At 71.7% G+C, this 57,671-nt stretch carries 44 protein-coding genes and 1 pseudogene (1 of these 45 cut by a window edge); 24 read left to right on the forward strand and 21 right to left on the reverse strand.

Features of this window, described 5'->3' with window-relative positions; genetic code table 11:
* Positions 1 to 647 (forward strand): annotated as a pseudogene (locus BM085_RS47020) (hypothetical protein); the annotation flags it as partial.
* A gap of 1,116 nt (positions 648 to 1,763) precedes the next feature.
* Here BM085_RS47020 and BM085_RS31745 read toward each other — a convergent pair.
* The 3 genes from BM085_RS31745 to BM085_RS31755 all read right to left on the reverse strand — a co-directional run bounded on the left by BM085_RS31745 (position 1,764) and on the right by BM085_RS31755 (position 4,603).
* Entirely contained in the window at positions 1,764 to 2,144 is a 381-nt protein-coding gene (locus BM085_RS31745) for an NADPH-dependent F420 reductase (protein WP_218158883.1), read from the reverse strand.
* Between the two features lie 24 nt (positions 2,145 to 2,168).
* Positions 2,169 to 2,981, reverse strand: a complete 813-nt coding sequence (locus BM085_RS31750) for a DoxX family protein (protein WP_093890519.1) — start codon at positions 2,979 to 2,981, stop codon at positions 2,169 to 2,171.
* Between the two features lie 68 nt (positions 2,982 to 3,049).
* A complete protein-coding gene (locus BM085_RS31755) occupies positions 3,050 to 4,603 on the reverse strand; it encodes an MFS transporter (RefSeq protein ID WP_093890520.1) in 1,554 nt (517 codons plus the stop codon).
* 229 nt (positions 4,604 to 4,832) lie between these two features.
* On the opposite strand from BM085_RS31755, the gene BM085_RS31760 reads away from it, so the two are divergent.
* The 7 genes from BM085_RS31760 (at position 4,833) to BM085_RS31790 (ending at position 16,558) form a co-directional block, all read left to right on the forward strand.
* On the forward strand, positions 4,833 to 6,701 hold the full coding sequence (locus BM085_RS31760; RefSeq protein WP_093890521.1) for a tetratricopeptide repeat protein: 1,869 nt from the start codon (positions 4,833 to 4,835) through the stop codon (positions 6,699 to 6,701).
* A gap of 266 nt (positions 6,702 to 6,967) precedes the next feature.
* Positions 6,968 to 9,310, forward strand: coding sequence for an AAA family ATPase (locus BM085_RS31765; protein ID WP_093890522.1), 2,343 nt, complete (start codon positions 6,968 to 6,970; stop codon positions 9,308 to 9,310).
* Positions 9,311 to 9,602: 292 nt separating this feature from the next.
* A complete protein-coding gene (locus BM085_RS31770; RefSeq protein ID WP_093890523.1) occupies positions 9,603 to 10,586 on the forward strand; it encodes an ABC transporter permease in 984 nt (327 codons plus the stop codon).
* Positions 10,587 to 10,594: 8 nt separating this feature from the next.
* Positions 10,595 to 11,506 (forward strand): ABC transporter permease, encoded by a 912-nt coding sequence (locus tag BM085_RS31775; RefSeq protein WP_031165136.1) that lies wholly within the window; start codon positions 10,595 to 10,597, stop codon positions 11,504 to 11,506.
* Positions 11,503 to 13,659, forward strand: coding sequence for a dipeptide ABC transporter ATP-binding protein (locus BM085_RS31780; RefSeq protein ID WP_245789820.1), 2,157 nt, complete (start codon positions 11,503 to 11,505; stop codon positions 13,657 to 13,659). The genes BM085_RS31775 and BM085_RS31780 overlap by 4 nt, the downstream gene beginning before the upstream one ends.
* Positions 13,660 to 13,672: 13 nt before the next feature.
* The gene (locus tag BM085_RS31785; RefSeq protein ID WP_093890524.1) at positions 13,673 to 15,409 is read left to right on the forward strand and encodes an ABC transporter family substrate-binding protein; all 1,737 of its coding nucleotides are present in this window, start codon (positions 13,673 to 13,675) and stop codon (positions 15,407 to 15,409) included.
* Between the two features lie 60 nt (positions 15,410 to 15,469).
* Complete coding sequence (locus BM085_RS31790; RefSeq protein ID WP_093890525.1) at positions 15,470 to 16,558, forward strand: winged helix DNA-binding domain-containing protein; 1,089 nt, start codon at positions 15,470 to 15,472, stop codon at positions 16,556 to 16,558.
* Here the strand turns inward: BM085_RS31790 and BM085_RS31795 are convergent.
* From BM085_RS31795 to BM085_RS31815, 5 genes are all read right to left on the reverse strand, one after another.
* On the reverse strand, positions 16,555 to 17,457 hold the full coding sequence (locus BM085_RS31795) for a 5-oxoprolinase subunit C family protein (RefSeq protein ID WP_093890526.1): 903 nt from the start codon (positions 17,455 to 17,457) through the stop codon (positions 16,555 to 16,557). The genes BM085_RS31790 and BM085_RS31795 overlap by 4 nt on opposite strands.
* Before the next feature lie 25 nt (positions 17,458 to 17,482).
* Positions 17,483 to 18,112, reverse strand: a complete 630-nt coding sequence (locus BM085_RS31800; RefSeq protein ID WP_093890527.1) for a 5-oxoprolinase subunit B family protein — start codon at positions 18,110 to 18,112, stop codon at positions 17,483 to 17,485.
* Entirely contained in the window at positions 18,109 to 18,864 is a 756-nt protein-coding gene (locus tag BM085_RS31805) for a LamB/YcsF family protein (RefSeq protein WP_093890528.1), read from the reverse strand. The genes BM085_RS31800 and BM085_RS31805 overlap by 4 nt, the downstream gene beginning before the upstream one ends.
* Positions 18,865 to 18,871: 7 nt before the next feature.
* Positions 18,872 to 20,383 carry a hypothetical protein gene (locus BM085_RS31810; protein ID WP_177245377.1) on the reverse strand — a complete coding sequence of 504 codons (1,512 nt, stop codon included), beginning with the start codon at positions 20,381 to 20,383 and terminating at the stop codon, positions 18,872 to 18,874.
* Positions 20,384 to 20,580: 197 nt separating this feature from the next.
* A complete protein-coding gene (locus BM085_RS31815; protein ID WP_031165123.1) occupies positions 20,581 to 20,823 on the reverse strand; it encodes a hypothetical protein in 243 nt (80 codons plus the stop codon).
* A 743-nt stretch (positions 20,824 to 21,566) separates the two neighbouring features.
* On the opposite strand from BM085_RS31815, the gene BM085_RS31820 reads away from it, so the two are divergent.
* Together BM085_RS31820 and BM085_RS31825 are read left to right on the forward strand one after the other, a co-directional pair.
* The gene (locus BM085_RS31820) at positions 21,567 to 23,660 is read left to right on the forward strand and encodes a SpoIIE family protein phosphatase (RefSeq protein ID WP_093890530.1); all 2,094 of its coding nucleotides are present in this window, start codon (positions 21,567 to 21,569) and stop codon (positions 23,658 to 23,660) included.
* Between the two features lie 242 nt (positions 23,661 to 23,902).
* Complete coding sequence (locus tag BM085_RS31825) at positions 23,903 to 25,534, forward strand: RNA polymerase sigma factor (protein WP_093890575.1); 1,632 nt, start codon at positions 23,903 to 23,905, stop codon at positions 25,532 to 25,534.
* A gap of 194 nt (positions 25,535 to 25,728) precedes the next feature.
* On the opposite strand, the gene BM085_RS31830 is transcribed toward BM085_RS31825, so the two are convergent.
* Entirely contained in the window at positions 25,729 to 26,469 is a 741-nt protein-coding gene (locus BM085_RS31830) for a YaaA family protein (RefSeq protein WP_093890576.1), read from the reverse strand.
* A gap of 45 nt (positions 26,470 to 26,514) precedes the next feature.
* Here BM085_RS31830 and BM085_RS31835 point away from each other — a divergent pair, with 45 nt between their 5' ends.
* Positions 26,515 to 27,243 (forward strand): GNAT family N-acetyltransferase, encoded by a 729-nt coding sequence (locus BM085_RS31835; RefSeq protein WP_245789821.1) that lies wholly within the window; start codon positions 26,515 to 26,517, stop codon positions 27,241 to 27,243.
* A 3-nt stretch (positions 27,244 to 27,246) separates the two neighbouring features.
* Here the strand turns inward: BM085_RS31835 and BM085_RS46335 are convergent, their stop codons facing one another.
* Positions 27,247 to 27,477, reverse strand: coding sequence for a DUF7455 domain-containing protein (locus tag BM085_RS46335; protein WP_012893512.1), 231 nt, complete (start codon positions 27,475 to 27,477; stop codon positions 27,247 to 27,249).
* Between the two features lie 239 nt (positions 27,478 to 27,716).
* Between BM085_RS46335 and BM085_RS31845 the strand changes: the two genes are divergently transcribed.
* Positions 27,717 to 29,789 (forward strand): DNA gyrase/topoisomerase IV subunit B, encoded by a 2,073-nt coding sequence (locus BM085_RS31845; protein ID WP_177245372.1) that lies wholly within the window; start codon positions 27,717 to 27,719, stop codon positions 29,787 to 29,789.
* Between the two features lie 494 nt (positions 29,790 to 30,283).
* Here the strand turns inward: BM085_RS31845 and BM085_RS31850 are convergent, their stop codons facing one another.
* Complete coding sequence (locus BM085_RS31850) at positions 30,284 to 30,811, reverse strand: beta-class carbonic anhydrase (protein ID WP_177245373.1); 528 nt, start codon at positions 30,809 to 30,811, stop codon at positions 30,284 to 30,286.
* Between the two features lie 133 nt (positions 30,812 to 30,944).
* Here BM085_RS31850 and BM085_RS31855 point away from each other — a divergent pair, with 133 nt between their 5' ends.
* Entirely contained in the window at positions 30,945 to 31,262 is a 318-nt protein-coding gene (locus BM085_RS31855; RefSeq protein ID WP_093890533.1) for a hypothetical protein, read from the forward strand.
* 349 nt (positions 31,263 to 31,611) lie between these two features.
* Entirely contained in the window at positions 31,612 to 31,977 is a 366-nt protein-coding gene (locus tag BM085_RS31860; RefSeq protein ID WP_093890534.1) for a VOC family protein, read from the forward strand.
* A gap of 90 nt (positions 31,978 to 32,067) precedes the next feature.
* Here BM085_RS31860 and BM085_RS31865 read toward each other — a convergent pair whose 3' ends face one another.
* Positions 32,068 to 34,563, reverse strand: coding sequence for a DNA gyrase/topoisomerase IV subunit A (locus BM085_RS31865; protein WP_093890535.1), 2,496 nt, complete (start codon positions 34,561 to 34,563; stop codon positions 32,068 to 32,070).
* Between the two features lie 320 nt (positions 34,564 to 34,883).
* Positions 34,884 to 35,489 carry a GNAT family N-acetyltransferase gene (locus tag BM085_RS31870; protein WP_093890578.1) on the reverse strand — a complete coding sequence of 202 codons (606 nt, stop codon included), beginning with the start codon at positions 35,487 to 35,489 and terminating at the stop codon, positions 34,884 to 34,886.
* Between the two features lie 271 nt (positions 35,490 to 35,760).
* Between BM085_RS31870 and BM085_RS31875 the strand changes: the two genes are divergently transcribed.
* Complete coding sequence (locus tag BM085_RS31875; protein ID WP_031170059.1) at positions 35,761 to 36,609, forward strand: TauD/TfdA dioxygenase family protein; 849 nt, start codon at positions 35,761 to 35,763, stop codon at positions 36,607 to 36,609.
* Here the strand turns inward: BM085_RS31875 and BM085_RS31880 are convergent.
* On the reverse strand, positions 36,579 to 38,210 hold the full coding sequence (locus BM085_RS31880) for a SulP family inorganic anion transporter (protein ID WP_093890536.1): 1,632 nt from the start codon (positions 38,208 to 38,210) through the stop codon (positions 36,579 to 36,581). The two genes, BM085_RS31875 and BM085_RS31880, sit on opposite strands and share 31 nt — an antisense overlap.
* A gap of 182 nt (positions 38,211 to 38,392) precedes the next feature.
* Here BM085_RS31880 and BM085_RS31885 point away from each other — a divergent pair, with 182 nt between their 5' ends.
* Complete coding sequence (locus BM085_RS31885) at positions 38,393 to 40,462, forward strand: RecQ family ATP-dependent DNA helicase (protein ID WP_093890579.1); 2,070 nt, start codon at positions 38,393 to 38,395, stop codon at positions 40,460 to 40,462.
* 128 nt (positions 40,463 to 40,590) lie between these two features.
* Here the strand turns inward: BM085_RS31885 and BM085_RS31890 are convergent, their stop codons facing one another.
* A complete protein-coding gene (locus tag BM085_RS31890) occupies positions 40,591 to 42,060 on the reverse strand; it encodes an MFS transporter (RefSeq protein ID WP_093890537.1) in 1,470 nt (489 codons plus the stop codon).
* 123 nt (positions 42,061 to 42,183) lie between these two features.
* On the opposite strand from BM085_RS31890, the gene BM085_RS31895 reads away from it, so the two are divergent.
* The 3 genes from BM085_RS31895 to BM085_RS47550 all read left to right on the forward strand — a co-directional run bounded on the left by BM085_RS31895 (position 42,184) and on the right by BM085_RS47550 (position 44,533).
* Positions 42,184 to 42,837, forward strand: a complete 654-nt coding sequence (locus BM085_RS31895; RefSeq protein WP_093890538.1) for a TetR/AcrR family transcriptional regulator — start codon at positions 42,184 to 42,186, stop codon at positions 42,835 to 42,837.
* Positions 42,838 to 42,911: 74 nt separating this feature from the next.
* Positions 42,912 to 43,112 carry a ferredoxin gene (locus tag BM085_RS31900; protein WP_093890539.1) on the forward strand — a complete coding sequence of 67 codons (201 nt, stop codon included), beginning with the start codon at positions 42,912 to 42,914 and terminating at the stop codon, positions 43,110 to 43,112.
* Entirely contained in the window at positions 43,109 to 44,533 is a 1,425-nt protein-coding gene (locus tag BM085_RS47550) for a cytochrome P450 (protein ID WP_425443287.1), read from the forward strand. The genes BM085_RS31900 and BM085_RS47550 overlap by 4 nt, the downstream gene beginning before the upstream one ends.
* 50 nt (positions 44,534 to 44,583) lie before the next feature.
* On the opposite strand, the gene BM085_RS31915 is transcribed toward BM085_RS47550, so the two are convergent.
* The gene (locus BM085_RS31915; protein ID WP_177245374.1) at positions 44,584 to 45,480 is read right to left on the reverse strand and encodes a carbohydrate kinase family protein; all 897 of its coding nucleotides are present in this window, start codon (positions 45,478 to 45,480) and stop codon (positions 44,584 to 44,586) included.
* A gap of 148 nt (positions 45,481 to 45,628) precedes the next feature.
* Here BM085_RS31915 and BM085_RS31920 point away from each other — a divergent pair, with 148 nt between their 5' ends.
* The 4 genes from BM085_RS31920 to BM085_RS31935 all read left to right on the forward strand — a co-directional run bounded on the left by BM085_RS31920 (position 45,629) and on the right by BM085_RS31935 (position 51,034).
* The gene (locus tag BM085_RS31920) at positions 45,629 to 48,274 is read left to right on the forward strand and encodes a bifunctional acetate--CoA ligase family protein/GNAT family N-acetyltransferase (RefSeq protein WP_093890540.1); all 2,646 of its coding nucleotides are present in this window, start codon (positions 45,629 to 45,631) and stop codon (positions 48,272 to 48,274) included.
* A 248-nt stretch (positions 48,275 to 48,522) separates the two neighbouring features.
* On the forward strand, positions 48,523 to 49,113 hold the full coding sequence (locus BM085_RS31925) for a DUF5998 family protein (RefSeq protein WP_012893495.1): 591 nt from the start codon (positions 48,523 to 48,525) through the stop codon (positions 49,111 to 49,113).
* The gene (locus BM085_RS31930) at positions 49,110 to 50,225 is read left to right on the forward strand and encodes an alkaline phosphatase family protein (protein ID WP_093890541.1); all 1,116 of its coding nucleotides are present in this window, start codon (positions 49,110 to 49,112) and stop codon (positions 50,223 to 50,225) included. Before BM085_RS31925 ends, BM085_RS31930 begins: the two co-directional genes overlap by 4 nt.
* Positions 50,222 to 51,034, forward strand: coding sequence for a sulfurtransferase (locus BM085_RS31935; RefSeq protein ID WP_093890542.1), 813 nt, complete (start codon positions 50,222 to 50,224; stop codon positions 51,032 to 51,034). The genes BM085_RS31930 and BM085_RS31935 overlap by 4 nt, the downstream gene beginning before the upstream one ends.
* Here BM085_RS31935 and BM085_RS31940 read toward each other — a convergent pair.
* The 4 genes from BM085_RS31940 to BM085_RS31955 form a co-directional block, all read right to left on the reverse strand.
* Complete coding sequence (locus tag BM085_RS31940) at positions 50,974 to 53,397, reverse strand: CHAT domain-containing protein (protein ID WP_093890543.1); 2,424 nt, start codon at positions 53,395 to 53,397, stop codon at positions 50,974 to 50,976. The two genes, BM085_RS31935 and BM085_RS31940, sit on opposite strands and share 61 nt — an antisense overlap.
* A complete protein-coding gene (locus BM085_RS31945; protein WP_093890544.1) occupies positions 53,398 to 53,862 on the reverse strand; it encodes a hypothetical protein in 465 nt (154 codons plus the stop codon).
* Positions 53,859 to 54,431 (reverse strand): RNA polymerase sigma factor, encoded by a 573-nt coding sequence (locus BM085_RS31950; RefSeq protein ID WP_093890581.1) that lies wholly within the window; start codon positions 54,429 to 54,431, stop codon positions 53,859 to 53,861. The genes BM085_RS31945 and BM085_RS31950 overlap by 4 nt, the downstream gene beginning before the upstream one ends.
* A 61-nt stretch (positions 54,432 to 54,492) precedes the next feature.
* The gene (locus BM085_RS31955; protein WP_093890545.1) at positions 54,493 to 55,545 is read right to left on the reverse strand and encodes a S8 family peptidase; all 1,053 of its coding nucleotides are present in this window, start codon (positions 55,543 to 55,545) and stop codon (positions 54,493 to 54,495) included.
* A gap of 205 nt (positions 55,546 to 55,750) precedes the next feature.
* Here BM085_RS31955 and BM085_RS31960 point away from each other — a divergent pair, with 205 nt between their 5' ends.
* Positions 55,751 to 56,245, forward strand: coding sequence for a DUF3145 domain-containing protein (locus tag BM085_RS31960; protein ID WP_086568828.1), 495 nt, complete (start codon positions 55,751 to 55,753; stop codon positions 56,243 to 56,245).
* A gap of 454 nt (positions 56,246 to 56,699) precedes the next feature.
* Here the strand turns inward: BM085_RS31960 and BM085_RS31965 are convergent, their stop codons facing one another.
* Positions 56,700 to 57,671, reverse strand: partial view of a carboxyl transferase domain-containing protein gene (locus BM085_RS31965; RefSeq protein WP_093890546.1) — the 3' portion only. Its footprint extends 450 nt past the window's final position; only the last 972 of its 1,422 coding nucleotides appear in the window; its start codon lies off the right edge, out of view; the stop codon is at positions 56,700 to 56,702.

Consider the following 57,671-nt stretch of genomic DNA (forward strand, 5'->3'; position numbering starts at 1 on the left):
CCCTGCGGGCCCTGTGCGCCGGTGTCGCCTTGCGGGCCTTGCGGTCCGGCCTCGCCCTGCGGGCCCTGCTCCCCCTGGGAGCCCTGCTCGCCCTGCTCACCCTGCGGGCCGGTGTCGCCCTGCGCGCCGGTCTCGCCCCGGGGGCCGGTGTCGCCGGTGTCGCCTCTGGGGCCCTGTTCGCCGGTGTCGCCCTGCGGGCCCTGCGGACCCTGTTCGCCGGTGTCGCCCTTGGGGCCTTGCGGACCCGTGTCGCCCCGCGGGCCCTGCGGTCCGGTGTCGCCCGGCAGGCCCTGCGGACCCTGCTCACCCTGTGCGCCGGTGTCGCCGGTGTCGCCTCTGGGACCCTGTTCGCCGGTGTCGCCCTGCGGGCCCTGCGGACCCTGTTCGCCGGTGTCGCCCTGGGGACCCTGCGGACCCGTGTCGCCCTGCGGTCCCTGTTCGCCGGTGTCGCCCTGGGGGCCCTGCGGACCGGTCGCGCCGGTCGCGCCGGTCTCGCCCTGCGGGCCCTGCGGTCCCTGGGGGCCGGTGTCGCCGGTGTCGCCCTTGGGCCCGCGCGGCCCTTCGGGGCCCCGCGGCCCCTGGTTGCCCTGCGGTCCCTGGGGTCCGGCATCGCCCTTGGGGCCCTGGGGGCCGGTCTCGCCGCGTGAGCCGTCGGCGCCCTGCGGCCCCTGTCGGCCCTGCGGTCCTTGGGGGCCGGTGTCGCCCTTGGGGCCCTGTGCCCCGGTGTCGCCGCGCCTGCCCGGCTCACCCTGCGGACCGGCGGGGCCCGGAACGCCCGGCTTTCCCTGCTCTCCGGTGTCGCCCTTGGGGCCGCGTGGGCCGTCGGCGCCCTGCGGCCCCTGTCGGCCCTGCGGTCCTTGGGGGCCGGTGTCGCCCTTGGGGCCCTGTGCCCCGGTGTCGCCCTTGGGGCCGCGTGGCCCGGTGGGGCCCGTGAGCCCCCGTGGTCCGGCGGCGCCCTCGGGGCCTTCGATGTTCCACAGGATCCGTGTCTCATCGAAGTAGCACGTGGTGGTCCCGGTGCCGAGGATGCGGGGCCTTCCCTTGGTCGACCCGACGGCCTTCACACAGGCGTAAACCGTCGTGGGGTCGTCGGCCAGCGCGGTTGTCGCGTCGGCCGCGGTTGTCGCGCCGGCCACGGCACCGGCGTGAGCAGCCGCCATCGCGACCGCGACAGCAAGCAGTCGGGTACCGAGGAGGATTTTTGATTGCTGTGCCACTCTTGTCTCAATTCTGCACGTCATGATCGAAAAATTGCCCGGTGAATGAGCGGCGGTCCGGATGCGTTCCGTGATTAGGGAAATCGCGGAATAGATAGCAGTCGCACCCGTATGTGCCCAGAATGTCCGTTGGGCGAATTTCTCCCCGCCGAATGGCTTCACCAGCGAAATCCGTACCCAGAAGAGGGCGGACGACCAGAAAACGACGGTGAACAGAGGATCAAGATCCATCAACGCGTGATCCGCCTGTGAGTAGCGGGTTGACGGCGCGCAACTCCCCAGGCCCATGGGAGCACATGGGGAATTTTAATCTCGCTGCAGAATGTCGGCAGTGTCAGGAAATAATGCTATCTACTTTCTTGTCGGAAATTCGGCCGACCATACTCCGTGTGGCCCGCGAATCGCCGCCGCCCCCGGAAGGCGGCATGAGCCGGTGCGATCGCGGAGGTCCGAGAGCGGCACCGGCCCCGATATGCCGCCCCGGCTTAGCTATCCGGCTAACCGGACATATTCCTTGTCGATCTCCTGTCGATCGTCACCTGGGCGTCACGCGTTCGCCTTGTCCGGGCTGCCGGACGCGAACTTCAGCGGCGGCAGCACCGCCTGGGCGTCCGCGCCGCTGAACCACAGGCCGATCATGAACGCCGCCGTCGCCTCCAGAAGTCCGGCGCGTTCCAGCCCGCCGGCCTCGACCGCTCCGCACCCCAGGTCCTCGACCAGCGAACGCACGGTCGCGAGCGCGTCCCGGTCGTCTCCGCACAGCGGTACGGACAGGGGAACGCCGTCGAAGACGGGGGGCGTCATCGGCCAGACGTCCTCGTGGCACAGGTTGAAGGCCTTGACGACGCGGGAGCCGGCGGCGGCCTCGGCCACCCGCTCCGCCATCGAGGGCCCGCCCTCCGCCGCGAGGGTGAACCGCCCCGGCACGACCGGCACGGTGAGCCGGACCGCTCACTCTCCGGTGGATTCCTCCTTCTCCCCGGCCACCAGGGTGTCGGCGCTTTTACCGGGCAGGGAGGAGGTCTCCGGCTCGCTCGCCGTACTCCGGCGGCGGGCCCGGGGCTGGACGGCGGGGAACTCCGCGGTGTCCCTGCCGGTCTCGGAGCCGTCCCCCCGGGAGGTCTGGCCCGGCCTGCCCGTCCGGGGAGTCCTGTCCGTCCGGGCGCCCTGCCCCGGCCGCTCCGCCTGAACCGGCTTCCCGGTCCGGGCCGGCCTCTCCGGCTGAGCGGCCCGTCCCTCCGCGGGCGAGGCCTGGGCGGCCCCGTCCGGGGCGGGGCCGGGGGCCTCCGGCTCGCGCAGCGCGGCGATGACGTCGTCGGCCTCGGCCTCGGCCGCGAAGTCCTCGGCGGCCTCGGCCTCACGCCGCTTGATCACCACCATGTGGTCGACCGACAGCCGCCCCGCGCCGCCGACCGCGAGAAGGATCGAGGCCGCGCCGAGCGCCACGATCAGATTGACGTCGCCGCCGGTCAGCGGCAGGCCCTGCTCCCCGCTGGCCACGATGAAGACGGCGACGGCCTCGGCGAACAGCAGCAGCCCGCAGGCCGGTACGGCGAGCCCGAACACGAGCAGGGCTCCGCCGATGAGTTCCATGAGCATCGTGGTGGCGGCCCAGGCGCCGGGGGCGGGGGCGCCCAGGGTCGCGAACTGGTCGCCGGTGGCGGTCAGTCCCGCCTCCAGCTTGTGCCAGCCGTTGGCGAAGAAGATGCCGCCCACCCCCAGCCTGGCGGCCAGGGCGGCGAGATCGTGGAGGGTTCGTCGCACGGTTCCTCATTCTGGTCAGATTCACCGTTCCTGCCCATAGATGACCGCGCGGCGGCCGTCCAAACCCGTCAGTCGCAGTCGCCCTGGTCAGCGGATCGGCGGGGGACCAGGAGCGCCACCGAGACCGCGGTCACGCCCAGCAGGAGCACGCTCACGATGATCGTGGTGTGCAGTCCGGAGACGAAGGCGACCCGGGCGGCGCCCAGCAGCGCGATCCCGGTGGCGCCGCCGATCTCCTGGGCCGCGTGCGCCGCGGCGGCGAGCGACTGGCGGGCCAGGGTCATCAGCTCGGGGGAGACGCCGGAGACCGGGGCCAGCGAGGGCGCGTAGACGATGGTGGTGATCGTGCCGAGGATCGCCACCCCGAGGCCGGCGCCCAGCTCGTAGGCGGTCTCCTCGATCGCGGCGGCGCCGCCCGCCCGCGACTCCGAGGCCGACGACATGATCGTGTCGGAGGCGGCCAGCAGGGTGACCTGGATGCCGAAGCCGATGCCGATGAAGCAGAGTGCGAGCACCAGCGGATGCGGCTCGGTCCCCCAGCCCAGCGGGGGGAGCAGGGACAGGGTGGTCAGCGCGAGCCCGCCGCTCATCGTGGCGCGCAGCCCGACCCGGCGCAGCAACTGCGCGCCGGCGAGGCCGCCCGCGACGGAGGCGATCATCAGCGGCAGCATGCGGACCGCGGCCCCGAGCGGGCTGTCGCCGAGCACGAGCTGCAGATACTGGGCGAGCATCAGCTCCAGCCCGACCAGCGCGAAGACCGTCAGCAGCACGGCCGCCACCCCGACGGAGAACGCCCGCCGCCGGAACAGGCCGAGGTCGAGCAGAGGGAAGGGCAGCCGCCGTTGCCTGCGCACGAACCAGACCAGTAGCCCGGCTCCGCACAGGAAGGCCACCACTCCGCTCGGATGGCCGGATCCCGCCTGCTTCAGTCCGAAGGCCAGTGCGAGGATGCCGAGCACCGACAGCAGCGCGCTGGGCGCGTCCCATGGCTGCGAGGCGCGCCGGCGTGACTCGGGCAGGATCCTGGCGGCGGAGGGCAGCAGCACCAGCAGGATCGGCACGTTGATCAGGAAGACGGCGCCCCACCAGAAGTGCTCGACGAGCAGGCCGCCGATGAGCGGCCCGATCGCGGCTCCGGCCGCCGCCACCGCGCTCCACACGCCCAGCGCGATCGCGCGCTCCCGCCGGTCGGTGAAGACCTGCCGGATGATGGAGAGCGTGGCAGGCATGATCATCGCGCCGCCGACGCCGAGGAACGCCCGCGCGGTGATGAGCGTGAGCGGGGTCGGCGCGAACGCCGCCGCCGCGGAGGCGGCGCCGAACACCAGGTATCCGGCGAGCACCAGGCGTTTTCGCCCGTAGCGGTCGCCGAGCGTGCCGAAGGTCAGCAGCAGCGGCGCGACCACCAGGGAGTAGACGTCGATGATCCACAGCAGCTGCACCGAGCTCGGTTCCAGCGCGGCGGTCAACGCCGGGACCGCGATGTGCAGGACGGTGGCGTCCACCGCGATCAGCAGAAGGCTGAAGCAGAGGAGTATCAGGACCGACCAGCGGCCGGCCCCGCGCGTCCGCGGATCGTTTCCGTCTCGCGTGACCCCGGCCACGGCCCCCATGGTGATCATGGGCCGCTCAGGGGTTGCCGGCCTGGACGAACATGCGTCGCAGCTTAGGCGAAGTCGGGCACCGGATGAGACCGCATCGGACGATCGGTTCACGTCGGTATGCGCATGGCCCGAGGACGCGCGCGACCTCTCTAGAGAGATACAGGCATATATCCGCCATCTAGGCAAACAGTGATCCCGCACGGACCATGGCGATCGTGGGGAGTCGGTGCAAGATCCATGAGCCGTCGTGGTGAGCGGTCCCTGCGGGCAGGACTCCGCTCAGGTCCCGTCCCCGCTGGACCCTGACAATCCGCGCGAATGGTGCGCCCTGGCCGCCGCCTGCCTGAGCCGTGACCAGCCGGAAGCCGCACTGGACGCCGCGCGCCAGGCGGTGGAGCGCGACCCCCTGGCCGAATCCGGGGCCGACTGGGGGTATCGCCTCGCCAGCCTCGCCTTCGAACGGCTCGGCCGCGACGCGGAGGCAGTGGCCGCCGCCGAGGAGGCCGTACGGCTGGCGCCCGGATCCTGGGCCGCGCGACTGCGCCTGGGCGCGGCCCTGCGCCGGGTGCCGGGACGCTGGCGGGAGTCGTGGGTCCAGGCGGCCAGGGCCGTCCGCTACGCGCCCGAGGAGCCCGACCCGCACGTCCTCCTCGGCGACCTCGCGCTGCTGCGCGGTGAGCACCGCCGCGCCGGGACCGCCTACCGCGACGCGCTGCGCCGCCTGGACGGCCACCCCGGCGCCAGGATCAACCTCGGCCTGGCCTTCCTGCGCTGGGAGCGCCCTCGGGGCCATCACGATCCCGCCTGGCCGGTCGACCCCCGCGAGACCGGCCGGGCCCGGCGGGCCATGGAGGTGTGGTCGCGGCAGGTCCGCGTCCTGCTGGCCGTATCGCTCGCCGCGGTCGCCGTGGTGGCCTTCGGCCCCGGCCTGGTCACCGAGGCCAGGTTCGGCGGCGCGGTGGTGCCGGCCGCCGTTCTGGCGATCACGCTCAGACAGGCCCACAGGGTCAGGCTCTGGCCCTACATCCCCGGCATGCTCGCCCGTGACCCATGGCTCGGCGTGTCCGTCTCGATCACCCTGATCGCCGTCGCCGCCTATGTGGCGGCGATCGCCATCCTTCCCCGGACGGCTCCCTCCCTCCTCTTCGGCCCGGTGACGGAGCCGGCGGACGGTGGGTGGGCGGCCCTCGCCGCGCTGGTCCTCCTCAACGGCGTGGCCGTGATCGTCCTGCGCGCGCTGATCGAGGCGTGGCGGGGCCGGCCGGTCAGGGCGCTGGCCGAGTTCGCCGCGGTCCACGAGGACCGTACGGCCCGGCGGGACATCGACGTGACCCTCTGGCTGGTGGCGGGCCGCGCGTGGTCGGTGCTGGCCGTGGTCGCGGGGGCCGCCCTGTTCCTGGACGAGCCGGGGTGGGCCTTCGCCGCACCGGTGGTCCCGCTCGCGCTCGGCTGGGCGCACGCCAGGGGAGGGCTGGCCCCCTGCCTCCGCCAGGTGCTCCTCACGGACCGGCTGCTCAAGGTGGCGCTGGCCCTGCTGGTGGCCGCGTCCCTGGCTCTTGGCGTGGCGGCGGCCGGGCCGGCGCTGGGGCTTCCCGGGATGGTGGGCGCCTGGTCCCTGCGGGCCGGGATCGGGATGCTGGCCGCGCTGGTGGCGGTGTCCGCCACGCGGTCGGCGCGGGCCTGGTGGCGTGGCGTGCCGGGGCCCTGGCGGGCCTCCCTGATCATGTGCGAGAGCTGTGGCCCCCGGCTGCCGGGTGACGCCGGTCCTCCGGTGGGGCTCAGCGGGGAGGTGCGCCGGGCCTTCACCTATGCCCGCGGGGTGGTGCTCGCCTGCACCGACCCGACCGGGCCGCGCGCGCTGGCCGTCGGCTCGGTCAGCTCGGTCGGCCCGGGCGGCGAGCTCCGCCTGATCGCCGCCGACGACGTGTGGAGGGCGGCCGAACACGACCCGAGGGTGGCGGTGTTCGTGGCCGACCCGCTGGACCGCCGGTTCTGGGTCGAGGTGCGCGGCATCGCGATCGGCGACACCGAGGCCGCCGTGCTCCGGATCACCCCCAAACACGTCATGGTCGGCGAGTATCCCGGCCGCCACCAGGGCCGCCTCCGCCCCGGATGAGCGGCCGGGGGAGGGGAGGACGCGTCCGGTCCCGGCCCGTCGCCGGAGCGCCGGACCGGACGGCCCGGAGGGGCGCGGGGGCGCGGCGGAGGGAGGGGGTGTTTCCCATGGCGGGACACGTGACCGGAATTTGACGCCCGGATCGTAGAGTTCATCCGCCCTCATCCCTTTATATGATCGTGTCGTGCGGTGGCGTGGCGCGTTGCTCAGGCATGCGCAAACCTCCTCCCGGTGCGGTATAACCGGGGTCGGACCGGGGAGGCGTGATGCGGGAACCCGACAGGGCCCGGCCGGCGGGGCGCGCGGCGGCACGGGATGTGTTCGAACAGATCAGGCTGGGTTACTTCCGGCTTTCGCCGTTCCTGCGCAGGCTGATCTACGCCGCGCTGCTCATCGGGGCGGTCGGGCTGGCGCTGGGCATGGGCTGGTCGCCGCTCAACGCGTTTTTCGTCACGCTCACCCTGCTCGCTTTCGCCGCGCTGACGCTGCGCTTCCCCCGGGCCGCCGCCACCCTCGTCGTGGTGGCCGCCTGGGTGCTGCTCCTGCCGGTCTTCCAGAGCCTGTACGGCACGCAGTCGCCCTCCTCGGCGGCGTTGACGTTCCTGGCCGTCCCGGTGGCGGGGCTCGCGCACCTCATCCGCTGGGTCCCTCCGTGGCTGACCACGCTCATGGCCCTGGTCCCGGCCGCGGTGGTGGCCCTCGCACTCGCCTCGGTGTCGCCGGGCGCCGCCCTGTGGGCCGCGTACGGCGTGGCCGCCGCGGTGCTGGTCTACCGCTTCGTCCAGGCCCGCCAGGCCAGGGCCACGCTGGCGGGGACCGAGCAGCCGGCCCGGCTCCGGGTCCGCGAGGGCGGGCAGCCGGTCTCCGCGTCCGGCGAGCAGGCCGCGCCGCCGCCGATCTCGGTGGAGGAGGCCCTCGGCGAGCTCGACAGCATGATCGGCCTGGCTCCGGTGAAGGAGCAGGTGCGCTCCATCGCCGCCTCGATCGAGGCGTCCCGGCTCCGCAAGGAGGCCGGATACTCCACCGAGCCGCCGATGCGCCACTTCGTGTTCGTCGGCCCCCCGGGCACCGGCAAGACCAGCGTGGCCAGGACCGTGGCGAAGATCTTCTACGCGTTCGGCCTGCTGGAGACCCCCTACGTGGTGGAGGCCCAACGTGCCGACCTCGTCGGGGAGTTTCTCGGCGCCACCGCGATCAAGACCAACGAGCTGGTGGACCGGGCGCTGGGCGGGGTGCTGTTCGTCGACGAGGCATACAGCCTGATCAACTCAGGCGACGGCCAGCCCGACCGCTTCGGCGCCGAGGCCGTGCAGACGCTGCTCAAGCGGGCCGAGGACGACCGCGACCGCCTGGTCGTCATCCTGGCCGGCTACGAGAAGGAGATGACCTCCTTCCTGTCCTCCAACCCCGGCCTGTCCAGCCGGTTCGCCAGCCGGGTCCGCTTCCCCAGCTACGCGCCGGAGGAGCTGCTCCAGATCACCGAGCTGCTGCAGCGGCGGCGCGGCGACCGGATGGCCCGGGACGCCGGGCCCGCGCTGCTCGCCCGCTTCGAAGACGTGCACCGGCGCACGATCGTCGACGAGCTGGGCAACGCCCGGTTCGTGCGCAGCCTGGTGGAGGCCGCGGCCCAGGCCCGGGACGTGCGGGTGGTGGGCGCGGGCGGCTCGCCCACCACCGAGGATCTGGTGACCACCTCCGCGCACGACGTCGCCAAGGCCTTCGACGAGCTCACCGCCCGCTTCCGGGGCTACCAGGCCACGCCCAGCCTGGAGGAGGCGCTCGCCGACCTGGACCGGATGGCCGGTCTGGAGCCGGTCAAGAGGCAGGTGCACGCGATCACCGCGCAGCTCAGGGTGGCCAGGATGCGCCAGGAGCGAGGACTGCCGACCCCGGCGCAGATGCGGCACTTCGTCTTCGCCGGGCCGCCGGGCACCGGAAAGACCACGGTGGCCCGCATCCTGGGCCGCATCTTCGCCGCGCTGGGGCTGCTCGCCCAGCCCGACGTGGTGGAGGCCCAGCGCGCCGATCTGGTCGGCCAGCATCTCGGCGCCACCGCGATCAAGACCAACGAGCTGGTGGACCGGGCGCTGGGCGGGGTGCTGTTCGTCGACGAGGCATACAGCCTGATCAACACCGGCTACGCCGGGGGTGACGCCTTCGGCGCCGAGGCCGTGCAGACGCTGCTCAAGCGGGCCGAGGACGACCGCGACCGCCTGGTCGTCATCCTGGCCGGCTACGAGCGCGAGATGGACGGATTCCTGGCCACCAACCCCGGCCTGGCCAGCAGGTTCAGCCAGCGCGTGCAGTTCCCCTCCTACCAGCCGGGCGAGCTCGCCGAGATCGCCGAGCTGCTCGCCGAACGGTCGGGTGACCGGTTCGACGAGGCCGCCCGCCGGGACCTGGCCGAGGTCTTCACCTGGGTCTGCGACGAGGGCCTGATCGACGGCCTCGGCAACGGCCGGTTCGCCCGCTCGCTGTTCGAGCGGGCCGCGATGCGCCGCGACGTGCGTCTGGCCGCCCTGGGCGGCGGCACCGCCAGCGCCGCCGACCTGACCACGATCACCAGCGCCGACCTGCGCGCCGCCGTGGACGAGCTCGCCGGACGGTGACCCGCGGGCCGTCGTCGGACGGCTCCGCCGGACGGCGCCCCGGGAGCGGCCGTCGGACGGCTCCGCCGGACGGTGATGCCCCGCGAGCCGTCATGGACCGGCCGGTCGCGCGGTGACCTGCGGGCCGTCGTCGGACGGCTCCGCCGTGCGGCGTCCGCGCGCTCATGACGCGCGGGTGGCGAACACCGCCCTTGACTGAGATCGCACCCCCGATTGAGAACTCTCTGTAGTTGAGTGGAGGCAACATGTAGCAGGATGGCCACCGACAGCAGGGACCGCGGAAGGGGAGGCGATGGCGGGATTCCTTCTGCGCCGGCTGCTCAACTACCTGGTGCTGATCGTCGTGGCCACGAGCCTGGCCTACATGCTGGCGGCCGGCGCGCTCGATCCCCGGTCCAACTACGAGGGCCGCAACCCGCCGATTCCGCAGGCGGTCATCGACGCGCGCCTCACCGAGCTCAACCTGAACGACAGGACACCGCTGTTCGACCGCTATCTGACCTGGGCGGGCGGCGTCGTCCACGGAGACTTCGGCAAGACGGTGGCCGGCGGCTCGGTCGGCGAGGACCTGGGGCGGCGGGCCGGTGTCACCCTGCGCCTGATCACCATAGGGCTGATCCTGGGCAGCGTCGCCGGCGTGTTCGTCGGCGCCTACGCGGCGGTCAAGCAGTACGGCGTGTTCGACCGGTTGTCGACCGGCGCCTCCTTCGTCGTCCTCGCGGTCCCCACGGTCGTGCTGGCCAACATCCTGATCATCGCCGGGGTCTGGTTCAACGGGCTGGTCGGCGCGCAGGTCTTCCTGGTCAGCGGCGAGGCCACCCCCGGGCTGCAGGGAGGCTTCGCCACCCAGGCGGTGGACCGGCTCCAGCACCTGATCCTGCCCACCCTGTCACTCTCGCTGGGGCTGATCGCCGTCTACAGCCGCTACCAGCGCAACATGATGCTCGACGTGCTCGGCGCCGACTTCATCCGTACGGCCATGGCCAAGGGGTTGCGCCGCCGTACCGCGCTGATCAGGCACGCGTTGCGCACCGCGCTGATCCCGGCGGTCACCTATTTCGCCTTCACCTTCGGCTCGCTGCTGGTCGGCACCACCTTCACCGAGAAGATCTTCGGCTGGCACGGCATGGGCGAGCAGCTCGTCAACTCCATCTCCACCAACGACGTCAACACCGTCGCCGCGATCAGCTGCTTCGCGGCCTTCGCGGTCCTGGCGGCCTCCCTGGCCTCCGACGTCCTCCATGCCGTCCTCGATCCCCGGGTCCGGGTGGGGTGAGCGAGAAGATGACCATCTCCGACGAGGAGCTCGCCGAGCAGAGGGCGGGCATCGACAGGATCAAGGCGCCTTCACGGCTCCGGGTGGTGGCCGGCCGCTTCTCGCGCTCGGTCCAGGGCCGGATCGGGTTCGCGCTGCTGGCCCTGATGTTCCTGCTGGCCTTCGCCGGTCCCCACCTCGGCAGGTGGACCTACACCGACAAGGACTTCATGGCCTTCCTGCAGCCGCCCTCCGCCGAACACTGGTGGGGCACCCTGCAGACCGGCGCGGACGTCTACGCGGTCACGCTGCGCGGCATGCAGAAGTCGCTGATCGTGGGCCTGCTCGCGGCGGTGATCGGCACCACGCTGGCGGCCGTGGTGGGCGCCTTCGCCGGATACTTCATGGGCTGGGCCGACAGGTCGCTGACCTGGATCACCGACCTGATGCTGGTGCTCCCGGCATTCCTGATCCTGGCGATCATGTCGCCGCTCTTCGCCGAGGGCCAGTGGCCGCTGTTCGTGCTCGTCCTGGCGCTGTTCCTCTGGATGGTCACCTCGAAGATCGTCCGGAGCATGACCATCTCGCTGAAGGAGCGCGAGTTCATCCAGGCCGCCAGGTTCATGGGCGTGTCGCCGGTGAGGATCATCTTCCGGCACGTCATCCCGAACATGTCCTCGCTGCTGGCCGTGGACGCCACACTGAACGTCAGCGCCGCGATCCTCACCGAGACCTCCCTGTCCTACTTCGGCTTCGGCATCCAGCCGCCCGACGTCTCGCTGGGCAGCCTCATCGCCGACGGCGCCAAGACGGCCGTCTACGCCCCGTGGACGTTCTGGTTCTGCGCCGGCCTGCTGATCGTCACCGTGCTCGCGGTGAACCTCGTCGGTGACTCCCTGCGCGACGCCTTCGACCCCACCGCGAAGAGAGCGGGACAATGAGAGAGTGTGACGAACGCCAGGCGGGCACGGGAGCCCGGCCAGGCGCGAGCGGCCGGGCAGACCTGGCCGACCCGGTCCTCGAGGTGACCGACCTCGATGTCACCTTCGGGTCCGGCCCTGAGGCGGTGCGCGCCGTCCGGGGGGTGAGCTACGCGCTCCGTCCGGGCGAGGTGCTCGGCATCGTCGGCGAGTCGGGGTCCGGCAAGTCGGTCACCTCGCTGGCGGTGATGGGCCTGCTCCCCCCGCACGCCCGCGTCACCGGCTCGGTCCGGCTGCGGGGCCAGGAGATCCTCGGGGCGACGGAGAAGACGCTCACCGCGTTCCGGGGCAAGACGATCTCGATGGTCTTCCAGGACCCGCTCTCCGCGCTCACCCCGGTCTACCGGGTGGGCGACCAGATCGCCGAGGCCGTGCGGATCCACCAGAAGGTCACCGGACAGCAGGCCGCGAGGCGGGCCGTCGAGCTGCTCGACCTGGTCGGCATCCCCAACGCCGCACAGCGCGCCAAGGCGTTCCCGCACGAGTTCTCCGGCGGTATGCGCCAGCGCGCGGTGATCGCGATGGCGATCGCCAACGACCCCGACGTGATCCTCTGCGACGAGCCGACCACCGCGCTCGACGTCACCATCCAGGCCCAGGTGCTGGAGGTGCTGAAGAGGGCGCAGCGGGAGACCGGCGCGGCGATCGTCCTGATCACCCACGACCTGGGAGTGGTGGCCGGGTCCGTCGACCGGGTCCTGGTCATGTACGCCGGGCGGCCCGTCGAGGTCGGCTCGGTGGACGACGTCTACTACCGGGTGCGCATGCCGTACACCATGGGCCTGCTCGCCTCCATCCCGCGACTGGACCGGGGCGGCGGGCAACCGCTCGTCCCGATCGAGGGGAACCCGCCGTCGCCGTCGGCGCTGCCACCCGGCTGCCCCTTCGAACCTCGCTGCCCGATAGCCGTCCCGGCCTGCGCCGAGGCGGAGCCGGCGCTGGAGCCGGTGGGCTCGCCCGGACATCTGGCCGCGTGCGTCCGCGCGGGCGAGATCGAGGCCGAGGGCTGGTCGCCCGCCCAGGTCTACCACGCCGGGACCGGCGGCCCGGACGAGCGCGGACCGGGGACGCCCCCGGTCCACCTGCGGCCGGTACGGCTGCCGCGCGACGAACGCGACGTGGTCCTGGAGGTGAAGGACCTGACCAAGCACCACCCCCTGATGAAGGGGGCGATCTTCAGGCGGCGGATCGGCACCGTCCACGCGGTGGACGGCATCAGCTTCGACATCCGCAGGATGGAGACGCTCGGCCTGGTCGGCGAGTCGGGCTGCGGCAAGACGACCACGCTGATGGAGATCCTGGAGCTGACCAGGCCGCAGCACGGCACGATCGCGGTGCTGGGACACGACACGGCCGGGCTGAACGCCCGCGAGCGGATGGCGATCCGCCGGGACATGCAGGTCGTCTTCCAGGACCCGCTCGCCTCGCTGGACCCGAGGATGACCGTCTACGACATCGTCGCCGAGCCGCTGCGCACGCACGGGATCCGGGACCCGGGACCGAGGATCAGGGAGCTGATCCGCCTGGTCGGCCTGGACGCCGCCCATGCCGCCCGCTACCCGCAGGACTTCTCCGGCGGCCAGCGCCAGCGCATCGGCATCGCCCGGGCGCTCGCGCTGGAGCCCCGGCTGCTCGTGCTGGACGAGCCGGTCTCGGCGCTCGACGTGTCCATCCAGGCAGGCGTGATCAACCTGCTGGAGGACCTCAAGAACCGGCTGGGCCTGTCCTACCTGTTCGTGGCGCACGATCTGGCCGTGGTCCGGCACATCGCCGACCGGGTCGCGGTCATGTATCTCGGCAAGATCGCTGAGATCGGCCAGGTCGGCCAGGTCTACGACGCCCCGATGCACCCCTACACCCAGGCGCTGCTGTCGGCGATCCCGCTGCCCGACCCCGGAAAGGAACGTTCCAGGAGACGCATCCTGCTCGAAGGCGACCTGCCCAGCCCGGCCAGCCCCCCCTCCGGCTGCCGCTTCCGCACCCGCTGTCCCAAGTTCAAGACCCTCGACGAGACCGACCAGGCGCGGTGCGTCAACGAGGAGCCCCGGGTCCGCCGGCTCGGGGAGGACCACGGCGTCTCATGTCACTTCGCCGAGAAGCTCGACGTCGTATAACCCAGGAGGAACCGTGAGATCAATCCGGCGCGTGGGCGCGTTCGCCGTCGCCCTGAGCGTGGCCGGCTCGTTGGCACTGGCCGGCTGCGGCAGCCAGGGCGGGAGCGGCGGAGGCAGCCGGAGCGGCACGGGAGATGAGTCGTCGACCGGTTCCGCCTCGGCGGTCAAGGCCTACGACATCAACCCGGTCCCCCGGGACAGGGTCCGGGACGGAGGTCTGCTCCGCTGGGGGCTCAACGAGTATCCGACCAACTGGAACCTCAACCACGTCGACGGCAACCTGGCGATGGTCAAGAAGGTCATCGACGCGCTCATGCCCTCCGCCTTCCGCTCCAACGAGAAGGGGGAGATCTCAGCGAACACCGACTACCTGACGGAAGGGGAGATCACGGCCCGCAAGCCCAAGCAGGTCGTCAGGCTCACGCTCAACCGGAGCGCCCGATGGTCCGACGGCAAGCCGATCACCTGGGAGGACTACAAGGCCCAGTGGCAGGCGATGAACGGCAAGAACGGCGACTACCGCGTCGCGGGCACCACCGGCTACCAGGACATCGAGAGCGTGGCGAAGGGCAAGGACGACCACGAGGTCGTCGTCACCTTCGCCAAGCCCTTCGGCGACTGGCAGTCGCTGTTCGGGCCGCTCTATCCCAAGAGGACCAACGCCACCCCCGACGGGTTCAACAACGGATGGCTGAACAAGATCCCGGTGACCGCGGGCCCGTTCAAGTTCGTCTCGTTCGACCAGACGGCCAAGACCGTCACCATCGTCAGGGACGACGCCTGGTGGGGGGACAGGGCCAAGCTGGACCAGATCATCTACCGGGCGCTGGAGAGCGACGCGCTGGTCGGCGCTTTCAGCAACGGCGAGCTCGACACCTTCGACGTCGGCCCGTCCGCGCCCGACTACGCGCGGGCCAAGAGCACCCAGGGCGCCATCGTGCGGCAGGCGGCCGGCCCCGACTTCCGGCACATCACGATGAACGGCGAGAGCGCCATGCTCTCCGACGTCAACGTCCGCCGGGCCGTCGCGATGGCCATCGACCGCCAGGCCATCGCCCAGTCCGACCTACAGGGCCTGGACTGGCCGATCGTCCTGCTGAACAACCACTTCTTCATGAACACCCAGGGGGGCTACCAGGACAACGCGGGCGAGGTCGGCGTCTACAACGTCGAAAGGGCCAAGCAGCTGCTGGACGCCGCCGGCTGGCGGCTGGAGGGCCAGACCCGCAAGAAGGACGGCAGGGAGCTGGCCCTGCGTTTCGTGATGCCCTCCGGCCTGCAGCTCACCAAGTCCGAGGCCGAGATCACTCAGAGCATGCTGGCCCAGGTCGGCGTCAAGGTCACCCTCCACGCGGTGCCCAGCGACGACTACTTCACCAGATACGTCATCCCCGGCAACTACGACATCACCGCCTTCGCCTACGTCGGCACGCCCTTCCCCGTCTCCAGCGGTTACGGCCAGTACGCCAATGCCACCAAGGACTCCAAGGGCCGGCTGCAGTGGAACGCCAACCTCGGCCGCATCGGCTCCCCGCAGATCGACGCCGCCATGGACAAGGCGACCGCCGACCTCGACGGCGCCCAGGCCATCGCCGACACCAACGCGGCGGACAAACTGATCTGGGAGGCGGTCAACGTGGTGACCCTCTACCAGCGCCCGCAGAACGTCGCGGTCAAGAACACCCTCGCCAACTACGGCGCCCGCGGCTTCTACGACCTGAGGTACCAGGACATCGGCTTCACGGGCTGACGCCCTCGACGCCCGGGGAGGGCACGTCCTCTGTCGGAGCGGTGGTGTAGGAGATAGTCCATGACGATCTCACTGACCTGGCCCCAGGTGCTCGCATGGCGGTTGAAGCGCCAGTTCGTCGATCCGGTGACCGGCCCTGACGCGGTGTCGGTCGTCCGGCGGCTCACCGGGGTCCAGGCCCAGGTGGCCTCCTCGGCGGAGCTGGCGGTGGCCGTACGGCAGGCGGACCCGCGCCCCGGCGAGATCGACGGGGCCCTGTGGCGGGAGCGCACCCTGGTCAAGACCTGGACGGCGCGCGGCACCCTGCACCTGGTCCCCGCCGATGAGCTGCCCTCCTACACCGCGGTCCTGGGCGCGTTCCGAAACTGGGACAAGGGGTCCTGGCAGCGCGGTCATGGCGTCACCGCCGCCGAGGTCGCCGCCATCCTCGACGCGGTGCCCAAGGCGCTCGACGGCCGCACCCTCACCCGGGAGGAGCTGGTGGAGGGGGTCATCGAGGTCACCGGCGACGCCCATCTGCGGGAGGCGCTCACCTCCGGCTGGGGCGCCCTGCTCAAGCCGCTGAGCTTCCTCGGCGAGCTCTGCTACGGCCCGCCGCGCGACGGCCGCGTGACCTTCGTCAGCCCCCGCGACTGGGTGCCCGGCTGGCCGGCCGAGCCGCTGTCGGCGGAGGAGGGCGGCATGCGCCTGGTCCGGTCCTTCCTCGGCGCCCATGGTCCCGGCACGCCGGAGACCTTCGACGCCTGGCTCTACCGGGGCGCCGCCCGCAAGGCGATCCTGCGCGGCTGGTTCCGCGACCTCGCCCCCGAGCTGGCGGAGGTCGAGGTGGAGGGCCGGCCGATGGTCCTGCTCGCCGAGCACCTCGACGACCTGGCCGCGACCACGCCCTCCACCGGGGTCCATCTGCTGCCCGGCTTCGACCAGTACATCCTCGCCGCCCCCCGCGACCTCGAACCGCTCCTGCCCAAGGAGGCCAGGCCCAGGGTGAGCCGGGCCGCCGGCTGGATCTCCCCCGTCGTGGTCCACCGGGGCAGGGTGGCCGGGGTCTGGGAGGCGAAGAACGGCGAGCTCGCCTTCGACCTCCTGGAAGACGTCCCCGCCGACGCCCTGGCCGCCGAGGCCCGGCGGGTCGCCGCGCTCCTGCCCTAGAGCGACGCCTCGGACCCCGGGCCGAGGCGGAAGCGGACCCGGTCCCCGGGGCGGAGCTGCGCGGCTCCGGCGAGGTCCGCCGAGACGAGGACGGCGATGACCGGGTAGCCGCCCGTCGGCGGATGGTCGGCGAGGAACACGATCGGCAGGCCGTCCGGCGGCACCTGGAGAGCTCCGGCGACCATGCCCTCGCTGGGCAGCTCCCCGTCGCGGGCGCGTTCCAGGCGGGCGCCGTCCAGCCGCACGCCGACCCGGTTGCTGTCCTGACTCACCTGGTACGGCCCGGCGCACAGGGCCGCCAGCGCGCCGGGGACGAACCAGTCGTCACGGGGGCCCGGCAGGATCCGCAGCACCTCCGGCGCAGGCGCGGTGGGCGGCGCCGCGTCCACGGTGATGGGGGACAGCGCGCCGGTCGGCCCGACGGGCAGGACGGTGCCGGGACGGAGCGGGGGAGGGCCGAGGCCGGAGAGGGAGTCGGTCGAGCGGCTCCCCATGACGAGGGGCGTGTCGACACCGCCCCGGACCGCGACATAGGTCCGCAGGCCGGCCGGCGGCGTCCCGACCCGGAGCTCGCCTCCCGCCGGGACCCAGACGGGCGCGTACGGTCCCACGGCCCTGACCCGAGAGCCCGGACCGCCCGGGGGCCCGGCGGTCCGGAGCTCGACGGGGCAGGGGGCTCCGGTGACGGCGGCCCAGGCTCCGGAGGTGAACCGCAGGCAGGCCCCGCCGAAGGTCAGCTCGATTCCGGCGGCACCCTCCGGGTTGCCGACCAGGCGGTTGGCCAGCCGCAGGCTCGGCGCGTCGGCGGCACCGGACCGGGGGACGCCGAGATGGCCGTAGCCGGGCCGGCCGAGATCCTGCACGGTGGCGTACGGCCCCGGCACGAGCACCTCGATCACGGGACGGCCCGGGGAGGAGGACAGGTCATCCCGCGACCGCCCGGAAACGCACCCGCGTGCCCGGCGTCAGGACGGCGGGCGGGTCGGCGGTCACGTCCCACACCGCCATGAGGGAGTGCCCGAGCAGCCGCCAGCCTCCCGGCGAGGCTGAGGGATAGACCGCCGAGTAGGGGCCGGCGATCGCCACCGCGCCGGCGGGCACCGCGGTCCGGGGGGTGGGCAGCCGGGGCACGTGCAGCGCCGGGTCCAGCCCGGTGAGGTAGGCGAACCCCGGCGCGAAGCCGAGCCATCCCACCACGAGCTCCCGCCGGGTGTGCCGCTCGACCACCTCCTCGGCGGACAGCCCGCTCAGGGCGGCCACGTCGTCGAGGTCGGCGCCGTCGTAGACCACCGGGACCGTCACGGACCTTTCGGCCATGGAGGCGCCGGCGCCCAGGTCGCGTGCCGTACCCAGCAGGTGGGAGAGCAGGGAGCGGAGCCCGGAGAGGTCGGCGCCCGGCGCGGTGACCAGGACGGTCTCCGGGCCGGGCACGATCTCGACCACCCCGGCCGGGCGGTCGGCCCGCAGGAGGGCGTCCAGCCGGTGGGAGATCTCCAGCGACCCGGTCTCCACCAGCAGCGAGTCTTCTCCGGCCCGGCGGATCCCGGACGTCAAGTGAAGGCCTTCAGGGTCACCCCGGCGGCGACCAGGCCGTCGCGGACGGCCCGCGCCAGCAGTACGGCGTCCGGGGTGTCGCCGTGCACGCAGATCGAGCGCGCGTCCACCGGGACCTGGGAACCGTCCACCGCGGTCACCGTGCGGGCGGTCGCCATGCGCACGGCCCGGGCCGCGACCGCGGCGGGGTCGTGCAGCACCGCGCCGGGGGAGCGGCGGGGGAGCAGGGTTCCGGCCGGGGTGTAGGCGCGGTCGGCGAAAGCCTCCGTGACGGTGGCGACGCCTTCCCGGGCGGCGATCTCGTGGACGGCCGAACCGGGCAGGGTGAGCAGCGGCAGGTCGCGGTCGTAGTCGGCCACGGCCTCCACGACCGCGTCGGCCTGCTCGGGGTCGCGGCAGATCCGGTTGTAGAGCGCGCCGTGCGGCTTGACGTAGGAGACCCGGCCGCCCATCGCCCTGGCGATCCCGTCCACCGCCGCGAGCTGGTAGAGCACCTCGGCGCAGAGCTCCTCCGGATCCACCTCCATCTCGCGCCGCCCGAATCCGGCCAGGTCCCGGTAGGACACCTGGGCGCCGATCATCACCCCCCGGTCCACCGCGGCCGCGCAGGTGCGGCGGATGGTCAGCGGGTCGCCCGCGTGGAACCCACAGGCGATGTTCGCGCTGGTCACCACGTCGAGCAGGGCCATGTCGTCGCCCAGCCGCCAGATGCCGAAGCCCTCACCGAGGTCGGCGTTGAGGTCGATCACCATGGCTCACCTACACCGGAGGCTCGTCGGGAATGTCAGCGATGTCGTCGAGGGCGATGGCCAGCTCCTCGGGGTCGTCGCCGATCCGCTCGGCGATCTCGATCAGCACGTGCAGCACGTCGTGCCGGTCGTGGCCGAGATCCAGCAGCCGCTGGGCGGCCTCCCAGAGCTGCGGAGGATCGCCCTCCCAGAGCCGGCCGGCGATCTCCTCATGCCACGCGAGGTGCTCGTCGTAGTCCGGCCGGTTGAGCTCGCCCCCGTGGTCGATGCCCAGCAGCACCCGCCGGTCGGTCTCGTCGGCCGGGTTCAGCAGGTCGAGCTTGACCTCGCCGTGCGTGCCCTGCAGGAACGGGAACGCGAACACCCGCCGGGCCAGCGCCGACAGGTCGCCGTCCGGCAGCAGCCGGTCCAGCAGGTCGTGGTCGAGGCCGAAGGTCGTCGGGTCGCGGTAGGTCTCGGCGAACCTGGCCGTCGTCTCCCAGATCCCGTCGAGCGTGGCGCGCAGGCCCTCGTCCGCCAGCCCGGTCCGGCGCGCGGCGAAGCGCGCCCAGGCCCCCAGCACGTACGGCACGGCCTCCTGCTCGGCCGGGCTGAGCAGGACCTTGCGCGGCAGCCAGTCGAGCAGGAACGTCTCACACTTGGTCGGGCTCACCCGTAGCGGGCGGCCGAAATCCTGGTCGCAGCCGTAGTCGATGATGTGGTCGGCGCAGCGCGAGGCCGCCGAGGGGTCCGACAGGTGTTCGGCCGCGTCCGAGGAGAGGAACTCGGCGGCCAGCATCGCCCGCCGGTCACGGCTGTAGGGGGCCTCGCTGTGCAGCGGCGCCGGGCGCTTGCGGCCGGGCGGCAGCGCCTTGATCCGGGACCGGGCGAAGGCGTGGTAGGCGCTGTAGCTGTCGCTGACCGGCGCGGTCCTCCTGCGGTGGCCGTACTCCACGGTGGCCTTCATGGCGGATTCGAGCAGCGCTCTGGCCTGCTGCGGCTCGATCTCCTCGAACCTGAGCATCGGGTTGGCCTCGGCCTCGGCCGCGGCCTGCTCCAGGAGCTTCTCCACGTGTGAGGAGACCCAGGCGTCGCGGGCGATCCCCCGCATGTTGTAGTCGACGACCACGACCAGCGCGTGCCGGTCCTCGCCGCTGTCGGCGCCCCGGTAGGCGAAGGTGCACACCACGGTGTCCTGGTCGCCGTAGGCGTCGCGGGAGACGAAGCACCCGGTCGGCTTGACCGCGCCCAGCCGGTCGGCCCAGCGGGGCCTGGCCACGTCGCGCTCGATGAGCGCCAGCGCCGCGCCCTCGGCCTTGGCCGCCTGGCGGGCCGTGCCGAGATAGGCCAGGGCGATCAGCAGGGTCAGCGCGGCCGGAGACCCCGCCTTGGCCGCGTAGTCGACCAGCCCCTCGCCGAGGACCTGCTCGGCGTCCCCGCGCCGCAGGCGCCGCCCCCACCAGGCTCCGACCATGTCGGAGACCATGAGTTCGGCGTCCAGCGGACTGCGTACGGCCAGCAGCTCGCGAGCAGCCAGCAACATCTCGGAGAACACCTCGTCCGGGGACTGGCTCTCTCGGGGATCTCGACGGTGTCGCCGGCTCAAGCAGCCTCCTCCGTCGGCCGGATGAGCCCAGTGCCGCCGCGCTGATTGGCTCGCTCGCTTCGCTCGCTCACGTCCCAACCTTCTCGCATTCCCGGGCCAAACGGAGCGTGGAACACGGCCCGGTGATCCCGATGTTACCGGGGACTTCGCGGTGGCGGCGCGGAGTTCACGAGGGCGAGCAGATGCTCGCGGGCGACACGTTCGATCACCTCGGGCGTCGCGTCGACCCTCAGATGCTCGGCGCAGGCCCGTACGTCGGCCACGCACCGTGCCACGGTGCCGAGCGGGACGGTGAGGAACTCGGCGGCCAGACGGGCGCTCACCGGGTCCTGGAACGTCGTTGTGCCGCCGGTGAAGCGGATCGCGAGAGCGGGCATGGGCGTCGCATTCCTCCGGGTTTCCGGGGGGCATCACCCCGGATGGACGGCGGGGACGTGCGTTCTCATTCCACAACTTATCCCGTGCGTGTCAACCCTTGGATGGGTGACATGCGAAGCTGACCCCAACCCTGACTCGATTTGTCGACCCGGGAGTAAACGAGTGTTCCCGAAGGGGCAGCCAAATCGCCAACGAGTCAGTAGCCTGATCTTGCTTAGGACGCTGAAGGAGACGAGGTGGGCAGTTGTCGGGACGGTCCGGCTTGATCCTGCTAGGGTCCTGGCCGCATACGTTCGAAGGCGTCGGCGATGATCACGCCGACGTTCCGGGAGGGCAGTGGGAGCGGCGTCAAGCCCAGGTCGGCGCAGGTCGGTGGGGGTGAGGACGCGAAGCAGTCGGAAGAGTCCGGAACCGGGCCGATCGCACCGCGGTGCGGCTGCCGCCGCGGCCCCCGGAGGGGGGCGGACGCGGTGGGGGACGGCACCACCATTCGGAATCGGCGCAATGCCGGTCGGGCGACGCCCATGCCGGGGAGCCGGCGCGTTAGCGTGGAGACCCCGGTCTTCGGACCCGGGAGGTTCGCGGGATGCGCTGACCGCATCATGGGCAGGGCTTCCGTCCGCACGCACCCATCGCCGATGATGTACTGCAGGATCCGGTCCCCCGGAGCTGCGCTACGCCAATTCGCAAGTTTGGAGATGTGCCTCGTGGGAGACCCTGGCACGCGACGGAGGTGCCGACCATGAGCGCCGAAACCTCCGTGCCCCGTCCCCGGGAGTCGGGTGTGGACATCTCAGACCCCGGCCTGTTGCAGGGCCTGTTGTCGCAGTCGCCGTTCGCCTTCGCGTTCTTCGACCCCGACGGCCGCTTCCAGCGGGTCGACGAGGTCTTCGCCGACGTGGTCGGTCTCCCCGTCGAGCGCCTGGTCGGCCGGGCCCCGGGCGAGCTGCTCTCCGCCGACCTCACCGCGCTGGTGGAGGGGTCGGTCCGCGGCGTCGTCGAAGGGACCGGGGCCGAGGCGGACCAGCGGATCCGGGTGCGCACCGCCGACGGGCAGACCCGTCACTGGTCGCTGACGTTCTCCCCGATCCACGACGACAAGAGCGAGCTCCGCGCGGTCTGCCTGGTCGGCGTGGACATCACCGAGAGCAGGCAGGTCGAGGAGGACCTGCGGCGCAGCGAGGAGCGCTACCGCTCGCTGGTCGAGGCCCAGTCCCAGCTCGTGTGGATCACCGCCCCGACCGGGGCCGTGGCGGAGGACGCGCCGCAGTGGCGCGCCATCACCGGCCAGGGCTTGGAGGAATACCTCGCCCACGGCTGGCTGGAGGCCGTCCATCCCGACGACCGGCCGCACGCGGAGGAGGCTTGGCGCGAGGCGCTGCGCGGCCGGACCATGTTCGAGTGGAACTACCGGGTCCGCACCCGGGCCAGCGGTTACCGCCACTTCGAGGTGCGCGCGGTCCCGATCATTCGCCACGGCCGGGTGGTCGAGTGGGTGGGCGCCAACACCGACGTCACCCCCCAGCGTGAGGCCGAGGAGATGCGCGGCCGGCTCACCGACCAGCTCGGCGCGGCCGCCCTGCGTACGGCGCGGCTGCAGGGCGCCACGGCGCAGCTCGCCGAGGCGCTCACCGTCGAGCAGGTCGTCCAGGTCATCATCGACGTGGGCCGTACGGCGCTGGCGGCCGACCGCTCGGCGGTGGCCCTGCTCGACGTCGAGCGGGCCGCGCTGAAGCTGGTCAACAGCGGCGGCATCCCCGATGTTCCCGGTGCGCCCGGCGAGGAGATCCCGCTGTCGCACTCCAGCGTGATGACCATGGCGGTCAACAGCCGCCGTCCGGTCTTCGCCGAATCGCCCGACAGCCTGCGCTCCCAGCTCGTGGACGCCGGGGGCGACGACGAGACCGTCACCGGTTTCATCGACCACAGCGACGAGCGGGCCTGGGTGGGCCTGCCGCTGCTGGCCGCGGGACGCGCGCTCGGCGCGCTGAGGTTCTCCTTCACCCGCCCGCAGAAGATCTCCCAGGAAGACGGCGTGTTCCTGGAGGCGCTCGCCGGGCAGTGCGCCCTGGCCGTGGAGCGCGCCACCCTGTTCGAGCGCGAGCACCGCACCGCCGAGACGCTCCAGCGCAGCCTCCTGCCCGATCGCCTGCCGGTGGTGCGCGGCCTGGTGCTGGCCCAGCGCTTCCGTTCGGGCAGCCGCCACGTGCAGGTCGGCGGAGACTGGTACGACGCGTTCGTGCTGCAGGACGGCCGGGTCGCCGCGGTGGTCGGCGACGTCATGGGCAAGGGCGTCAAGGCCGCGGCCGGCATGGGCCGCATCCGCAACGCCATGCGTGCCCTGGCGCTGACCAACCCGCCGCCCGCGGCGGTCCTCACCGGTCTGGACCGGGTCTTCGAGGCCACGGAGGAGGAAGAGCAGGTCACCACCCTCGCCTACATGGTCGTCGAACCCGGCACGGGAGAGGGCACGCTGGCCCTGGCCGGTCACCCGCCGCCCCTGCTGGTCTCACCGCAGGGCATGCCGCTGCTGTGCGACGGCGAGCCGGGCACCCCGCTCGGCTGGCCGACGAGCCGCAGGCAGTTCCGGTTCTGTGTCCCGCCGGGGCACACCGCTGTCCTTTATTCGGATGGTCTGGTGGAGAACCGGAAGCGTGGGCTGGATGCCGGACTTGCCGAACTTTGCTCTGTTGTGACCGAAGCGCCGCCTGAAGTCGTGGGAAGTCCGCATATGTTGCTGGATTTCCTTGTGGATCGGATGCTGTCGGGGTATGAGCAGGATGATGACGTCACGGTGCTGGCGATTCACGTTCCTCCGGCCACGAAGAGTGACTGAATGAAACAGTCATAACGGTTGCTTTCGGGTATCGGTGCCTCGCTTCCGTACGCACTACTCTCTTGGTCGGCCTAGGGTGGAGGGCAACCGCCAGGAGGCGGCCGTATGGATCACGGTGTCGTGCCACAATGCTGGACAGGTGCGTCGCGGTTCGCGGCCTCGTTCATCATGACAACTAGAGGTATCTGCCCCTAGTGGGCATCTGGGTCCATTCTCGTCACGCTTTCCTTCGAGAGGTGTTCGTGTCGCCTGCAAGTTCGACTCGCTCGAAGCCATCCGAGCTGAACGAGCCCGTCATTCAGCAGCTGATGGAGCGGGGGCGCTCGCAGGGGTTCCTCGAGTCCGAGGATGTCCGCAAGGCCGTCGAGGAAGCGGACATTCCGATGGCGCAGGTCGCTGGAATCCTGCGCAGCCTCAGCAAAGAGGGCATCACCGTACGACTGACTGCTGAGGACTCCGCGGCTCCCAAGAAGTCTCGGACTTCGACCAAGCGCCGTACCCCCGCCGCTCCCGCCACAGTCAAAAAGACCAAGACCGCCGCGGCGGCCAAGGAGCAGCCGGAGACCGTCACCGCGGTCGTCGGCGGCTCCGAGTCCGCGCCCGCGGCCAAGAAGCCGACGGCTCCCGCCAAGAAGGTCGCCCCGGCTGCCAAGAAGCCGATCCCCGGACCGCCGCCGAAGAAGGCCGGACCCGAGGGGCCCGCACTCGCGGCCAAGTCCGAGCCCAAGCCCAAGACGGCCGGCGGCGAGGACGACGAGGTCATCGAGCTCGAGGACGACGTCGAGATCGAGGACTTCGACCTCGAGGCGGAGGTCGAGACGGAAGTCGAGGTCGAAGTCGAGGCCGAGACCGAGACCGAAGAAGAGCCGAAGGTCGAGGCCGTCGAGCAGAACGAGGACGAGGTCCTCATTCTCTCCGACGACGACGACGACGCTCCCGTGCCGCAGGTCGCCGCCGCCGGCGCCACGGCCGACCCGGTCAAGGACTACCTCAAGCAGATCGGCAAGGTCCCCCTGCTCAACGCCGAGCAGGAGGTCGAGCTCGCCAAGCGCATCGAGGCGGGTCTGTTCGCCGAGGAGCAGCTCGGTACCGACGGGGACAAGCTTCCGGTGGACGTCCGCGCCGAACTCGAATGGATCGCCGAGGACGGTCGCCGGGCCAAGAACCACCTGCTGGAGGCCAACCTCCGTCTGGTGGTCTCGCTGGCCAAGCGCTACACCGGCCGCGGCATGCTCTTCCTGGACCTGATCCAGGAGGGCAACCTGGGCCTGATCCGTGCGGTCGAGAAGTTCGACTACACCAAGGGCTACAAGTTCTCCACCTACGCCACGTGGTGGATCCGGCAGGCGATCACCCGCGCCATGGCCGACCAGGCGCGGACCATCCGCATCCCGGTCCACATGGTCGAAGTGATCAACAAGCTCGCCCGGGTCCAGCGGCAGATGCTGCAGGACCTCGGCCGTGAGCCCACTCCCGAGGAGTTGGCCCGCGAGCTCGACATGACCCCTGAGAAGGTCGTCGAGGTCCAGAAGTACGGCCGTGAGCCGATCTCCCTGCACACCCCGCTGGGTGAGGAGGGCGACAGCGAGTTCGGTGACCTCATCGAGGACTCCGAGGCGATCGTCCCGGCCGACGCGGTCAGTTTCACGCTCCTGCAGGAGCAGCTCCACTCCGTTCTGGACACCTTGTCCGAGCGTGAGGCGGGCGTGGTCTCGATGCGTTTCGGTCTCACCGACGGTCAGCCGAAGACGCTGGACGAGATCGGCAAGGTCTACGGGGTGACGCGCGAGCGCATCCGGCAGATCGAGTCCAAGACCATGTCCAAGCTCCGCCACCCGTCCCGGTCCCAGGTCCTGCGCGACTACCTGGACTGAGGTCTCTTCCGGCGAGGGCCCGTGCCATCCGGCGCGGGCCCTGCGTCGTTGGAGGGGGAGAGGCCGGGCTCCCGGCCGGACGTGACGTCCGACGCTGTCCCGCGCCATGTCGCGACGCGGCCGGCGGGGGCCTGCCGGATGCCGCGACGTGGTCGCGGGTCACACCGTGACGGATGCCATGACGTGGTCGCGGGTCACACCGTGACGTCGAGGGTCCACGACCGCCTGCCCGCGGGGGGCCGGCCGAGGGTTACGGTGTGGCCGAGGCTGTCGAGGACCTTGACCAGCTCCTCCGGAGTCTGCGGGTCGCAGTCTCCCTCCAGCAGGGAACGGGCGATCACTCCCCGGGTGGCCTTGGCCATGTGGCTGACGACCTTGCCGTCCTTGAGCACCCGTACGGCCACGGCCCGGCCGCCGGGCTGCCAGGCCGTCGCGTAGGTGCTGGAGCGCATGTCCACCACCAGGCCGGGTTCGGCGTCGAGAACCGGGGTGACGGATCGGCGCCAGTAGGCGCCCAGCCCGCCCAGCGGCGGCAGCTTCACACCCATGGACAGGCGGTACGGCGGCACCCGGTCGCCGATCCGCAGCAGGCCCCAGAGGCCGGAGAAGATCACAAGGCTCTCCGCGGCGCGCCCGGCCGCCCCGGAAGACAGCGAGGCCAGGCCGAGGTGGTCGTAGAGCACCCCGGTGTAGAGCTCGGCGGCCGTCAGGGTGGGAGCCCCCCGCAGATCCCGGTTCTTGCCGATCTCGCCAAGCTGTCCCTGCGACAGTCCGAGCACGCTCTGCGCCCCGGATCTCGCGCAGAGCGCGACGAGCGCCTCCAGGACGACCTCCCGGGAGGTGTTCAGGGACGGGAAACTCAGCCGGGACAGCTCAAGAGCGGGGCCGTTGCCCAGCTCGGCCTTTCCCTCCGACGGCGGCAGCAGAATCAGCACAGTCACCGAGCGTAGTGCGGCGGACGGGGACTAGGCTCCACGGCCATGAACGGATCCACGGCCGTGAACGATGAGGTCTTCGCCCGTCTTGTCGACCAGGCATGGCCTGCCGTCGACCGGGTGGACACCGGAGGATGGGTGCTGCGCGCCATGGACGGGGTGACCAAGCGGGCCAATTCGGTGCTGCCGCTGGGGGAGCCGGAGGATCTGGACGCGGCCATCGCCGAGGCCGAGAAGTTCTACGCCGATCGGGGGCTGCCGTGCGTGTTCTCCGTGAGCGGAGGTGCGACTCCCGGGCTGGACGAGGCGCTGCGGGCGCGTGATTATCGGATGGTGGACCCCACACTGGTGATGACGGCGCCGCTGGCGCGCGCCGTACCGGCCGCGGCAGGGGTCGAGTTCGCGCGGACGCCGTCACAGGCATGGCTGGACACCTGGTGGAGCGTGGACGGGAGATTCGGTGACGAGGGCTTGGCGACGGCCGCGCGGATCCTCACCGGTGTGCCCGCCGTATACGTCTCGCTGGGACGCCAGGCCGTCGGGCGGGGCGTCAAGCAGGGAGAATGGTTCGGGATCTACTCCATGGCGGTGCTGCCGCACGCGCGGCGCCGGGGCCATGGGCGAGAGATATTGCGTGCCCTGCTCTCACATGCGCGGGAGCAGGGCACACGGAAGGCATATTTGGTCGTGGTGGAATCGAACGCCGCGGCCCGGTCGCTCTACGAGCAACAGGGCTTCACGGTGTCGGGCCGATATCACTACCGGGTCCGGTGATTCCTACCGTTCGTCATTGTTCGCGGTTGCAGGGGTGTCGCTGAGGCGTGCCGACTCGTCCTGGATGTCGGCGCCCTTGGCTCTCAGCACAGCTACGTGCTGCCGCCCGTGGTGGGCGCAGAAAAGCAGCTCCCCACCTACGGGCAGGGTTGCGCGGATGTAGGCCTGGGCGCCACACCGGTCACAGCGGTCCGTGGCCGTCAGCTGCTTGGCGGGGGCGAGGGTTCCAGTCACGTATCGCCTTTCAGGTCATCCCCTTGTGGAGGATCTGGCGTCAGTCACTTGAGAGAACATCTAACCCGATGCGAACGTTCCCAACCGACCCCCCGCTACGCCGAGAGCGGAAAGTGTCCGAAAGTAACGGCGAGCACGCCGGAAGTAACACTGTTGGCTACCTGATGGCAAGCTTGTACACGCCGCGCCGGGAAGGACGGTAGGCTGCGCACACGTGTTCGAGCAGAGTGGGAGTGGGTGTGACCGCAGTTAGCGTGGAGGCGGGTTATACAGCCCGTCATCTGTCGGTTCTGGAGGGTCTCGAAGCCGTCCGCAAGCGCCCGGGCATGTACATCGGGTCGACTGACAGTCGCGGTCTCATGCACTGCCTCTGGGAGATCGTGGACAACGGGGTCGACGAGGCCCTGGCCGGCTACTGCGACCGCATCGAGGTCGAGCTGCACGCCGACGGATCCATCGAGGTGCGTGACAACGGCCGTGGCATCCCGGTCGACGTCGAGCCCAAGAGCGGCCTGGCCGGAGTCGAGCTCGTCTACACCAAGCTGCACGCGGGCGGGAAGTTCGGCGGCGGCTCCTACGGCGCCTCGGGCGGCCTGCACGGAGTCGGCGCCTCCGTGGTCAACGCCCTGTCCTCCCGGCTGGACGTCGAGGTCGACCGCGACGGCCAGATCCACGAGATCAGCTTCCGCAGGGGTGTTCCCGGCGTCTTCGACGGCGACGGGCCCACCGCCAAGTTCAAGAAGAAGTCCGGTCTGCGCGACGGCGGCAAGCTCGCCCGCAAGGTCACCGGCACCCGCGTCCGCTTCTGGGTGGACCACCAGATCTTCCTGCCCGAGGCCGAGGTCTCTCTCGACGAGATCCACGTCCGCCTCCGCCAGACCGCCTTCCTGGTCCCCGGCCTCACCCTGGCCGTGCGCGACAGCCGGGGCGAGGAGGCCGTCGAGGAGGAGTTCCACTTCGACGGCGGGATCTCGGAGTTCACCGAGTTCCTCGCCCGCGACGAGGGCGTCTGCCAGGTGCTGCGACTGCAGGGCGTCGGCCACTTCCACGAGACCGTTCCGGTCCTCGACGACCTGGGGCACATGACCCCCACCGAGGTCCAGCGCGAGCTCACCGTGGACGTCGCGCTGCGCTGGGGCAAGGGCTACGACACCACTGTCCGGTCCTTCGTCAACGTGATCGCCACCCCCAAGGGGGGCACCCACGTCAACGGCTTCGAGCGCGCCCTGGTCCGCACGCTCAACGAGCAGCTGCGCGAGACCCGCCTGCTGAAGAACGGCGACGCCCCGGTCACCCGGGAGGACATCCTGGAGGGCCTCACCGCAGTGGTGACCGTCCGGGTGCCCGAGCCGCAGTTCGAAGGGCAGACCAAGGAGGTGCTGGGCACCTCGGCCGCCTCCCGGATCGTCTCCCACGTCGTCTCCCGTGAGCTCAAGGAGCTGTTCACCAACCCCTCGCGCGCGCTCAAGCCGCAGTTGCGGGCGGCCCTGGAGAAGATCGTCGCAGCGGCCAAGGCCCGCATCGCCGCCCGCGAGCATCGCGACAACCAGCGGCGCAAGACCGCCCTGGAGAACTCCGCGCTCCCCGCCAAGCTGGTCGACTGCCGCAGCGACGACGTGGACCGCAGCGAGCTGTTCATCGTCGAAGGCGACTCGGCGCTGGGCACCGCCCGCGCGGCGCGTGACTCGGAGTTCCAGGCGCTGTTGCCGATCCGCGGCAAGATCCTGAACGTGCAGAAGGCGTCCGTCGCCGACATGCTCAAGAACACCGAGTGCGCTGCGATCATCCAGGTCATCGGCGCGGGCTCGGGCCGCTCGTTCGACATCGAGGCCGCACGCTACGGCAAGGTCATCCTGATGGCCGACGCCGATGTGGACGGCGCGCACATCCGCTGCCTGCTGCTCACCCTGTTCCACCGCTACATGAGGCCGATGGTCGCGGCCGGTCGCGTCTTCGCCGCCGTCCCGCCGCTGCACCGGATCGAGGTCACCAACCCCGGTCGCGGTCAGAGCAAATACGTCTACTGCTACTCCGACGCCGAGCTGCACCGGGTCCTGCGCGACCTGGAGCGTCGTGGCAAGCGCTGGAAGGACCCTGTGCAGCGCTACAAGGGTCTGGGGGAGATGGACGCCGACCAGCTGGCCGAGACGACCATGGAACCCCGTCACCGGACCCTGCGCCGGGTCAGGATCGAGGACGTCGAGGCGGCCGAGGGCATCTTCGATCTCCTGATGGGCAGCGATGTGGCCCCCCGCCGGGAGTTCATCGTGGGCAGCGCGGCCGAGGTCGACCGCGACCACATCGACGCCTAGCTGTATCGACCACGGGCGTTGTCGACAGCTGGGCTTGATCGGCACGAAGGCCTCCGGATGTGGTGGAGACACCGTCTTCACCGTTCGGCCGGAGGTCTTCACGGCCCGTGCTGACGCCCGCCCAACCGTTCACGGACGCGCCCTGCCGGTACGGCGCGTCCGCATCGACGGCTGAGCCGTACGGCAGCCGCCACCGGCTGAGCCGGCCCTGCGGGCGGCAGCCGCCGGGCCGGGACGACGCCTGCGGTCGCGACGTCCCGTGGTGTCGCCGCTCCGGTCAGCGGGCGACGGCCGGCCTGTCCCGTCGCCGGACCGGTGGTGTGGCCGGTCCTGTTATCGGACCACGGCGGTGTGGCCCGTCCCGTCACCGGACCGGCGGGTGTGGCCGGTCCTGTCATCGGACCACGGCGGTGTGGCCGGTCCGGTCGCGGGCCGGGGCCGGCGCCCGGGTTCAGCGGGCTCTCCGGTGCACCCGCCCCGCGACGGGCGGGGCGCTACACCTCGACCGGCATGAGCTTGCCGGTGCGCACGTCATAGATGGCGCCCCCGACGGCCAGGTTCGGCGGGAGGAACGGGCTGGTCCTGATGCGGGTCAGATCATGGCGCAGGGCGGCATCCTGGTCGGGGACGGTGTGGAAGTCCAGGCTCCGAGTATCGACGCCGTGCTGTGCGGCGAGCTTGTGCACGTCGTCGTCGGTGCTTTTCGACATGCCGCAGTCGGTGTGCGGCATGACCAGCACCCGGTTCACCCCCAGGAGGTAGACCGCCAGCACGAGTGTCCGTAACACGTCGTCGGTCACCCGGGCGCCGGCGTTGCGCAGGATCTTGGCGTCACCGGCTTTCAGACCGAACACCCCCAGCGGATCGATCCGGGAGTCCATGCAGGTGACTACTGCCAGGCCGCGTGCTGCCTTACCGGTCAGGGCGGCGTCGGTGAAGGTGGTGGAGAACTCCTTGTTGGCGGCCAGCAGGTCGTCGAAGGCACTCACGTGAACACCTTTCGGTCGGCGGAATCGACGCATTTATGATCCTGCATGCTCTTTTCGGAAAAGTTTCCGGGGGGCCTGTCCGGCTCGACTTGGGGAAGATCCCACACTTCCCCTTCACTATGAGTGATGATGTCGTGACCTAAAGCGCGGAAATCTGGAGAGGGTCATGAGCAGGATCGAATCCCTGGCCGAATATCTGCGTGCCGAGGGCAGGCGGAAGCTGGACCGGGTGGAGGTCCGCGACGGGGGCCGCAACGCCCGCTCGGCGCTCGCCCTGCTCGACGCGGCGGCCTACACCCGCTCGCTCGGCGACGACGACCCGCTCATGGCCGTTCTCGTGGAGACCGGATGTTTCGGCCCGCACGGCTTCGATGACTTCCAGCCGGGCGAGCAGGTGGCGGGGATCGTCCGTTCCTGGGAGTCCGGTGAGCCCTGGCAGTTGCTGATGGCGATCCGGCTCGCTCTCCAGGGGTCGCCGGCCTGATCGGCGACGCTCCGTCGCCCGGTCTCCCGATGCCGGAGCCGTGGCCGGGATTCCCCGAGAAGCCGGACGCCGGGCCGGGTTTCCTGGCTCCGGTGGGCTCGTCCGCTCCAGGTCGCCGTTGCCGTACGGGCGGTGTCGGCCCTGGGAGAACGTACGGGCGGTGTCGGCCCTGGGAGACGCAGCGCTGCCGGTTTGAGCCCGCCCGCCGGGGAAACACGGATCAAGGCCGCGGTGGTGGCGCTGGGCCGGCGGGCTCCGTGTGCGCTGAGCATGCTCGGCGCCAGACGTCGTTGAAACCCCAGGCAACACCGCCATAAACTTGATGACGGTGTCAACCCTGGAGGCAATCATGGCAATCGCGCGGATGCGGTCGGTGGTTCTCGACTGCCAGGACCCGAAGCGTCTGGCTGATTTCTACAGCGCGATCCTGGGCTGGGCGATCACCTCGGTCGAGGACGACTGGGTGGTCGTCACCGACGGGCGGCCGGAACGGATCTGCTTCCAGCTCGTCAAGGACCACCAGCCGCCCGACTGGCCCCACCCCGACCGGCCCCAGCAGCTCCACCTGGACCTGACGGTGGACGACCTCGACCAGGCGGAGGACGAGGTGCTCGCCCTGGGCGCGGTCAAACACCGATACCAGCCGAGTGAGAACGACAGTTTCCGTGTCTTCCTCGACCCGGCCGGGCACCCGTTCTGCCTCTGCGCGGACTAGGCGCTCCGCACGGGCCGAGGTCTCCCCGGGGTCTTCCGTGGAGCTTTTAGGACTTCACGCCTCTGAGAGCTCCACGGAAGATCCGGAGGGTCACTGCTCCGAGGGGGCCGGCTTCCCGGCGGCGGGCTCCCCGCCGGACGCGCCGAGGGCGCCGCCCACGGCCGCCACCGTGTGGGTGAGACGGACGCCGGAACCGTCACGGCGGCCCAGCTCCTCCGGCAGCGGGACCGGCTTGCCGACGGTGGAGACCGCACGGGCCGGTGCGGGACCCGCCCAGGCGAGGAGCAGAACGTCTTCACCCTTGAGGAAACGCTGGACCCGGACGCCGCCGGTGGCGCGCCCCTTGGCCGGATACTCGGCGTAGTCGGAGATCTTCGCGCCGCCGATCTGGGTGCCGGGCAGCGCGGTGGAGGACCCCGCGATCGTCACGACCCGGGACTCGCGCGCCGGATCGACCACACCGAACCAGATCACGGTGGCACCGCCGTCCAGGCGGACGCCCGCCATGCCGCCCGCCGGGCGGCCCTGCGGCCGGACGTTGACGGCGGGATAGCGCAGCAGCTGGGCCTCGGAGGTGATGAAGACCAGGTCGTGATCCTCGGCGGTCAGCTCCACCGCCCCGACCACGGTGTCGCCGTCCTTGAGCCCGATGACCTCGAAGTCGTCGCGGTTGGCCGGATAGTCGGGGACGACCCGCTTGACCACGCCCTGCGCGGTCCCCAGAGCCAGGCCGGGGCCGTCGGGATCGAGTGAGCCGATGCCGACGACCGTCTCACCCGGGTTCAGCGTGACGTGCTCGGACACGGGGTGTCCGCCGGACAGCGACGGCGGGTTGGCCGAGGGGGGCAGCGTCGGCAGGTCGACCACCTGGACGCGGATCATCCGGCCCTGGTTGGTGACCACGCCCACCTCGCCCCTGACCGTGCTGTTCACCACGGAGACCAGCACGTCGTGGGCCGAGCGGTCACCCTCGCCGGCCAGCGGGGAGGCGTCGGTCGTACGGGCCAGCAGTCCGGTCGAGGAGAACAGCACCAGACACGGGTCGTCGGCCACCTCCAGCGGCACCGAGGCGTTCCTGGTGATGCCGGAGGACTCCAGCAGCACCGTACGGCGCGGCGTGCCGAAGGTCTTGGAGACCTGGGCGAGCTCGTCGGAGACGACCTTGCGGAGCTTGTCCTCGGACGACAGGATCGCGGTCAGCTCGGCGATCTCGTTCTCCAGGGTCTCCTTCTCCCCGTCGAGCTCCAGCTTGTCGAAGCGGGTCAGGCGGCGCAGCGGGGTGTCCAGGATGTAGGCGGCCTGGATCTCCGACAGCTCGAAGACCTCCATCAGCCGCTCGCGGGCCTGGGACGAGTCGTCCGAGGAACGGATGACCTGGATGACCTCGTCGATGTTGAGCAGGGCGATGATGAGGCCCTCGACGAGGTGGAGACGGTCCTCGCGCTTGCGGCGGCGGTAGGCCGAACGGCGGCGGACCACGTCGAGGCGGTGGTCCACATAGACCTGGAGCAGCTCGCGGAGGCCCAGCGTCCGCGGCTGGCCGTCCACCAGTGCGACGTTGTTGATGCCGAAGGTCTCCTCCATCGGCGTCAGCCGGTAGAGCTCCTCCAGCACGGCCTCGGGGATGAAGCCGTTCTTGATCTCGATGACCAGGTTCAGGCCCTTGTGCCGGTCGCTGAGATCCTTCAGGTCGGAGATGCCCTGGAGCTTCTTGGCGGTGACCAGCTCTCTGATCTTGGTGACCACCCGCTCGGGGCCCACGTTGAACGGCAGCTCGGTGACGATGATGCCCTTGCGCCGGGGGCTGACCTGCTCCACGGAGCACTTGGCGCGCATCCGGAAGGTCCCCCGCCCCTTGGCGTAGGCGTCGCGGATGCCGTCCAGGCCGATGATGGTGCCGCCGGTGGGCAGGTCGGGGCCCGGGATGAACCGCATCAGGTCGTCGAGTGTGGCGTCGGGCTTCTTGATCAGATGGCGGGCCGCGGCGACGACCTCGACGAGGTTGTGCGGCGCCATGTTGGTCGCCATGCCGACCGCGATGCCGGTGGCCCCGTTGACCAGCAGGTTCGGGAACGCCGACGGCATGACCGTGGGCTCGGTCTCCTGGCCGTCGTAGTTGGGCTTGAAATCGACGGTGTCCTCGTCGATCGACTGCACCATGGCCATGGCCGCGGCGGCCAGCCGGGCCTCGGTGTAACGCATCGCGGCGGGCAGGTCGTCGGGGGAGCCGAAGTTGCCGTGCCCGTCGATCAGCGGCAGCCGCATCGAGAACGGCTGGGCCATGCGGACCAGCGCGTCGTAGATGGCGGTGTCGCCGTGCGGATGCAGCTTGCCCATCACGTCGCCGACGACCCGTGACGACTTGACGTGTCCCCGGTCGGGCCGCAGGCCCATCTCGCTCATGGAATAGAGGATGCGGCGCTGGACCGGCTTGAGGCCGTCCCTGGCATCGGGCAGCGCACGCTGGTAGATGACCGAGTATGCGTATTCGAGGAAGCTGGTGCGCATCTCGGCGGAGACGTCGATGTCGACGATCCGCTCCTCGAAATCCTCGTCAGTCGGGGGTGTGGTCGTCCGTCGGGCCATCTGATTTCCTGCGCGGGCACCTCGGCTTTCAGACCGAGAGGGAAGCGCATCCTCCTTCTGTCTTCGTGGTGTGACGGTGGCCGTCGGCTCGCTGGGGGAGCGTCGGGCCAGGGTGCGGGGTATCGGTATATCCCGTGCGGGTGGCGATGCGGTAGCGTACGGCGACGCGTTCTGTGCGCTCACGCGCGGGGAACGGAGTCATCGCAGGCACCTCCTTGATGATGACGGGGGTGATCCGCGGGCTCAACCCCGATCGAGGCGACCGGACACTGCGCCGCGACTCGATACCATACTCACGCCGTCCGACACTTACGGCCCCTCTAGCCGGCATCCGGTGCGGCGCCGGGCGTGCGGCGGAGGCGAGGACCGGCTCCCGGCCACGGACCGGGCGTGGGTCCCTCATGCTCGTCTCCGGGGACGTTCAGCCTGCTGTCGTAGATCCGGAACCCCCGCGCCCGGTAGTTGGCGAGCGCGACCGGACTGTCGAGGGAGCAGGTGTGCAGCCACACCCGCCGGGTGGGCTCCCGGTCCGGCTGCCGTTCGGCCAGGTCCCATGCGCGGGCCGTACCGGTCTCGAGCAGGTGGCCGCCCAGGCCCTTGCCGACCGCCCAGGGCAGGAGGCCGAAGCAGGTGATCTCGACGGCCGCGTCGTCACCGGGCATGAGCTCGACGTAGCCCGCCGGGGTGCCGCGGTGGTAGGCGACCCAGGTCTCCACGCCGCGCTCCAGCCAGTCCGCCCACTGCTGCCAGGTCCACGGCAGTCTCTCGGTCCAGTGCCAGTCGCCGCCCACGGCCGTGTTCAGGAACCTGCTGAACTCGGGCGAGACGACCTCGGCGCGCACGATGTCGACCTCGATCGCCGGCGGCTTGGCGGTGAGCAGGTCGGAGCGTGAGGTCTGCTCGAGGTACCAGGTTGTGACGTCCATGATGAGATGCATCAAACCATGGCGCGGAGCCCGGCTGATCCGTCCGTCCACGCCCTGGCCGCCCGTCCGCTGCGCCGGCGCCCCTCCTCCGGGTTCCCGTTCCCCCGTCCCGGGCGCCCGCGGACACTTTCTCCCCGGGCGGGGCAGGACATATCCTTGACCAAGCGGTTGCTTGATTGGCGCGGTCGGGCAATGCTCGTGACAAGGGGTCGGCCAGAACTTCCCGGCCCCCGGGACCGGCGTGTGGCCACAAACGGAGGGCGTCCACAAGATGATCGAGTTCAAGCCCGTCACCAGGCACATCGGCGCCGAGGTGAGCGGTGTCGACCTGCGCAAGCCACTGTCGGAGGGCGAGGTCCAGGAGATCCGCCGGGGCTGGCTGGAGCACAAGGTCCTCTTCTTCCGCGACCAGCACATCAACGACGAGGAGCACGTCCGCTTCGCCGAGAACTTCGGCTCGATCAACCACCCGGCTTTCAAGAAGGACGGCGGCAGCCCGATCCACGTCCTCGACCAGACCGACCCCAAGGGGGAGGGCGGCGACGAGTGGCACAGCGACAACACCTTCGAGCCGGTCCCGCCGATGGGTTCGCTGCTGCGCTGCGTGCAACTCCCCAGTGTCGGCGGCGACACCATGTGGGCCAACTCCTACCTGGCCTACGAGACGCTCTCCCCGCCCATCCAGCGGTTGTGCGACGAGCTCACCGCGATCCACGACATCACGGCCTCGATGAAGAAGGCCATCTCCAAGGGCCACGACTTCGATCTCGCCGAGATCCAGGCCAAATGGCCGCCGATCGAGCGCCCCGTGGTGCGGGTGCACGCCGAGACCGGACGCAAGGCGCTGTTCGTCAACCGGGCCTCCACCACGCGGCTGGTGCAGCTGTCCGACCGGGAGAACGAGGCGCTGCTGCCGTACCTGATCGACCACATCCGCTCTCCCGAGTACCAGGTCCGGCTCAAGTGGCGGCCGGGCACGCTGGCCTTCTGGGACAACCGCAGCACCCAGCACTACGCGGTGGCCGACTACACCGAGCGCCGCCGCATGCACCGGGTGACCGTCAACGCCTTCCCCGAGCACGCGGACGCTCAGGGGCCGGAGGAGCCGGAGGCGCGGTAGGCGGCGACGGCGGCGTCCACGGCCGGGTGCATCCGCCCCCGGCCGGACAGCCGGTCCCAGGCGCCCGTGCGCCTGAGCATCTCGATGGGCTCGCGGCTGTCGAGGGCGACCCAGAGGTCGACGCCGCGCTGTTCCAGCGTGCCGTGGAACTCCCCGGCCGCCGACAGCGCGGTGAGGTCCATGCCGGGCACTCCGGTCAGGTCGAGGAGCAGCGCGTGAGGGCGGGGGGTGGCGGCCCCGACGAGCGCCGTCACCCGTTGCGCCACCCGGCGGGCGTTGGCGAAGTACAGACGGCTCTCGATGCGCACGATCAGCAGCCCCGGCTCGGTCTCGTCCGAGGGATGGCGCCTGAGGTCCCGGTAGATCCCCGAGGCGGGATCGCGGCCCAGCGGGTAGATCGCCGGATTGTCCACCTGGTGCAGCAGCAGGAGTATCGAGATCAGGACCGCGGCCGGCACGCTCTGCATGATGCCGAAGCCGACCGCCACCAGCATCGTGAGGCAGGCGAGCGCGGCCTCCGACCGCCTCACCCGCCAGATCGCCGCCAGGCCGCGGACGTCGATCAGGCGCGCCGCGATGGTCATGACGAGCCCGCCCAGGGCGGCTCCGGGCAGCGGGGCCAGGGCCGGGGCGAGGAAGACGAGCACCAGCGCCGTGCAGAGCGCGGTCACGATCTCGGCCCGCTGGCTCCGGGCGCCGGAGGCGTCGTTCACCTCGGTCTGCGTCATCCCGCCCGCCGCCGGGTAGGCCCGGAAGATCCCGCCCGCGGCGTTCGCCAGCCCGAGTGCCAGCAGTTCCCGGTCGGCGTCGAGCGGCGGGTCGTCCCGGTGCCGGAAGATCCTCGCCGCGCTGATCGACTCCACGAAGGCGAGCAGCGCCATGCCGAGGGCCATCGGCGCCAGGACCCGGACCAGGCCGGGATCGGGCAGGAGCGGGGCAGGCAGGCCGCCGGGCACCTCGCCGACGGTGGCCACGCCGTACGAGGGCAGGTCCGCGAGGGCGCTGACCAGCGTGACGGCCGCGATCGCGACCAGCGGGCCCGGCACGTGGGGCACGCGCCGCAGCACGACGAGCAGCAGGATGGTCGCGCCCGCCACGAGCATCGTCGGCAGGTGGGCGTCGCCCAGCCTGCCGAGGGCGGACAGCAGCCGGTCGACGACTTTGTCCCCCTCCGTCCGGACGCCGATGACCGTGCCGAGCTGGCCGGCCGCGATGGTCAGGCCGATGCCGCTCTTCAGGCCGGTCATCACCGGGTCGGAGATGAAGTCGGCGAGGAACCCCAGCCGCAGGACGCCGGCGATCAGAAGGATCGCCCCGGTCAGTACGGCCAGCGTGGCGGCGGCCGTCATCGGCGAGGTGCCCGGCGGGGTCGCCGCGAGGGCGGCGGCCGTCAGGGCGGACAGGGTGGAGGTGGTGCTCACCGACAGCGGGCGGGAGGTGCCGGCCAGCGCGTAGGCGACCATGGGGACCAGCGCGCAGTACAGGCCCGCCTGCACCGGCAGCCCGGCGATGGTGGCGTAGGCCGCGGCCTGGGGCAGGACGACGGACGCCGTCGTCACCCCCGCGACCGCGTCGGCGCGCAGCCTGTTGAGGTTCGGCATGTGGGTGAAGCGCGATTCTGGTCGGTGTGCCGGGCCGGTCACCCCACTCTCCTACCGGCGCCCGGAGACGGAGCCGAAGGCGGCCCGGCGGTTCGGTCAAGGTTCGGCCATCGCCGCCGGACGGCGTCCGGAGTGAAACAGTCAGCGGGACCTGGTACCAATGACCGGTGAGCGAAGAGCAGATGCTGCGAGAAGAGGCCGAAGGGCGGCTGCGGGCGCTGGCGGGCGAGCACGCCCGGCTGCGCGAGGACCAGTGGGCGGCGATCAAGGCGTTGGTCATGGACCGCCGCAGGGTGCTCGTGGTGCAGCGGACCGGCTGGGGCAAGTCGGCGGTCTACTTCATCGCCACCGCGCTCCTGCGCGAGCTGGGCGAGGGGCCGACCGTCATCGTGTCGCCGCTGCTGGCGCTGATGCGCAACCAGATCGCCGCCGCCGAGCGGGCCGGGATCAACGCGGTCACGATCAACTCGGCCAACCCCGAGGAGTGGGAGCAGATCTACGGCCAGGTCGCCGAGGGCATGGTCGACGTGCTGCTGGTCAGTCCCGAGCGGCTCAACAACCCCGACTTCCGCGACCAGGTCCTGCCCGAGCTGGCCGAGAGCGCGGGGCTGGTCGTGGTGGACGAGGCGCACTGCATCTCCGACTGGGGCCACGACTTCCGCCCCGACTACCGCCGGCTGCGCACGATGTTCGAGGAGCTGCCCGAGGGCGTGCCGATCCTGGCCACCACCGCCACGGCCAACGCCCGGGTCACCCACGACGTCGCCGAGCAGATGGGCGAGGAAACGCTCGTCCTGCGCGGGGCGCTGGAGCGCGAGAGCCTCCATCTGGGTGTCGTACGGCTGCGCGGCGCCGAGCAGCGCCTGGCCTGGCTCGCCCAGACCCTGCACGAGCTGCCCGGCTCCGGGATCATCTACACGCTCACCGTGGCCGCCGCCCAGGAGATCGCCGCCTACCTGCGCGAGCAGGGGCACGAGGTGGCGGCCTACTCCGGGCAGACCGAACAGGCCGAGCGGCTCGCCGCAGAGCAGGCCCTGCTCGACAACAAGATCAAGGCGCTGGTCGCCACCTCCGCGCTGGGCATGGGATACGACAAGCCCGACCTCGGCTTCGTCGTCCACGTCGGCGCGCCGCCGTCGCCGGTGGCCTACTACCAGCAGGTCGGCCGGGCGGGGCGCGGGGTCGAGCGGGCCGAGGTGATCCTGCTGCCCGGCGCCGAGGACCGGGAGATCTGGGCCTACTTCGCCTCCCTGGCCTTCCCGCCCGAGCCGGTCGTGCGGACCGTGCTCGCCGCCCTCGAGGAGGGGGGCGTGCTGTCCACGGCCGCGCTGGAGAACCGGGTGGACCTCAGCCGCACCCGGCTGGAGACCATGCTCAAGGTGCTCGACGTGGACGGCGCGGTGCGCCGGGTCAAGGGCGGCTGGGAGGCCACCGGCGAGGCCTGGGGCTACGACGCCGACCGCTATGCCAGGGTCGCCGCGGAGCGCGAGGCCGAGCAGCGCGCCATGCTCGACTACCTCGACAGCACCGAGTGCCGGGAGATGTTCCTCCGCCACCGCCTGGACGACGACACCGCCACGCCGTGCGGGCGGTGCGACAACTGCACCGGAGTGCACCGCTCGCCCGAGGTCGAGGAGCGGGCGGTGGAGCGCGCCGCCGAGAGCCTGCAGCGGCCCGGCGTGGAGATCGAGGCGCGAAAGCAGTGGCCGACCGGGCTGACCGACCTCAGGGGCCGGATCAAGCCCGAGCTGGGCGCCGAGCCCGGCCGCGCCCTGGGGCGGTTGACCGACATCGGCTGGGGCAACCGCCTGCGCGGCCTCCTGGCCGAGGGCGCCCCCGACGGCCCGGTCCCCGACGACGTCTTCGCCGCGGTGGTCAAGGTGCTGTCGTCCTGGGAGTGGACCCAGCGCCCGATCGCGGTGGTCGCGATGCCCTCCGCGGGCCGTCCCCAGCTTGTCCGCAGCCTGGCGGAGCGGCTGGCCCAGGTCGGGCGCCTGTCCTATCTGGGTGACCTCGGATACCGGTCGGGTCCGCCCGGCCGCCAGTTCAACAGCGCGCAGCGCGTCCAGGCCATCCGCGGCACGCTCGCCATGCCCTCGGCGCTCGGTGCCGCCGTCGCCGGGGCGGGCGGTCCGGTCCTGCTGGTCGACGACCGCGTCGACACCGGCTGGAGCATGACGCTCGCCGCCGCCATGATCCGCCACGCCGGGGCCCCCGCCGTGCTGCCGCTCGCCCTGGCGGTGACGAGTTAGGGCGTGTCGGGCGTTCACCGGGTCGGTGCCGGAGCGGTCCGCGTAGGTGACAACCGGTCGCCGCGCGATCTTCGGCATACGGCGTGCTCAGCGGAGATCCGTACACGCCCCCGGCTCCGTCCCCGTGGCTACGGAGCGGCGTCGGCGGGTACCGCGGAGGCCGCGTGCGTTGTCGGTATGGCGGAAGCCGGGCGCCGGCCGGGCAGGAAGGCCGCGAGGGCGAAGGCGACGAGGGCCGCGCCTGCGCCGATGGCCATGACCAGGCGCAAGCCGTTCTCGGAGGGGACGGTGGCGGAGCCGAGCGTGATGGTCATCTGGGCCAGGACGACGCCGGCCACCGCGCTGGAGGTGGAGGTGCCGATAGACCGCATCAGTGTGTTGAGGCTGTTGGCGGCGGCTGTCTCCGACATGGGTACGGCCGCCATGATGAGCGCGGGCATCGCCCCGTAGGCGAGACCGATGCCGGCTCCGATCACGGCGGAGACAAGCACGAGATGCCATATGGCGGACATCATCGCGACGCTCAGGCCGTAGCCGGCGGCGACCACGACGGCGCCGAGCATCAGCGTCACCTTGGGGCCCCTGGCCTTCGAGATCCGCGCGGACAGCGGTGCCATGGCCATCATCACCAGCCCGGAAGGTGCCATCACCAGACCCATGGCCAGCATCGACTGCCCCAGCCCGTAGCCGGTGGCCTCCGGCAGCTGCAGGAGTTGCGGGAGCACCAGGGACATCGCGAACATCGCGAACCCGAACACGGCGGACGCGAGGTTGGTGAACAGCACCTGGCGGCGTGCGGTGGTGCGCAGGTCCACCAGCGGTTCCCCGGTGCGCAGTTCCCACCAGCCCCACAGCACCAGCACGACGACCGAGGCCCCGAACAGGCCGGTGGTGAGGGCACTGGTCCAGCCCCAGTCGGCGCCCTTGGAGATCACCAGCAGCAGGCAGAACAGCCCGGTCGACAGTCCGGCCGCACCCACCAGGTCGAAGCGGCCTCCGCTGCGGACCGCGGACTCCGGCACGAGCGTCAGCACGAGCACGGCGGCGAGGGCGCCGAAACCCGCCGACACCCAGAACAGCACGTGCCAGTCGGTGTATTCGGCCAGGAGGGCGGCGGCGGGCAGGCCGAGCGCGCCGCCCACGCCCAGCGAGGCGCTCATCAGCGCGGTCGCCGCGCCGAGACGTTCGCTCGGCAGCTCGTCGCGCATGATGCTGATCCCCAGCGGGATGACGCCGGCTGCCAGCCCCTGAAGCGCCCGTCCGACGACCATGGGCGCCAAGGTGTGGCTGAGAGCGGCGACGACCGAACCGGTCACCAGCAGGGCGATGCTGATCAGGAGCATGAGCCGCTTGCCGTACATGTCTCCCAGCCGCCCCACCACCGGCGTCGCGACGGCGCCCGCCAGCAGCGTGGCGGTGATCGCCCAGCTGGTGTCGGCCGCCGAGGCGCTCAGGAGTTTCGGGAGTTGGGGGATCAGCGGGATCACGAGGGTCTGCATCAGCGAGACCACGATCCCGGCGAGGGCGAGCACCACCACGACGGTGTTCGCCCGCGGCGGGGCGGACGCCCCGGCAGGTTCGGCAGGGACATGGGGCACGGGTAAGCCTCCGTTTTGGCAGGTGCGGATCGGGCGACTCGATAGACTTTAAATCAGTCGCTTGACTTAAATTAGCAGCCCAGGTTAACTGACGATGAGCCGAAGGCCGGTTCGGGGGAGGTCATGGTGGGCAGGACTGTCCGCGCCGAGCGGGTCGGTGCGACGCGGGAGTCGATCCTGACGGCGGCGGAGCGGTTGTTCGCCGAGCACGGGGTGGTCGCCGTGTCCAACCGTCAGGTCAGCGAGGCCGCCGGGCAGGGAAACAACGCCGCGGTCGGCTATCACTTCGGCACCAAGGCCGATCTGGTCCGCGCCATAGTGCGCAAACACGCCGAGCGGATCGAGCAGGTGCGCCTGCGGATGCTGGCCGAGATCGGCGACAGCTCGGATGTGCGGGACTGGGTGGCCTGCCTGGTGCGCCCGAGCGCCGAGCATCTGGCCGCCCTGGGCAGTCCTCCCACGTGGTACGCCCGCTTCGGCGCCCAGGTGATGACCGACCCCGCACTCCGCGAAATCATGGTCGACGAGTCTCTCACCTCGCCGTCGTTGCACCGGGTCATCGACGGGCTGAACCGGTGCCTTCCCGAACTGCCGGCCGAGGTGCGTGCCGAGCGCGGTGACATGGCCCGGCAGCTGATGGTGCACATGTACGCCGAGCGTGAGCGCGCTCTCGCCGAAGGCGCCCCCACACCCCGGTCCAGCTGGCACGACGCCGCGACCGGATTGATCGACGCGATTGTCGGGCTGTGGCTGGCACCGGTCACGTCCTGCCCGTGACGGAGCCGCGGCCGGCCCTTCCGTAACTGGATCCGTCGCACCTCAGCGGATTGTGGACAGAGGAGGAACTGACGTTGAAAGTCACTGTGGACGAGGACAAGTGCTGCGGTGCCGGCCAGTGCGTGCTGATCGCACCGGAGGTGTTCGATCAGCGGGAGGACGACGGGATCGTGATCATCCTCGACGCGGAACCCCCTGAGCAGCTGCGTGTCCCGGTCCGCGAAGCCGCCGGCGTGTGCCCGGCCGCCGCGATCGTGCTGAGCGAGATCGCGTGAACGTTCCCTCCGGCGTGCTGGCGCTACGGGCCAAGCAGCAGGAGGGACCGCTCGCCAGGGTCCGCCTGTGGGACGGCAGCACCCCGTGGCTGGTGACCCGTTATGCCGAGCAGCGGGCACTGCTGGCCGACCCGAGGGTCAGCGCGGACATCAGCCGGCCCGGCTATCCGAGCTCGGCCCCCGTCAACGGCTCGTCGACGGTCAGCTTCATCCTGATGGACGATCCCGAGCATGCCCGGCTGCGGCGGATGGTGACGGCGCCGTTCGCCATCAAGAGGGTGGAGGCACTGCGACCGGCCGTACAGAAGATCGTCGACGAGCTGATCGACGACATGCTCGCCGGCCCGAAGCCGGTGGACCTGGTCGAGGCGTTCGCCCTGCCGGTGCCCTCACTGGTGATCTGCGAGCTGCTCGGAGTGCCGTACAGCGACCACGACTTCTTCCAGGACAACAGCAAGACCATCATCAAGCGGGACGCGTCGCCCGAGCAGCGGATGGCCGCCCTCGGCCACCTGGCGGGCTATCTGGACAACCTGCTCGACGAGAAACTCGCCAGCCCCGGCGACGACATGCTGTCCCGGCTGACCGAGCGGATCAAGACCGGGGAGCTGTCCCGGCGGGAAGCGGCCCAGATGGGGGTGCTGCTGCTGATCGCCGGTCACGAGACCACCGCGAACATGATCGCGCTCGGCACGCTCGCCCTGCTGGAAAACCCCGACCAACTGGCCCTCCTGCGCGACACGGACGACGAGAAGCTGGTCGTCTCGGCGGTGGAGGAACTGCTGCGCTACCTGCACATCACGCACAACGGGCGGCGCCGGGTGGCGCTGGAGGACATCGAGATCGCCGGACAGCTCATCCGCGCCGGCGAGGGGCTGATCATGGCCAACGACATCGGCAACCGCGACCCCGACGCCTTCCCCGACCCCGACCGGCTGGACATCCGGCGCGACGCCCGCCACCACGTGGCCTTCGGCTTCGGGGTGCACCAGTGCCTGGGCCAGCCGCTGGCCCGGCTGGAACTGCAGATCGTCTACAGCACCCTCTACCGGCGCATCCCCACCCTGCGGCTGGCCACGGATCTGGAACAGATCCCGTTCAAGCACGACGGGTCGGTCTACGGAGTCTACGAACTCCCCGTGACCTGGTGGCTCTTCCCCCGCACAGCGGACAGACAACGACCACGACAACCAAGAGGATCTCATGAAAGTGACCATCGACCAGGACAAGTGCGTCGCTTCCGGACAGTGCGTGGTCGCCGCCGCGGACGTGTTCGATCAGCGCGACGAGGACGGCATCGCCGTGCTGCTCAACCCCGACCCGCCGGCGGAGCAGGCCGCCGACGTCCGGCACGCGGCGGTGGTCTGCCCGGCGCTGGCCATCCACATCGAGGAGTGACCTCCGGGCCGATCCAGTCGTGACCATGGCGCTTCCACCCCGGCCCTGTCGGCGGTGGAAGCCCCCCGCGGGATCAGAGGCGGGGACGGGCGCCCAGGTGGGAGATGGCCCGGGATGCCAGGCGGCAGCCGGAGGCGAGGGCCTCGACGGGGGGCTTGCCCTCCAGCCAGGCGGGCAGGAAACCGGCGGTGAACGCGTCACCGGCACCGGTGCCGTCGACCACGCGCTCCACGCTCTCGGCGGGGGCCTTGACCGGCTCGGCGCGGCTGTTGGCGTTGTACCACAGCGCGCCCTCGTCGTTGAGCTTGACGACGACCTGGGGGAACCAGGCGGTGAGCACCTTCGCGGCGGCGGCGGGATCGTCGCGGCCGGTCAGGACCTTGGCCTGGTCGGTGTTGGCGAACAGCAGCTTGGCGTTCTGGGTCCACTCCAGGAACGGCTCCGCCCCCGTGCGCTCCAGAGGGGCGGAGGAGGAACAGTCGACCGAGACGGACATCCCGGCGCGGCCGGCCATCTCCAGGGCGGCGAGACCGGCCTCACGGGAACCCTCATTGATCAAGGTGTAGCCCGACAGGTGCAGGTGGCCGCCCTGGGTGAACAGGTCGCGGGGCAGGTCCTCGGGGGACAGGGCGGCATTCGCCCCCGGATCGGAGAGCATGGTGCGCTCGCCCTTGTGCGTGACGAGCACCACGCAGGTGCCGGTCGGCCGCTCGGGATCCATGACGAGGCGGGCGTCGACGCCGTAGCCCATCAACTCCATGTCGCGGTTACGCCCCGTGATGTCGGCGCCGCGACGGCCGATGAAGGCCACCTCGGCACCCTCGACGGCGAGCCAGGAGGCGATGTTGGCCCCGGAACCCCCGCCGTGCATGGTGACGATCGCCGGTGTGTCGCTGGCCCTGGCCAACGGGTAGCGAGCCCGCGCGACCGCGTCGGTCATGAGATCGCCCACCACGACCACCCGCGTCATGATGTCACCACCTTGCTGCCTTCGATGCTGACGTGCCTCTAGCCGCGAAAAACTTAACAGCTTCCGGCCAGCGTATGGGGTCCGGACCGGACACCGGGCCATAGTCGATGCACAAGCGTTGCGTGAAGTCGCCCTGCTGGTCCGATATATGGGATTCGCGTTTACTCTCGGGACTGTGGAGGTTTCTCACTATCCCGCTCACTGGGAGGCTGACGTCGTCCTGTCGGACGGCGGCACCGCTCACGTACGCCCGATCCGGCCCGCCGACGCCGACCGGTTGCGCTCCTTCTACTCCAGATTGTCGGAGGAGTCGATCTACTTTCGCTTCTTCGGCCCCCGGCCCCGGCTGTCGGACCGTGAGATCACCCGGTTCACCAACGTCGACTACGTGGACCGCGTCGCGTTGATCGCGACGATCGGCACGGAGATGGTGGCGGTGATCCGCTATGACCGGATCGATCCGGGAGAGGCCGAGGTGGCCTTCCTCGTCGAGGACGCCCACCAGGGGCGCGGGGTCGCCTCAGTGCTGCTGGAGCACCTGGCCGCGACCGCCAGGGAACAGGGGATCGCCCGGTTCGTCGCCGACGTGCTGCCCGCCAACCAGAAGATGATGGCGGTGCTCAAGCAGGTGGGCTACACCGCGCAGAGCCGCTTCGCCGACGGCGTGGTCCGGATGACCCTCGACCTCACCCCCACCGAGACCGCCCAGGAGGTGACCGCCTCACGCGAGCACCGCGCCGAGTCCCGCTCGATCGAGCGGCTGCTCTCCCCGGGGTCGGTGGCGGTCGTCGGCGCGGGCCGCGAGCCGGGCGGTGTCGGCCAGACCGTCCTGCGCAACCTGCTCGGCGCGGACTTCACCGGCCCGGTCTATCCCGTGCACCGCGAGGCGCGGGCCGTCGCCGGAGTGCGGGCCTACCCGAACGTGACGGCCATCGACGGCGAGGTGGACCTCGCCGTGCTGGCCGTACCCGCCGACGGGGTGATCGAGGTGGTGAAGGAGTGCGCGGAGAAGGGCGTGCGCGGGTTGATCGTGGTCTCCTCCGGATTCGGCGAGACCGGCGCGGAGGGGCGGGCCAGGCAGGACGAACTGGTCCGCATCGCCCGCGCGTACGGCCTGCGCGTCGTCGGCCCCAACTGCCTCGGCGTGGCCAACACCGACCCGGCGGTCCGGCTGAACGCCACGCTCGCCGAGACCATCCCCGGCCGGGGCCGGGTCGGCTTCTTCAGCCAGTCCGGCGCCCTGGGCACCGCCCTGCTGCAGCGGGTGGCCCAGCGGGGCATGGGCATCTCCTCGTTCGTGTCGGCGGGCAACCGCGCCGACGTCTCGGGCAACGACCTGCTCCAGTACTGGGAGGAGGACCCGCAGACCGATGTGATCCTGCTCTACCTGGAGTCGCTGGGAAACCCCCGCAAGTTCGCCCGCCTGGCCCGGCGGATCTCCCGGCGCAAGCCGATCGTGGTGGTCAAGAGCGGCGGCACCACCCAGGGCGTGCCCACCGGCCACGCCGCGCCCGTGCTCGGCCTGCCCGACACCGCGCTGAGCTCGCTGTTCGAGCAGGCCGGCGTGATCCGGGTCGACGACCTGATCCAGCAGTTCGACGTGGCGCAGCTCCTGGCCTACCAGCCGCTGCCGGCGGGCCCCCGGGTCGGTCTGGTGAGCAACTCCGACGCGCTGGCGCTGCTCGCCGCCGACGCCTGCGTGCGGGTCGGGCTCGAACCCGGCACGCCGGTCAACCTCGGCGCGCGGGCGGGAGCCGCCGCGTTCGGCGAGGCCCTGACCAGGCTGATCCCGGACGTGGACGCGGTGGTCGCGATCTACATGCCGCCGATCCCCGGCAGGGCCGACGAGGTCGCCGCCGAACTGCTGCGGGTCTCCCGCGACTGCGGCAAGCCGGTGCTGGCCACCTTCGAAGGCAAGATCGGCATGCTGCCGGAGCTGCGGGTCGGCACCGTCCCCGAGCGTGGTTCGATCCCCTCCTACGCGGCGCCCGAGGAGGCGGTCCGCGCGCTGGCCCATGTCGTACGGCACGCGCACTGGCTCAAGCAGCCCGCCGGCCTGCACGAGGAGATCGAGGGCGTCGACACCGCCGCGGCACGGCGGATCGTGCTGTCCGGGCTGGGGGAGGCCCCGGCCGAGATCGAGGCCTCGGAGCTGCTCGCCTGCTACGGGCTCACCGTGTGGCCCGCGGAGGTGGTGGCCTCGCCGGAGGGGGCCGTCGAGGCGGCCGAGCGACTCGGATGGCCGGTGGTGCTGAAGGCCGCCGACCCCGAGGCGGCCAAGCGCGCGGGCACGGTGCGCCTGGGGCTGTCCGGCCCCGACGGGGTGCGCGAGGCATTCGCCGGCCTGCGGGAACAGCTCGGCTCCGCCGCCGTGCTCGCGGTGCAGCGGATGGTCCCGCAGCCCGCCGTCCCGACCGTGGTCAGCGTCATCGAGGACTCCGCGTTCGGCGCGGTCGTCTCCTTCGGGCTCGGCGAGGTCACCGCGCGGCTGCTGCGCGACGAGGTCTACCGGCTCGCCCCGCTGACGCGCGAGGACGCGGCGGCCCTGGTCAGGTCGCCGCGCGCGGCGCCCCTGCTCTTCGGCGAGTACGGCTACCCGCCGGTCGCGGTCGAGGCGCTGGAGGACCTGCTGATCCGTGTCGGACGGCTGGCGGACGACCTTCCCGAGGTGGCCAGGCTCGACCTCGACCCCGTGCTGGTGGGGGAGTCGGAGGTGATCGTGCTGGGGGCGCGTGCCGTGCTGAGCAGCCCGGTGGGGCCGCGGCTCGACGGAGGGCCGCGCCGCCTCGGCTAGGTGTAGCGCCCCGAGAGTTCAGGCCCGCTCCGGCCGGACACGCCCGATCATGCGGAGCGGGCCGTTCAACTGATTCACCGGGAAAGACGGACGGCCAGCCCGAGAATGTCAATTAATCATAAAAAATTGCATTAAATGCTTGTGCCGCGTAAAGGGGGCGTGGTCGGTCACGGTCACGATTTGCGCCGATGGCCGAACGGCATGCGCACAGGGTGAAAGCGCTGCCCCGGACAGGGCAGGATGGACCCATGAGGGAAACCCGACTCTCGGCCGCAGGCCTGCGTGACGCCATCGACCGCAGTGGCTACTATCCTGACCTGGTCGCCGACGCGGTCGACTCCGCCTTGGGCAAGGAACAGGTGGGCGCCTACGTGGTCCACCACGAGGCCACCTTCGACCCGGCCATGGAGGTGCGCAGACACGTCACCGTCCTGGTGCTCTCCCCCACCCGCCTGCTCGTCTGCCACACCGACGAGCACCCGCCGGTGGAAGGGGTGTCGGCCTCTCACGCCTCCACGACCACCGAGGCGGTGCGGCTCAGCCGGATCCAGTCGGTCGCCGTCACCCGGGTCGTCCCCGACCCTGCCTCCTACGTGCCGGGCGTGCCGCCCACGGAGGTCACGCTCACCATCGGCTGGGGAGCCATCTCCCACGTCGACCTGGAGCCGGCCACCTGCGGCGACGAGAACTGCGAGGCCGACCACGGCTACACCGGAGCCATCACGGCCGACGACCTCTCCCTGCGGGTGAGCGAGGCGGCGGACGGACCCGAGGCCGTCACCCATGTGCTGGCCTTCGCCAAGGCACTGTCGGAGGCGACCGCCCGCGCCGCCTCATGAACCCCCTGGTCCCCGCCTACGGCGTGGCCTCGCTCGCCGACCTCTCCTCCTCCCTTCTGACCGTGCTCGGGATGGAGGGGGACAACCCGCTGGAGCTCGCGCCGGCCGAGCGCGTCCTGCTGTTCCTCGTCGACGGGCTGGGAGCCGAGCTGCTCCGAGCCCACCCGGAGACCGCCCCCTTCCTGTCGGCCCAGCTCGGCAGGGTGCTCACCGCGGGCTTCCCCGCCACCACGGCGACCAGCCTCGGCACGCTGGGCACCGGCCTGCCGCCGGGCGAGCACGGCATGCTGGGCTACCGGATCGCCGTGCCCGGCGCCGGCTACCTGCTCAACTGCCTGCGCTGGACCGCCTCGGGCCCGCTTATCCCTCCCGACGAGTGGCAGCCCACCCCGACCGTCTACGAACGCGCCGTGGCGGCCGGGATCCCCATCAGCTACGTCGCCCCGTCGGCGTTCGAGCCCACCGCGTTCAACCGAGCCGTCTACCGGGGCGTGCACTTCATCGGCGCCGACGGGATCGACGACCGGATCGAGGGCGTCCGCCGGGCGCTGGCCGAGCCCCGCTCACACGTGACGGTCTACTACGGCGACCTCGACAGCATGGGCCACCTGACCGGCTGGGGCACCCCGCAGTGGCTGGACCAGCTCGCCCTGGTCGACCGGATGGCCGAGCGGTTGGCGGGCACGCTCCCGCCCGGCTCGGCGATGTACGTCACCGCCGACCACGGCATGATCAACATCACCGAGCGGATCGACGTGGACGTCCTCCCCGAGATGCGCGAGGGCGTCGCCCTGCTCGGCGGCGACACCCGCGCCCGGCACGTCTACACCGACCCGGGCGCGGCGGCGTCCGTGCTCGACGCCTGGCGTGACATCCTGGCCGGCAGGGCATGGGTGGCCTCCCGCGAGGAGGCGGTCGAGTCGGGCTGGTTCGGGCCGCGTGTGCGTCCCGAATGGCTGCCCCGGATCGGCGACGTCCTCGCCGTGCCCTACACCGACTGCGCTATCGTCGCCTCGATCGCCGAGCCGTTCGAATCGTCGTTCACCGGCTGTCACGGCTCCCTCACACCCGCTGAGCAGCATGTTCCCCTAGTGGAGGTAAGCACCCGATGAGCCTGCTGATCACCCCTTCCGAACTGGCCGATCTGGCCGGTGCGACCGTCCTGGACGTGCGCTGGAAGCTCGGCGGGCCGCCCGGTGCCGACTCCTACCGCGAGGGGCACGTCCCCGGCGCCGTCTTCTGCGACCTCAACGCCGACCTCGCCGCGCCGGCCGGACCGGGAGGCCGCCACCCGCTGCCTTCCGCGGACCTGTTCCAGGACGCCATGCGCCGCCTGGGCGTGTCCGGCTCCCGGACCGTCGTCGTCTACGACGGGGCCGACTCCACCGCCGCCGCCCGCGCCTGGTGGACGCTGCGCTACTTCGGCCACCCGGATGTCCGCGTCCTCGACGGCGGGTTCCACGCGTGGGCCGCCGAAGGCCTGCCCGTCGCCACGGGGGAGGAGACCGCCTCGCCCGGCGACTTCGTCGCGCGTCCGGGCGGGATGCCGGTGCTCGACGCCGCGCAGGCCCTGGAGCTCGCCGCCGACGGGGTCCTCCTGGACGCCCGCGCCGCCGAGCGATACCGGGGCGAGGTCGAGCCGATCGATCCCGTCGCCGGGCACGTTCCCGGCGCGGTCAGCGCTCCCACCGGCGACAACGTCGATCCGGCGGGCCGCTTCCACCTGCCCGACTTCCTCCGCGAGCGGTTCAACACCCTCGGCGCCGTCCCCGGTGTGCGGGTCGGCGCCTACTGCGGCTCCGGCGTGACGGCGGCCCACGAGGTGCTGGCCCTGGAACTGGCGGGCATCCCCGCCGCCCTCTACGTCGGATCCTGGTCCAACTGGGTGGCCGACCCCTCGCGGCCGGTCGCCACCGGCTGAGCGCCGTAGCCGAAACAGACGAACCCGGCCACCCCGGTCTTCCCTCCCGCCGCGGTCAACGCCTGGGCGGGCGGGTGGCCGGCCGCCAGCAGCTCGTGGAAGACCGTCATCAGCGTCAGCGTCTCCTCGTCACGGACCGGGACCAGGCTGGCCACCACGCACTGCGACCCCAGCGACAGGAAGGTGCCCGCCAGTCCCAGCGGCGCCCCGTCGGCCGGAGCGTGCGCCATGCCCGCCTCACACGCCGACAGCACCACCAGCCGCGGTGGCGTGCGGAGCCGTAGCAGGTCGTAGGCCATCAGGGGGCCGTCGTCGAGGGCGATGCTGGACAGCAGCGGGCTGCGTGAGGAGAACATCCCGTGCGCGGCCAGGTGCGCCACCTCGGCCCGCTCCAGCGCCGCCATCACCTCCGCCCGCAGCGCGGTGACCCGCTCCGTCCCCGGATGGCAGCCGCCGACCATGTCCGCCTCGGCCTCCGCGCACCGCAGCCCGGGACCGGCCACCGCCACGATCCCCCCACCCCGTACGGCCCGCATCCGGTGCCCGGCCAGCCAGGCGGCGGCACCGGATGCCACGGTCACCGGCCGACCGGCGTTCATCGGCAGGACCGGCCAGGGCAGGGTGTGCAGCGTCCCGGTCGGCACGATCACCAGTGGCCGGTCGCCCAGCCTGCCGCGTAGCGGGCCGAAGAGCAGCCGCTCCAGCAACGCCGCCTCCCCGGCCAGCCCGGGTGCCTCCCCGTCGAGCAGATGGGTCCGGCGCAGGCCGTAGCGGATCCTGACCGTGGCCTCGGCGACCGCGGCGAAGGGGCCCAGCCGGCGCAGCATGACGCGGTCCGGGGTGACCACCACGGCGACCAGCTCACCGGCGTGACGGACGAACTCCACCAGTGCCGCCTCCCCGAGCGCGGCGCGCAGCTCCTCCACGTCGGGCGCGACGGGCTGACCGGTGCCTCCGACGACCGCCCGCCACCGTTCCGCCCAGGCCAGGAGCGTACGGCCCCGCCCGGTCCGCAGGGCCAGGGCCAGACCGAACCCCGCCAGCGACTCGCCGGCCCTGACGGCGTGGGCACGCACCATCGGGTCACTGAACGCCATCGCCTCGGCGCCCACCTCCACCAGCCCGGCCCGGACCACCGCGAAGGCCCCCCGCCGGTCTCCCGCCAGCGCCCGCCGCACCGCCGCCGCCTGGCGGGACACCACGCCGGGACCGGACGAGGCGAGGCGGGCGAGCTGCTCGTCGGCGGTGGGGCGGTCGCCGAGCCGGAGCGCGACCTCGGCACCGGTGAACCTGAGCGCCCGGGAGGCCTGCGGGTGGCCCGCGGCGTCGAGGGCGCCGGCGCACGAGAGCATCTCGGCGAGCAGCTCCGCGGTGGGCGGGCCGAGCATGAGCCGGGCACGCAGGAGGATCTCCGCGGCGAGCGGCGCCAGGACCGTCCGGCCCTGCGCGGCCAGATCGGCCGCGGCCCGCTCCGCGCTCTGCCGGGCACGGTGCGGGTCGCCGGTGCGCAGCTCGGCCCGGGCGAGCAGGAGGCGGGCCTCGGCCAGGGCCACGTTCGCGCCCGCCGCGGTCAGCTCCGGCACTGCCAGGTCGAGCAGGGCCCGCGCCTCACCGGGCAGGTGAGCGGCGATCAGCGCCTCGGCCAGGTCGCAGCGCATCGTCGCCAGCCGTTCCGGATAGCCGGACAGGCTGCTCTCCGCGCGGTGGTAGGCGGTGAACGCGGCGGACAGGTCTCCCCGCCGCGCCGCCAGGAACGGCAGGTTGCCCTCGGCGAGGGTGAGCACGTGATCGAGACCCGCTTCCCGCGCGAGTTTCGCGCACCGGGTCAGGTCGGTCTCCGCCGCCTCGAACTCGCCGAGGAACACCCGGGCCAGCCCTCGGTTCAGCACCGCCCCGGCCAGGAACCTGACGTCGTCGCCGAGGAAGCCCACCGCGCGGTCGCAGTGGCCGACGGCTTCGGCGTAGCGGCCGAGGCGGGTCAGCGCCACCGCCCGGTGGACGCCGAGCCTGGCCACCTCGACCGGGGTGAGGTGGGGTTCGGCGGAGTCGGCGATGGTCAGGGCCTGTCGTGGGTGGCCCAGCTCGGTGCGGACGTGGACCAGCGACAGGCGTGCCTGGGCGGCCCGGTGCGGAAGGCCGGCGGAGAGCGCGACGCTCACGGCCCGATCCAGGTGCTCCTCGGCCAGTGGCAGGTCACCCAGCTCGCGTGCGGCCACCGCCAGCGCCCGGTGGGCGACCGCCACGGCCTCGCAGTGAGGATCGGAGGCGAGCACGCTGTGCGCCAGTGCGCGGGCCCGTGCCGGGGCCGTGCCCGAGAGGTCCACCGCGTGCTCGGCGGCGGCGAGCGCGTCGTCGGGGATCACCTACGGGCGGATCCGGGTCCAGCTGGTGACGACCGGAGAGCGCTCCGGCCGGTGGCACACCACGCTGAACCAGCCCGGCGGCAGACCCGTGACGGCGAACTGGCCCGTCGCGGAGAGCTCGCGTGACTCGGTGAGATGCAGGGTGCGCACCTCCACCCGGGTGCCCGCCTCCGGGCACGGGGACACCTGCCCGGCCAGGTCCACCAAACCGTCCATCGAGGTGACCTCCAGATCCACGGTGAGCTCGGCGGCGGTGAACCGGAGCAGCCGCGCCTCGTCGGCCGACCGGACGCCCCGCGGAGCGGGCGTGACCACCGGCCGGGCCGTGGCGGCGCCGGGCAGCCGCAGGCCGAAGACCGCCCTGGCGGCGGCGGAGACGTGGGCGGGCACGGGATCCTGGCCGGCGGTCAGACGGAGCGCGGCGATGAGGGACTCGTCGTCGATCGCCGGGGGATGTCGGGTCATGGCGTCGCCTCCTGGGCGGTGAGCACGGTGCGTAGTCGGTTCAGGCAACGTCCCCGGGTGGGGCCGTAACTGCCGCTGGGCATGCCCAGTCGACCGGCGAGCTGGTGGACGCCCGCGTCGGGTGCGGTGGCCATCAGCCGGAACAGTGACCGGCAGGGTTCGTGCATCTCCTCGACGGCCAGCCACAGCCGGCGGCCCTCGTCGGCGGTCAGCACCGCCACCGCCGGGTCGGGGTGGACCTGCCCGGCCAGCGCCGGGTCGGCATGGGAGTGCTCGGTGCCGGCGGGATCGGCGATCAGCCGTTCACCCCGGTTCCGCCTGCTCAGAAGGGAGGCCTCGCGCTTGGCCGTGGTGAACAGCCAGGGACCGATCCGATCCGGGTCACGGATGGTGTGCAGGCTCTCGACCAGTCGCAGCCATGCCCCCTGCACCGCGTCCGCCGCGTCCGCCGCGCTCAGGTCGTAGGCGCGCACGGCCGACCAGAGCGGCCCCGAGAACCGGTTGACCAGCACGTCCCACGCCGCCTGGTCGCCTGCCAGGACGGCATCGATCGCGTGCTGCTCACTCACCGGCGCCTCCGAGGCCACGTCGAACACTCTGAGTGTTCGCGCGAAGACTTTGGGTGAGACTTTACCTCGGCATGGGCACCGCAACACCCAGATCCGGGATTTGCCGGGTCCTCAGTGGGTCGAGGACGTGCGCCGCGGCCTCCCGCGGGGTCCTGCCCCGGGCCGCCGCCGCGATCACCCCGCTGACCACGGCCGAGGCGAAGGAGGTCCCGCTCCAGTGCGCGTAACCCCGGAAGGCTCCGTGTTCGAGGAAGGAACTGGTCAGCCACTCGCCCCGGGCGCAGGCGTCCACCCACGGGCCGTACGCGGAGAAGGGGGCCCTGACCTCCTCGGCCGTGTCCAGCGCGCCGACGGCGATCACCTCGGGCAGCGCCGCGGGCCAGAACGGGCGGTCCGAGGCCGTGTTGCCCGCGCAGGCGACCACGGCGGTGGCGCTCAGCCCGGCCAGGGCGGTCTCCACCAGCGGCGAGGGGCGATCGTCGAAGGTGTGGCCGCCGAAGGAGAGGTTGAGGACCTGGGGCGGGTCGTCCCGCAGCCGGGTCAGGGCCCGCAGCAGCCCCGCCTCGTCCCCGGTGCCGTGGCTGTCCAGCACCCGCAGCGGGCGTACCCGCGCGCCGGGAGCCGAGCGCAGCACCAACCCGGCGACGAACGTGCCGTGCCCGGCCTGGGCGTCCAGTTCGCCGTCGCCGTCCGAGTCGGGCAGTTCGGCGGCCTCCCGCCGCTGCTCCAGGAACCAGGTCTGCGCCCGCCACCAGGGATGCGCGGTCAGGCCGGTGTCGGCCACGGCCACGGTCACCGCGTCCGCGGCCGCCTCGGGCGGGGGGAGGGGGTCGGCCGGAAAGGGGCGGGAGGCCGGGCCGCCGAAGAAGAGCGGCTGGCCCACCAGGACGTGGTTGGGGGAGGCGGGGTGGCCCTGGTCGCGCACCGCCGTCACCAGATCGCAGACGTCCACGCCGGGCGAGAGCCGGATGCGGAAGATCCCGTCGACCTCGGCCACGGCGGTGGTCCACCGGGAGACGGCGGCCATCCCCGAGGCGTCGGTCAGCAGCTGGCCAGGCCTGATCAGCGCGGGTGCTCCGGGCACGGGCTCCACCCGTATGATGTCGGCGTCCATCCGGCCCTCCGGGGTTGATCACCAGGTCGCTACGTCTTCTCTCCTCCGAGAATGCCCCGAGCCGGGCGCCCGCGGCACAACATCTCGGTATGACCCCCCTCTGGTGCGGCGTCACAACCGACGGTAGTCTCTCCTTCAGTCACTTGTGATCATCCTGGGACGAGGCCGTTGGGGAAGGCGCACCTCGTACGAAACGGGAGGTCCGGTGTCTGCTCGTGGCGTGCTTTACGTCCACTCAGCTCAGCCTGCGCTGTGCCCTCATATCGAATGGGCGGTCGCGGGTGTCCTTGGCGTACCCGTAGACCTGACCTGGACTCCGCAGCCTGCCGCGCCCGGCCACGTGCGCGCACAGGCCGAATGGGAGGCCCGTGTCGGGACCGCGGCTGCCATCACCTCGTCGTTGATGGGTTGGCAGCGTATCCGCTTCGAGATCACCGAGGACGCCTCACCGGGTGCCGACGGGTCCCGTCATGCCTACACCCCGTCCCTTGGCGCCTTCACGGCGGTGATCGGGGCCTCGGGTGACATCCTGGTGCCCGAGGACCGGCTGCGCTCCGCCATGTTGATGGCGCGCCAGGGCCGCGTGGTGCTGGAGGAGGAGCTGGACCGCCTGCTCGGAAAACAGTGGGACGCCGAGCTTGAGTCGTTCCGCTACGCGGGGGAGGGCGCCCCGGTCCGCTGGCTGCACGCCGCGGTCTGACCCGGGCGACCCTCTCCGGATACGAAGACCTTCGAGCACGGAAGGAGAGTGCGCCCGCGCCCCGGCTCTGTCGCCTCGGGCCTGCCCGCACCCATGCGGCGCCGTCCCGCCCCGGGTCTGGCTCTGGCGGCGCCTCGTCCGCGAGTTCGGATGCCCGACGGGTCACCCGATGGTCCGTCCTACTTTCGGAGGAACCCCCTCCCGAGGATTCACCCTTCCTCGGGGTTCCCGGCTCTCGGGTCTTTCACCCTTTTTGAGGGCCTGAGTTTTGAGGGCCCGGGTACGCGTTCCGGGCGCCTCGGAACGGCTCCGGTACGGCTCTCCCGCCCTCTGTGGCAGACGGACCCGTGCTCCGGGGGTCACGCCCGTGCCGCGTCCCGGGGCGACGGCCCGCGCCGGGGAAAGCACGACGCCCCCGCCGGCGGAGGGCCGGCGGGGGCGTCGCTGAAGCGGGTCAGAGCGGGATGTTCCCGTGGGCGCCACGGGCCGGGGTGGCCTGGGCCAGGATCTTGGCGATGGCGCCGCGGGTCTCCTCGGGCTTGATGACCTCGTCCACCACGCCGAGCTCGATGGCCCGGTCGAGGCCGCCGGCGAGGATCTCGTGCTCCTCGGCGAGCCTGGCCTCCAGGGCCGCGCGCTCCTCCTCCGGTGCCGCCGCGAGCTCGCGGCGCTTGAGGATGCGGACCGCGGCGACCGCTCCCATGACCGCGATCTGGGTGGTCGGCCAGCCGAAGACCCGGGTGGCGCCCAGCGAACGGGAGTTCATTGCGATGTAGGCGCCGCCGTACGCCTTGCGGGTCACCACCGTGATCCGCGGCACGGAGGCCTCGGCGAAGGCGTGCAGGAGCTTGGCGCCGCGGCGGACCACGCCGTCGTGCTCCTGACCGACACCGGGGAGGTAGCCGGGGACGTCCACCAGGACGACCAGCGGCACCCCGAAGGCATCGCACATCCGGACGAACCGGGCGGCCTTCTCGGCGGAGGCGGAGTCCAGGCAGCCGCCCAGGCGCATGGGGTTGTTGGCGATCACGCCGATGGTCCGGCCTCCGAGACGGCCCAGCGTGGTGACGACGTTGGGTGCCCACTTGGGGTGCAGCTCGACGCCCGGCTCATCGAGCAGGCCCTTGACCAGCGGCTTGACATCGTAGGCGCGGCGGACGTTCTCCGGCAGCAGGCCGGAGAAGTCGACCTCCTCGATGTCGCCGCGGACCCGGCCCTGGTGGCCCAGGAGCACCGCCAGGCGGCGGGCCTGGACGTAGGCCTCGGTCTCGTTCTTGGTGACGATGTGCACGACGCCGCTGCGCTTGCTGTGCGGCTCGGGGCCGCCGAGCGCGGCCATGTCGATCTGCTCACCGGTCACGCTGCGGACCACGTCGGGGCCGGTGACGAAGATGCGGCCCTCGTCGGCCAGGATCACGATGTCGGT

Origin of the sequence: Streptosporangium canum, from assembly GCF_900113865.1 — a bacterium.
GTDB lineage: Bacteria > Actinomycetota > Actinomycetes > Streptosporangiales > Streptosporangiaceae > Streptosporangium > Streptosporangium canum.

Coding starts and splice junctions, on each gene's coding strand:
- BM085_RS31755 (WP_093890520.1), bottom strand. CDS start 4,603: ATGATCACCATGGGGGCCGTGGCCGGGGTCACGCGAGACGGAAACGAT.
- BM085_RS31765 (WP_093890522.1), top strand. CDS start 6,968: ATGCGGGAACCCGACAGGGCCCGGCCGGCGGGGCGCGCGGCGGCACGG.
- BM085_RS31770 (WP_093890523.1), top strand. CDS start 9,603: ATGGCGGGATTCCTTCTGCGCCGGCTGCTCAACTACCTGGTGCTGATC.
- BM085_RS31775 (WP_031165136.1), top strand. CDS start 10,595: ATGACCATCTCCGACGAGGAGCTCGCCGAGCAGAGGGCGGGCATCGAC.
- BM085_RS31780 (WP_245789820.1), top strand. CDS start 11,503: ATGAGAGAGTGTGACGAACGCCAGGCGGGCACGGGAGCCCGGCCAGGC.
- BM085_RS31790 (WP_093890525.1), top strand. CDS start 15,470: ATGACGATCTCACTGACCTGGCCCCAGGTGCTCGCATGGCGGTTGAAG.
- BM085_RS31805 (WP_093890528.1), bottom strand. CDS start 18,864: ATGGTGATCGACCTCAACGCCGACCTCGGTGAGGGCTTCGGCATCTGG.
- BM085_RS31810 (WP_177245377.1), bottom strand. CDS start 20,383: ATGTTGCTGGCTGCTCGCGAGCTGCTGGCCGTACGCAGTCCGCTGGAC.
- BM085_RS31815 (WP_031165123.1), bottom strand. CDS start 20,823: ATGCCCGCTCTCGCGATCCGCTTCACCGGCGGCACAACGACGTTCCAG.
- BM085_RS31820 (WP_093890530.1), top strand. CDS start 21,567: ATGAGCGCCGAAACCTCCGTGCCCCGTCCCCGGGAGTCGGGTGTGGAC.
- BM085_RS31835 (WP_245789821.1), top strand. CDS start 26,515: ATGAACGGATCCACGGCCGTGAACGATGAGGTCTTCGCCCGTCTTGTC.
- BM085_RS31850 (WP_177245373.1), bottom strand. CDS start 30,811: ATGCGTCGATTCCGCCGACCGAAAGGTGTTCACGTGAGTGCCTTCGAC.
- BM085_RS31855 (WP_093890533.1), top strand. CDS start 30,945: ATGAGCAGGATCGAATCCCTGGCCGAATATCTGCGTGCCGAGGGCAGG.
- BM085_RS31860 (WP_093890534.1), top strand. CDS start 31,612: ATGGCAATCGCGCGGATGCGGTCGGTGGTTCTCGACTGCCAGGACCCG.
- BM085_RS31865 (WP_093890535.1), bottom strand. CDS start 34,563: ATGGCCCGACGGACGACCACACCCCCGACTGACGAGGATTTCGAGGAG.
- BM085_RS31870 (WP_093890578.1), bottom strand. CDS start 35,489: ATGGACGTCACAACCTGGTACCTCGAGCAGACCTCACGCTCCGACCTG.
- BM085_RS31875 (WP_031170059.1), top strand. CDS start 35,761: ATGATCGAGTTCAAGCCCGTCACCAGGCACATCGGCGCCGAGGTGAGC.
- BM085_RS31880 (WP_093890536.1), bottom strand. CDS start 38,210: ATGCCGAACCTCAACAGGCTGCGCGCCGACGCGGTCGCGGGGGTGACG.
- BM085_RS31885 (WP_093890579.1), top strand. CDS start 38,393: ATGCTGCGAGAAGAGGCCGAAGGGCGGCTGCGGGCGCTGGCGGGCGAG.
- BM085_RS31895 (WP_093890538.1), top strand. CDS start 42,184: ATGGTGGGCAGGACTGTCCGCGCCGAGCGGGTCGGTGCGACGCGGGAG.
- BM085_RS31915 (WP_177245374.1), bottom strand. CDS start 45,480: ATGACGCGGGTGGTCGTGGTGGGCGATCTCATGACCGACGCGGTCGCG.
- BM085_RS31920 (WP_093890540.1), top strand. CDS start 45,629: ATGGGATTCGCGTTTACTCTCGGGACTGTGGAGGTTTCTCACTATCCC.
- BM085_RS31925 (WP_012893495.1), top strand. CDS start 48,523: ATGAGGGAAACCCGACTCTCGGCCGCAGGCCTGCGTGACGCCATCGAC.
- BM085_RS31930 (WP_093890541.1), top strand. CDS start 49,110: ATGAACCCCCTGGTCCCCGCCTACGGCGTGGCCTCGCTCGCCGACCTC.
- BM085_RS31935 (WP_093890542.1), top strand. CDS start 50,222: ATGAGCCTGCTGATCACCCCTTCCGAACTGGCCGATCTGGCCGGTGCG.
- BM085_RS31945 (WP_093890544.1), bottom strand. CDS start 53,862: ATGACCCGACATCCCCCGGCGATCGACGACGAGTCCCTCATCGCCGCG.
- BM085_RS31955 (WP_093890545.1), bottom strand. CDS start 55,545: ATGGACGCCGACATCATACGGGTGGAGCCCGTGCCCGGAGCACCCGCG.